The 56,955-nt window shown below is 62.5% G+C and carries 53 protein-coding genes and 1 other RNA gene (2 of these 54 only partly in view); 22 read left to right on the top strand and 32 right to left on the bottom strand.

The annotated features are described in order from the left end of the window. From ACIP02_RS17495 to ACIP02_RS17465, 7 genes are all read left to right on the top strand, one after another. Positions 1-133, top strand: the final stretch of a protein-coding gene (locus tag ACIP02_RS17495) for a lactate permease LctP family transporter (protein ID WP_400618394.1). Its footprint begins 1,538 nt before the window's first position; only the last 133 of its 1,671 coding nucleotides appear in the window; the start codon falls outside the window, past its left edge; its stop codon occupies positions 131-133. Positions 134-196: 63 nt separating this feature from the next. Next, positions 197-1,342 (top strand): FMN-dependent L-lactate dehydrogenase LldD, encoded by a 1,146-nt coding sequence (lldD, locus tag ACIP02_RS17490; RefSeq protein ID WP_400618391.1) that lies wholly within the window; start codon positions 197-199, stop codon positions 1,340-1,342. 75 nt (positions 1,343-1,417) lie between these two features. Beyond that, entirely contained in the window at positions 1,418-4,228 is a 2,811-nt protein-coding gene (locus tag ACIP02_RS17485; protein WP_400618388.1) for an FAD-binding and (Fe-S)-binding domain-containing protein, read from the top strand. Positions 4,229-4,532: 304 nt separating this feature from the next. Beyond that, a complete protein-coding gene (locus ACIP02_RS17480) occupies positions 4,533-4,823 on the top strand; it encodes a hypothetical protein (protein ID WP_201205027.1) in 291 nt (96 codons plus the stop codon). A 99-nt stretch (positions 4,824-4,922) separates the two neighbouring features. Continuing rightward, positions 4,923-5,314, top strand: a transfer-messenger RNA (tmRNA) gene (gene ssrA / locus ACIP02_RS17475). A 364-nt stretch (positions 5,315-5,678) separates the two neighbouring features. Continuing rightward, complete coding sequence (locus ACIP02_RS17470) at positions 5,679-5,963, top strand: hypothetical protein (protein ID WP_400618385.1); 285 nt, start codon at positions 5,679-5,681, stop codon at positions 5,961-5,963. After that, positions 5,960-6,223, top strand: a complete 264-nt coding sequence (locus ACIP02_RS17465) for a DUF3077 domain-containing protein (protein WP_400618382.1) — start codon at positions 5,960-5,962, stop codon at positions 6,221-6,223. Before ACIP02_RS17470 ends, ACIP02_RS17465 begins: the two co-directional genes overlap by 4 nt. Before the next feature lie 335 nt (positions 6,224-6,558). Here ACIP02_RS17465 and ACIP02_RS17460 read toward each other — a convergent pair whose 3' ends face one another. From ACIP02_RS17460 to ACIP02_RS17420, 9 genes are all read right to left on the bottom strand, one after another. Further along, complete coding sequence (locus ACIP02_RS17460; RefSeq protein WP_400618379.1) at positions 6,559-8,952, bottom strand: TonB-dependent siderophore receptor; 2,394 nt, start codon at positions 8,950-8,952, stop codon at positions 6,559-6,561. 120 nt (positions 8,953-9,072) lie between these two features. Next, positions 9,073-10,047: a hypothetical protein gene (locus ACIP02_RS17455; protein ID WP_400618377.1), complete on the bottom strand. Its 975-nt coding sequence runs from the start codon at positions 10,045-10,047 to the stop codon at positions 9,073-9,075. Positions 10,048-10,164: 117 nt separating this feature from the next. Further along, positions 10,165-12,108 carry a response regulator gene (locus tag ACIP02_RS17450; protein WP_400618374.1) on the bottom strand — a complete coding sequence of 648 codons (1,944 nt, stop codon included), beginning with the start codon at positions 12,106-12,108 and terminating at the stop codon, positions 10,165-10,167. Beyond that, positions 12,098-12,946: a sensor histidine kinase gene (locus ACIP02_RS17445; protein WP_400618371.1), complete on the bottom strand. Its 849-nt coding sequence runs from the start codon at positions 12,944-12,946 to the stop codon at positions 12,098-12,100. The genes ACIP02_RS17450 and ACIP02_RS17445 overlap by 11 nt, the downstream gene beginning before the upstream one ends. Then, a complete protein-coding gene (locus tag ACIP02_RS17440) occupies positions 12,939-13,958 on the bottom strand; it encodes an ATP-binding protein (RefSeq protein WP_400618368.1) in 1,020 nt (339 codons plus the stop codon). The genes ACIP02_RS17445 and ACIP02_RS17440 overlap by 8 nt, the downstream gene beginning before the upstream one ends. After that, entirely contained in the window at positions 13,949-14,353 is a 405-nt protein-coding gene (locus tag ACIP02_RS17435; protein WP_400618365.1) for an anti-sigma regulatory factor, read from the bottom strand. The genes ACIP02_RS17440 and ACIP02_RS17435 overlap by 10 nt, the downstream gene beginning before the upstream one ends. Continuing rightward, a complete protein-coding gene (locus ACIP02_RS17430) occupies positions 14,350-14,712 on the bottom strand; it encodes an STAS domain-containing protein (protein ID WP_400618362.1) in 363 nt (120 codons plus the stop codon). The genes ACIP02_RS17435 and ACIP02_RS17430 overlap by 4 nt, the downstream gene beginning before the upstream one ends. A 4-nt stretch (positions 14,713-14,716) precedes the next feature. Beyond that, positions 14,717-15,568, bottom strand: coding sequence for an STAS domain-containing protein (locus ACIP02_RS17425; RefSeq protein WP_400618359.1), 852 nt, complete (start codon positions 15,566-15,568; stop codon positions 14,717-14,719). 126 nt (positions 15,569-15,694) lie between these two features. Next, positions 15,695-17,236: an MFS transporter gene (locus tag ACIP02_RS17420; protein ID WP_400618356.1), complete on the bottom strand. Its 1,542-nt coding sequence runs from the start codon at positions 17,234-17,236 to the stop codon at positions 15,695-15,697. Positions 17,237-17,462: 226 nt separating this feature from the next. On the opposite strand from ACIP02_RS17420, the gene ACIP02_RS17415 reads away from it, so the two are divergent. Beyond that, positions 17,463-18,326 (top strand): LysR family transcriptional regulator, encoded by an 864-nt coding sequence (locus ACIP02_RS17415; protein ID WP_400618353.1) that lies wholly within the window; start codon positions 17,463-17,465, stop codon positions 18,324-18,326. A gap of 500 nt (positions 18,327-18,826) precedes the next feature. On the opposite strand, the gene ACIP02_RS17410 is transcribed toward ACIP02_RS17415, so the two are convergent. From ACIP02_RS17410 to ACIP02_RS17395, 4 genes are all read right to left on the bottom strand, one after another. Continuing rightward, entirely contained in the window at positions 18,827-20,218 is a 1,392-nt protein-coding gene (locus tag ACIP02_RS17410) for an amino acid permease (protein WP_400618350.1), read from the bottom strand. 459 nt (positions 20,219-20,677) lie between these two features. Continuing rightward, positions 20,678-21,445 (bottom strand): MFS transporter, encoded by a 768-nt coding sequence (locus ACIP02_RS17405; RefSeq protein WP_400618347.1) that lies wholly within the window; start codon positions 21,443-21,445, stop codon positions 20,678-20,680. Then, positions 21,402-22,022 (bottom strand): MFS transporter, encoded by a 621-nt coding sequence (locus tag ACIP02_RS17400; RefSeq protein WP_400618344.1) that lies wholly within the window; start codon positions 22,020-22,022, stop codon positions 21,402-21,404. The genes ACIP02_RS17405 and ACIP02_RS17400 overlap by 44 nt, the downstream gene beginning before the upstream one ends. A 189-nt stretch (positions 22,023-22,211) precedes the next feature. Continuing rightward, entirely contained in the window at positions 22,212-23,162 is a 951-nt protein-coding gene (locus ACIP02_RS17395) for a 2-hydroxyacid dehydrogenase (protein WP_400618342.1), read from the bottom strand. Between the two features lie 99 nt (positions 23,163-23,261). On the opposite strand from ACIP02_RS17395, the gene ACIP02_RS17390 reads away from it, so the two are divergent. Continuing rightward, positions 23,262-24,149 carry a LysR substrate-binding domain-containing protein gene (locus tag ACIP02_RS17390; RefSeq protein WP_400618340.1) on the top strand — a complete coding sequence of 296 codons (888 nt, stop codon included), beginning with the start codon at positions 23,262-23,264 and terminating at the stop codon, positions 24,147-24,149. 109 nt (positions 24,150-24,258) lie between these two features. Here ACIP02_RS17390 and gudD read toward each other — a convergent pair whose 3' ends face one another. Next, on the bottom strand, positions 24,259-25,614 hold the full coding sequence (gudD, locus tag ACIP02_RS17385; RefSeq protein ID WP_400618337.1) for a glucarate dehydratase: 1,356 nt from the start codon (positions 25,612-25,614) through the stop codon (positions 24,259-24,261). 19 nt (positions 25,615-25,633) lie between these two features. Beyond that, a complete protein-coding gene (locus tag ACIP02_RS17380) occupies positions 25,634-26,986 on the bottom strand; it encodes an MFS transporter (protein ID WP_400618334.1) in 1,353 nt (450 codons plus the stop codon). 261 nt (positions 26,987-27,247) lie between these two features. On the opposite strand from ACIP02_RS17380, the gene ACIP02_RS17375 reads away from it, so the two are divergent. Then, on the top strand, positions 27,248-27,946 hold the full coding sequence (locus tag ACIP02_RS17375; RefSeq protein ID WP_400618331.1) for a FadR/GntR family transcriptional regulator: 699 nt from the start codon (positions 27,248-27,250) through the stop codon (positions 27,944-27,946). A 10-nt stretch (positions 27,947-27,956) separates the two neighbouring features. Here the strand turns inward: ACIP02_RS17375 and ACIP02_RS17370 are convergent, their stop codons facing one another. The 4 genes from ACIP02_RS17370 to ACIP02_RS17355 all read right to left on the bottom strand — a co-directional run bounded on the left by ACIP02_RS17370 (position 27,957) and on the right by ACIP02_RS17355 (position 31,285). Beyond that, on the bottom strand, positions 27,957-28,967 hold the full coding sequence (locus ACIP02_RS17370; protein WP_400618328.1) for an NAD(P)-dependent alcohol dehydrogenase: 1,011 nt from the start codon (positions 28,965-28,967) through the stop codon (positions 27,957-27,959). Between the two features lie 145 nt (positions 28,968-29,112). Then, on the bottom strand, positions 29,113-29,703 hold the full coding sequence (locus ACIP02_RS17365; protein ID WP_400618325.1) for an HAD family hydrolase: 591 nt from the start codon (positions 29,701-29,703) through the stop codon (positions 29,113-29,115). After that, complete coding sequence (gene tesB, locus ACIP02_RS17360; protein ID WP_028614112.1) at positions 29,700-30,569, bottom strand: acyl-CoA thioesterase II; 870 nt, start codon at positions 30,567-30,569, stop codon at positions 29,700-29,702. The genes ACIP02_RS17365 and tesB overlap by 4 nt, the downstream gene beginning before the upstream one ends. A 146-nt stretch (positions 30,570-30,715) precedes the next feature. After that, positions 30,716-31,285: a GNAT family N-acetyltransferase gene (locus ACIP02_RS17355; RefSeq protein WP_400618321.1), complete on the bottom strand. Its 570-nt coding sequence runs from the start codon at positions 31,283-31,285 to the stop codon at positions 30,716-30,718. Positions 31,286-31,462: 177 nt separating this feature from the next. Between ACIP02_RS17355 and ACIP02_RS17350 the strand changes: the two genes are divergently transcribed. The 3 genes from ACIP02_RS17350 (at position 31,463) to ACIP02_RS17340 (ending at position 34,640) form a co-directional block, all read left to right on the top strand. Beyond that, the gene (locus tag ACIP02_RS17350; protein WP_400618318.1) at positions 31,463-32,149 is read left to right on the top strand and encodes a histidine phosphatase family protein; all 687 of its coding nucleotides are present in this window, start codon (positions 31,463-31,465) and stop codon (positions 32,147-32,149) included. Between the two features lie 186 nt (positions 32,150-32,335). Continuing rightward, positions 32,336-33,250 (top strand): histone deacetylase, encoded by a 915-nt coding sequence (locus tag ACIP02_RS17345; protein ID WP_400618316.1) that lies wholly within the window; start codon positions 32,336-32,338, stop codon positions 33,248-33,250. Positions 33,251-33,398: 148 nt separating this feature from the next. Beyond that, complete coding sequence (locus tag ACIP02_RS17340; protein ID WP_400618313.1) at positions 33,399-34,640, top strand: TIGR03862 family flavoprotein; 1,242 nt, start codon at positions 33,399-33,401, stop codon at positions 34,638-34,640. A 136-nt stretch (positions 34,641-34,776) separates the two neighbouring features. Here ACIP02_RS17340 and ACIP02_RS17335 read toward each other — a convergent pair whose 3' ends face one another. From ACIP02_RS17335 to ACIP02_RS17315, 5 genes are all read right to left on the bottom strand, one after another. Beyond that, positions 34,777-36,108 carry a DEAD/DEAH box helicase gene (locus tag ACIP02_RS17335; RefSeq protein WP_201203647.1) on the bottom strand — a complete coding sequence of 444 codons (1,332 nt, stop codon included), beginning with the start codon at positions 36,106-36,108 and terminating at the stop codon, positions 34,777-34,779. A gap of 55 nt (positions 36,109-36,163) precedes the next feature. Further along, entirely contained in the window at positions 36,164-37,084 is a 921-nt protein-coding gene (gene yedA / locus ACIP02_RS17330) for a drug/metabolite exporter YedA (protein ID WP_400618310.1), read from the bottom strand. Positions 37,085-37,509: 425 nt separating this feature from the next. After that, positions 37,510-38,115: a PolC-type DNA polymerase III gene (locus ACIP02_RS17325; protein ID WP_400618307.1), complete on the bottom strand. Its 606-nt coding sequence runs from the start codon at positions 38,113-38,115 to the stop codon at positions 37,510-37,512. Between the two features lie 8 nt (positions 38,116-38,123). Beyond that, a complete protein-coding gene (locus ACIP02_RS17320; protein WP_028699930.1) occupies positions 38,124-38,603 on the bottom strand; it encodes an NYN domain-containing protein in 480 nt (159 codons plus the stop codon). A gap of 162 nt (positions 38,604-38,765) precedes the next feature. After that, positions 38,766-39,524 (bottom strand): DUF2076 domain-containing protein, encoded by a 759-nt coding sequence (locus ACIP02_RS17315; protein ID WP_400618304.1) that lies wholly within the window; start codon positions 39,522-39,524, stop codon positions 38,766-38,768. 167 nt (positions 39,525-39,691) lie between these two features. Between ACIP02_RS17315 and ACIP02_RS17310 the strand changes: the two genes are divergently transcribed. From ACIP02_RS17310 to ACIP02_RS17290, 5 genes are all read left to right on the top strand, one after another. After that, complete coding sequence (locus tag ACIP02_RS17310) at positions 39,692-40,348, top strand: YciC family protein (protein ID WP_400618301.1); 657 nt, start codon at positions 39,692-39,694, stop codon at positions 40,346-40,348. Positions 40,349-40,922: 574 nt separating this feature from the next. Further along, positions 40,923-41,495 carry a hypothetical protein gene (locus tag ACIP02_RS17305; RefSeq protein ID WP_400618298.1) on the top strand — a complete coding sequence of 191 codons (573 nt, stop codon included), beginning with the start codon at positions 40,923-40,925 and terminating at the stop codon, positions 41,493-41,495. A gap of 1,072 nt (positions 41,496-42,567) precedes the next feature. Further along, positions 42,568-43,137, top strand: a complete 570-nt coding sequence (locus ACIP02_RS17300) for a hypothetical protein (protein WP_400618295.1) — start codon at positions 42,568-42,570, stop codon at positions 43,135-43,137. 8 nt (positions 43,138-43,145) lie between these two features. After that, positions 43,146-43,556, top strand: a complete 411-nt coding sequence (locus tag ACIP02_RS17295; protein WP_400618293.1) for a hypothetical protein — start codon at positions 43,146-43,148, stop codon at positions 43,554-43,556. Then, a complete protein-coding gene (locus tag ACIP02_RS17290) occupies positions 43,520-43,966 on the top strand; it encodes a cysteine peptidase family C39 domain-containing protein (protein ID WP_400618290.1) in 447 nt (148 codons plus the stop codon). The genes ACIP02_RS17295 and ACIP02_RS17290 overlap by 37 nt, the downstream gene beginning before the upstream one ends. A 15-nt stretch (positions 43,967-43,981) precedes the next feature. Here the strand turns inward: ACIP02_RS17290 and hrpB are convergent, their stop codons facing one another. After that, a complete protein-coding gene (gene hrpB, locus ACIP02_RS17285) occupies positions 43,982-46,510 on the bottom strand; it encodes an ATP-dependent helicase HrpB (protein WP_400618288.1) in 2,529 nt (842 codons plus the stop codon). Between the two features lie 116 nt (positions 46,511-46,626). On the opposite strand from hrpB, the gene ACIP02_RS17280 reads away from it, so the two are divergent. Further along, positions 46,627-47,046: a polyribonucleotide nucleotidyltransferase gene (locus tag ACIP02_RS17280; RefSeq protein WP_400618285.1), complete on the top strand. Its 420-nt coding sequence runs from the start codon at positions 46,627-46,629 to the stop codon at positions 47,044-47,046. A 22-nt stretch (positions 47,047-47,068) separates the two neighbouring features. Further along, entirely contained in the window at positions 47,069-47,941 is an 873-nt protein-coding gene (locus ACIP02_RS17275; protein ID WP_400618282.1) for a cation diffusion facilitator family transporter, read from the top strand. A gap of 157 nt (positions 47,942-48,098) precedes the next feature. Here the strand turns inward: ACIP02_RS17275 and ACIP02_RS17270 are convergent, their stop codons facing one another. Next, a complete protein-coding gene (locus ACIP02_RS17270) occupies positions 48,099-48,935 on the bottom strand; it encodes a DUF6515 family protein (RefSeq protein WP_400618279.1) in 837 nt (278 codons plus the stop codon). A 394-nt stretch (positions 48,936-49,329) separates the two neighbouring features. Between ACIP02_RS17270 and ACIP02_RS17265 the strand changes: the two genes are divergently transcribed. Together ACIP02_RS17265 and ACIP02_RS17260 are read left to right on the top strand one after the other, a co-directional pair. Further along, positions 49,330-49,806 carry an Lrp/AsnC family transcriptional regulator gene (locus ACIP02_RS17265; protein WP_125462492.1) on the top strand — a complete coding sequence of 159 codons (477 nt, stop codon included), beginning with the start codon at positions 49,330-49,332 and terminating at the stop codon, positions 49,804-49,806. A 54-nt stretch (positions 49,807-49,860) separates the two neighbouring features. Then, positions 49,861-50,064: a DUF2788 domain-containing protein gene (locus ACIP02_RS17260; RefSeq protein ID WP_003249787.1), complete on the top strand. Its 204-nt coding sequence runs from the start codon at positions 49,861-49,863 to the stop codon at positions 50,062-50,064. A gap of 102 nt (positions 50,065-50,166) precedes the next feature. Here ACIP02_RS17260 and ACIP02_RS17255 read toward each other — a convergent pair whose 3' ends face one another. The 6 genes from ACIP02_RS17255 to ACIP02_RS17230 all read right to left on the bottom strand — a co-directional run. Beyond that, the gene (locus ACIP02_RS17255) at positions 50,167-50,799 is read right to left on the bottom strand and encodes a pseudouridine synthase (RefSeq protein ID WP_400618274.1); all 633 of its coding nucleotides are present in this window, start codon (positions 50,797-50,799) and stop codon (positions 50,167-50,169) included. Between the two features lie 6 nt (positions 50,800-50,805). Further along, positions 50,806-52,269: an AMP nucleosidase gene (amn, locus tag ACIP02_RS17250; RefSeq protein WP_201203633.1), complete on the bottom strand. Its 1,464-nt coding sequence runs from the start codon at positions 52,267-52,269 to the stop codon at positions 50,806-50,808. A 215-nt stretch (positions 52,270-52,484) separates the two neighbouring features. After that, positions 52,485-54,137 carry an acyl-CoA dehydrogenase family protein gene (locus ACIP02_RS17245; protein WP_400618270.1) on the bottom strand — a complete coding sequence of 551 codons (1,653 nt, stop codon included), beginning with the start codon at positions 54,135-54,137 and terminating at the stop codon, positions 52,485-52,487. Positions 54,138-54,697: 560 nt separating this feature from the next. Continuing rightward, positions 54,698-55,327 carry an isochorismate family cysteine hydrolase YcaC gene (gene ycaC / locus ACIP02_RS17240; protein ID WP_400618268.1) on the bottom strand — a complete coding sequence of 210 codons (630 nt, stop codon included), beginning with the start codon at positions 55,325-55,327 and terminating at the stop codon, positions 54,698-54,700. 265 nt (positions 55,328-55,592) lie between these two features. Beyond that, complete coding sequence (locus tag ACIP02_RS17235; protein WP_201203624.1) at positions 55,593-55,853, bottom strand: DUF3077 domain-containing protein; 261 nt, start codon at positions 55,851-55,853, stop codon at positions 55,593-55,595. A 704-nt stretch (positions 55,854-56,557) separates the two neighbouring features. Further along, positions 56,558-56,955 carry the final stretch of a sensor histidine kinase gene (locus ACIP02_RS17230; RefSeq protein ID WP_400618266.1) on the bottom strand. The gene runs 1,591 nt beyond the window's last position, so the window shows 398 of its 1,989 coding nt (coding positions 1,592-1,989); the start codon falls outside the window, past its right edge; its stop codon occupies positions 56,558-56,560.

Here is a 56,955-nt window from a genome sequence, read left to right as displayed (position 1 = left end):
CACCGGCCTGGTCGGCAAGGAATCCGACCTGTTCCGCTTCACCGTCAAGCACAGCCTGTTCTTCGCCACCATCGTCGGCCTGATCACCCTGATCCAGGCTTACTGGCTGACCGGCATGCTGGTTCATCACTAAAGTGAAAGGGGCCGGGCGCCATCGCGCGCCCGGCATTCCCCACAAGCAACGCTGCGAGAATCCATGATCATTTCTGCCTCTACCGACTATCGCGCCGCGGCCCAACGCAAGCTGCCTCCCTTCCTGTTCCACTATGCCGACGGCGGCGCCTACGCCGAGCATACGCTGCGCCACAACGTCTCCGACCTGGCCAGCATTGCCCTGCGCCAGCGCGTGCTGAAGAACATGTCCGAGCTCAGCCTTGAGACCAAGCTGTTCGACGAGACCCTGAGCATGCCCGTGGCCCTGGCCCCGGTCGGCCTCACCGGCATGTACGCCCGCCGTGGCGAAGTGCAGGCGGCGCGTGCGGCGGCGGCGCATGGCATCCCGTTCACCCTGTCGACGGTGTCGGTGTGCCCGATCGAAGAAGTGGCCCCGGCCATCGACCGGCCGATGTGGTTCCAGCTGTACGTGCTCAAGGACCGCGGTTTCATGCGCAACGCCCTTGAGCGGGCCAGGGCAGCCGGGGTTAAGACTCTGGTGTTCACGGTCGACATGCCGGTGCCCGGCGCCCGCTACCGCGACGCACACTCCGGCATGAGCGGCAAGAACGGGCCAATGCGCCGTGTATTGCAAGCCATGACTCACCCAGAATGGGCGTGGGATGTCGGCGTGATGGGTCGCCCGCATGACCTGGGCAACATCTCCAAATACCGTGGCAACCCCACCGGCCTTGCCGACTACATCGGCTGGCTGGGTAACAACTTCGACCCGTCCATCTCGTGGAAAGACCTGGAGTGGATCCGCGACTACTGGGACGGCCCGATGATCATCAAAGGCATTCTCGATGCCGATGACGCCCGCGATGCGGTCAAGTTCGGTGCCGACGGCATCGTCGTGTCCAACCACGGAGGCCGCCAGCTCGACGGCGTGCTGTCCAGCGCCCGTGCCTTGCCGGCCATCGCCGATGCGGTCAAAGGCGACCTGAAGATTCTCGCCGACTCCGGCATCCGCAGCGGCCTCGACGTAGTGCGCATGATCGCCATGGGCGCCGACACCGTGCTGATCGGCCGCGCCTTCCTCTGGGCCTTGGCCGTGCATGGCGAAGCCGGGGTGAAGAACCTGCTGGAGCTGTTCGAAAAGGAAATGCGCGTGGCCATGGTGCTGACCGGCGCCAAGTCGATCAGCGAGATCACCCGCGACTCGCTGGTACGCGAACTGGGCGCCTGACCGCCTGCAACAACGACCGCCTGATTGACCCGGGGCATGTGGCGCACAGACGCCACAGCCCCGCGAGGAGACTGCATGAGCCTGCCCGCCGCATTCCTGCGTGATGCCGAGCGCCTGATCCCCGCCGAACGCCGTTTCGACGACCCCACCTCCACCCTGGCCTTCGGTACCGACGCCAGCTTCTATCGGCTGATCCCCAAGCTGGTGGTGCGTGTCGAGTCCGAGGACGAAGTGGTCGGCCTGATCAAGCTGGCCCAACGCGAGCGGGTGCCGGTCACCTTCCGCGCCGCCGGCACCAGCCTGTCCGGCCAGGCCATCAGCGACTCGGTGCTGATCGTACTGGGTGATAACTGGAACGGCCGCGAAATTCGTGGCCAGGGCGAGCAGATCCGCCTGCAACCCGGTGTTATCGGCGCCCAGGCCAATGCCTGGCTGGCCCCGTTCGGCCGCAAGATCGGCCCCGACCCGGCCTCGATCAACGCCTGCAAGATTGGCGGCATTGTCGCCAACAACGCCAGCGGCATGTGCTGCGGCACTGCACAGAACACCTACCACACCCTGGCCGGCCTGCGCCTGGTGCTGGCCGACGGCACCCGCCTGGACAGCGAAGACCCGGCCAGCGTGGCCGCCTTTGAAGCCAGCCATGCCGAGCTGCTGAAAGCCCTCGCCCGCCTGGGACGCGAAACCCGCGCCAACTCTGCATTGGCGGAGCGCATCCGCCACAAGTACCGGTTGAAGAACACCACCGGCCTGTCGCTGAACGCACTGGTGGACTACGACCAGCCACTGGATATCCTGCAGCACTTGCTGGTCGGTTCCGAAGGCACCCTGGGTTTCATCAGTGCCGTCACCTACGACACCGTGCCCGATCACCCGCACAAGGCCAGCGCCCTGCTGGTGTTCCCCAGCGTTGAAAGCTGTTGCCGTGCAGTCACTGTACTCAAGCGCCAGCCGGTGTCCGCCGTGGAACTGCTCGACCGCCGCAGCCTGCGCTCGGTGCAGAACATGCCCGGCATGCCGCTATGGGTAAAAGGCCTGTCGGACAACGCCTGCGCCCTGCTGATCGAATCGCGTGCCGCCAGCCAGAGCCTGCTGCACGAGCAACTGCAGCAGGTAATGGCCTCGATCGCCGACTTCCCGCTGGAACAGCAGGTCGACTTCAGCGAAGACCCGGCGGTGTACAACCAGCTGTGGAAAATCCGCAAGGACACCTTCCCCGCCGTTGGCGCCGTGCGCCAGACCGGCACCACGGTCATCATCGAAGACGTGACGTTCCCCGTCGAGCAACTGGCCGAGGGCGTCAACCGCCTGATCCAGCTGTTCGACAAGCACCGCTACGACGAAGCGATCATTTTCGGCCACGCGCTGGAAGGCAACCTGCACTTCGTCTTTACCCAAGGCTTCAACAGTGCCGAGGAAGTTGCCCGTTATCAGGCATTCATGGACGACGTGGCACAACTGGTGGCCGTGGAGTTTGGCGGTTCGCTGAAGGCCGAGCACGGCACCGGGCGCAACATGGCGCCGTTCGTCGAGCTGGAATGGGGCCAGGACGCCTACCAGCTGATGTGGAAGCTCAAGCGCCTGCTCGACCCCAACGGCATCCTAAACCCCGACGTGGTGCTGAGTGAAGACCCGGATATCCACTTGAAAAACCTCAAGCCGCTGCCGGCTGCCGACGAGATCGTCGACAAGTGCATCGAGTGCGGCTTCTGCGAACCGGTGTGCCCGTCCAAAGGCCTCACCCTCAGCCCGCGCCAGCGCATCGTCATGTGGCGGGACATCCAGGCCAAGCAGCGCGCCGGCATCGACACCCGCCAACTGATGCAAACCTACCAGTACCAGGGCATCGACACCTGCGCCGCCACCGGCCTGTGCGCGCAGCGCTGCCCGGTCGGCATCAACACCGGCGAGCTGGTGAAGAAACTGCGCAGCCAGGCCGCCGACCACGGCAAGGCCGCCCACTGGCTGGCCGACCATTTCCACACCGTTCTGGGTGGCGCCCGCCTGACCCTGACCGCCGCCAACGGCGCACGCAAGCTGCTCGGTGCCCCGCGCCTGAGTCGCCTGAGCGCCTCGCTGAGCAAAGCCAGCAAAGGCCGCCTGCCACAGTGGACACCGGCCATGCCGCAACCCCTGCGCCCACTGGACTTCAGCCCGGCCAGCAACGACGCCCGCCCCCGCGTGGTGTACCTGGCCGCCTGCGTCTCGCGCGTAATGGGCCCATCCTTTGCCGACCGCGAGCAAAGCTCGCTGCTGGACAAGACCCGCGCCTTGCTGGAAAAGGCCGGCTACCAGGTGGTGTTCCCCGAAAACGCCGACAGCCTGTGCTGCGGCCAGCCATTCGCCTCCAAGGGCTACCCCGAGCAGGCCGAACACAAGCGCCAGGAACTGATCAACGCCCTGCTGCACGCCAGCCGCGGCGGCCTCGACCCGATCTATTGCGACACCAGCCCCTGCACCCTGCGCCTGGTGCAGGACCTGGGTGAAAGCCGGCTGGACCTGTACGACCCAGTGCGCTTCATCCGCACGCACCTGGTCGAGCGCCTGGAGTTCACCCCCCAGGACGAACCTGTGGCCGTGCACGTAACCTGCAGCACCCAGCACCTGGGTGAAAGCCAGGCCCTGATCGACCTGGCGCGGCGTTGCAGCAAGCAGGTGGTGATCCCGGAAGGCATTCATTGCTGCGGCTTTGCCGGTGACAAGGGTTTCACCACGCCCGAGCTGAATGCCCACTCGCTGCGCAGCCTGAAAGACGCCGTGCAGTACTGCAGCGAAGGCATCTCCACCAGCCGCACCTGCGAAATTGGCCTGTCGAGCCACAGCGGCATCGACTACCACGGCCTGGTGTACCTGGTTGACCGCGTTACCCGGCCGCGTAGCATCTAAAGGCACTTACATTCACCTTTGTAGGAGCGGCCTTGTGTCGCGATCGGGCCGCGAAGCGGCCCCACGATTTACGCCCCCTTGCTGACTCCAGGGGCTGCTTCGCAGCCCGATCGCGACACAAGGCCGCTCCTACACAGGTACAGCGCAAGCCTGGGCCAACCGCGATCCCTGTAGGAGCGGCTTCAGCCGCGAACACCGGCAACGCCGGTGCCATCCCCCCCGCCACCATCCCGATTGAACCCCCGCCATTTCCCCAAAGTCCACCCTACAGGCCCACCTTCCCGAGGCCCCAGAGGAGACTCCCATGAAAGGTACCGCGCTTTCGGCCCTGTTCGCGGCCGCTACCCTGCTGGCTTCGCCGGTGTTCGCCGCTGAAGACCTGTGCACCATCAACCTGCAGAAGATCGACAACAGCATGGCCACCGCCGGCGCCACCTCCGAAGGCCTGGACAAAGCCATCACCGAGCACGTCGACAAAGCCAAGGCCGCCCAGGCCTCGGGCGACACCAAGGAATGCATCGCCATCACCAGCAAAGTGCTGGAGCGCCTGGAAAAAACCGAGAAAGGCAGTGGTACCGGCAGCGGCGGCGCATGAGCCAAAGTGCGGGCGACAGGACCGGCTGTCGACGTCGCCCGCACAATGGCGTATACTCCACCTCACGTGCCGTAAGGTGCGTTAGCCAAGAGCTAGTGTGGGGCCGATTAGGATTCGACGCCGGTAGCGAAACTCTAGGTGCATGCCGAGTTGGTAACAGAACTCGTAAATCCACTGTTGCAACTTTCTATAGTTGCCAATGACGAAAACTACGAGGGTTACGCTCTCGCTGCGTAAGCAGCTGAGCCCGCTCTCCTGGTAGCTTCGGCTCCAGCAATCATCAGGGGATGCCTGTAAACCCGAAATGATTGTCATACAGAACAGGATCGTCGTGTAGCACGTTGGGGGCAAAGCGACTAAAACTTACCCAACTCGTCCAAAGCACCCTGCCCGTCGGGCGGCTGCGGATTAACTCAGTAGACACGGCTAAGCATGTAGTACCGACAGCGGAGTACTGGCGGACGGGGGTTCAAATCCCCCCGGCTCCACCAAATCCAAAAAAGAAGACGCCCTTGGGCGTCTTTTTTTTTGTGTCTGAAATTTGCCGGAAGCGAGGCTTGAAATCAGATTTAGCCCCTTCCGTGTAGGACGTTTCCCAAAGATACTCTCAGCGCCTGTTTTCCGTTGCGGTCACTATTTCAGGGTTTTAGGCTCGGTGGGTCGTTGATCATCAACGGCACGACTTTGACAGGTCGCGACGGTAAACAACAAAACGGCTCGTCGTTATGGCGGCTGTACGTGCGGGCACGCTTGCGTGCGCCGGAACTTGTTGTTTCCGCCGGTCTGTCAACCCGCGTACAGCTGCCACCCTCTGTTTGACAGCAGATGCTGACGGCCCTGAAAACGGAAGCAATCATGTTGAAGATAGTCCCTGATCCACCCCTACCACTCCACTCCCTGGAAGACACCATCATGTTGGCCTCGGACTACGCACTCTGTGCAGAAGCCGTAGCCCAGCAGGCGATGCTGATGCAGCCCAGGTCGCCCGCCTCGGTGTTGATCATGGCCTCGATGCACGAGCTTGAAACCTTGCGGCGATTGCTCGAATCAGCGCTGGCACATGCTGAACCTGTGGGAGCCCGGCTTGCCGGCGACAGGGCCAGCCCAGGCGCCAACAACACCAGGGAGATTGCTCAATGACAACTGAAGACACCCAATGCACTGTCGGTAAAACCATCTTCTTTCAAGGTGAAAACCAGACCCACCCACTGTTCCGCATCGAGGCTGGTATCCCCTGCCAGAACGCCCGTGAACAGGCGTCAGAATTGATGGGCTATGCGCGGGACCTGACCATCGACGGCCTGATGGAAGAAAAACCGAAGCTGATCTGGGCAGCGCACTACCTGTGCGCCTTGGGCAAAGCGCTACTGGATGATGCCGAACTGGGCATGATGCGCTGAAGCAACAGCGCTGGATTTTGCGGAAACCTGTGGGAGCGGGCGTGCCCGCGAAGCAAGCCACTCGGTGGATGGCACCGGCTACGCCGGTGTTCGCGGCTAAAGCCGCTCCTACAGGGACCGCGTGAACTCGACCAGCACAGCCCCAGTGGGAGCGGGTATGTCGAGGCGTCGGACCGCCGTGACACAAGCGACGCAATGGCTGGCACCGGCTGCGTCGGTGTTCGCGGGCATGCCCGCTCCCACAGGTAGGGCGCATCCCTCAGGCATTGTGGGATCCGTGTAGGAGCGGCTTTAGCCGCGAACACGGGCGCAGCCCGTGCCATCCCGCACCCGCCTTACCAGCTGTAACTCAACTTGGCCGTAACCTCACGCCCCGGGTTGTAGTAGTTCGCCGTCCCCGACCCCACCACATGCTGCTCGTCAAACAGGTTGCTGACATTCAGCGCCAGGTCAGTGCCCTTGGCAATCTTGTAGTTCAGCGCTGCGTCGAACAGCGTAGTGCCGTCGCTTTTCTTGGTGTTGGCGGCATCCATGTAATAACCGCCTACGTAACGCGCACCCAGACCAACGCTCACGTCGGTATCAGGGATGTCGTAATAGCTCCACAGCGACGCCGTATGCTTCGGTGCCACGGTGAATTCCTTGCCCTTGAGTGAAGTGCCGTCATACAGCGCACCGCGCAGCACTTCAGTCTCCATGTAGGAATAGGCACCGATCAGGCTCAGGTTTTGCGTGACTTGCGCCTTGGCTTCCAGGTCCAGGCCGCGGGCTCGCGACTCGCCCACCGTCTGCTGTTCGATGATGCCACTCGGCAGCACGACGGCAATGGTGACGTTTTCCTGGGTCAGGTCATAAACGGCGGCAGAAAACAGCGCATCCATGCCCATGGGCGAGTACTTCACGCCCACTTCGTACTGCCTGCCGGTCTGCGGGGTGACGCCTACCTGCGGCGGCGAAACCGACTCCACCATGCTCACGTAAGTAGAGACTTCATCGTTGACGATGTAGGTCAGCGCGCCACGGTACGAGGTTTCAGAGAAGTTGTCGCTTTGCTTGTTTACCCCGCCAACGTACTCCGTGCTGGACAGGTCCATAGAATCATTACGCACACCCGCGGTTGCGATCAGGCGGTCATAGAAGGACAGGTTCTGCTGCAGGAACACGGCCTTGGTGGTGGCGTCGTTTTTCTTGCGGGTATACGGCGTAACACCACCGGGAACACCCGTGAATACCGGGTTGGCGATGTCGATGGAAGGTGCCGTGCTGTACACCGAACTTTGCCGGGTGGTCGAGTCGAGATACTCCACACCCACCAGGGTACTGCTGTCGATGTGCTCGAACTGGGCATCGTACTGCAGCATCAGGTTGCCGTTGAGCTGGTCGGCATCGCTGTCGGTGCCGAACACGTAGCGCGGGATGGTGGTGCCCACCCGCGAAGCGCTGTCGCTCAGGTAGACATAGCCAAAGTCATCGCTCAGCTCGCTGTAGCGCAGGTTGCCGCGCAGCGTAAAGCCGTTGTCGAAGTCGTGGGTGATGTTGCCGCTGAGGCTGGTGCGCTCGACATCGTGAAAGTTGTAGCCGGGCTCACCGTAGAAATCTTCTCGGTCGTATTCCTTGTCCAGCGGGTAGCCACCGCTGTTTGGCGAGCTGTTGGTCTTCAGGTAATCCAGGATCACCGTGGCCGAGGTGAAATCGGTGGGTGCCCAGGTCAGGCCACCCATTACGAAGCGGTTGTCGTCCTGCGAGTGATCGTACTCGCGGTCGCTGTTCTGCATCTTGGCCGTGAAGCGGCCGGCCAGGGTTTGCTCATCGTTCAGCGCGTCGCCCACATCGATACCGGTCTCGGCATGATCATAGGAGCCATAGGTCACATAGCCTTGCCCGAACTTTTCGAAGCGTGGCTGCTTGGTCACGAAGTTCACCGAGCCACCCGGGTCTGCCGGGCCGAACAGGGTGGAGTTGGCGCCACGCAAAATCTCGATGCGCTCGTAGGCATACGGGTCTTCGCGCACACCGCGCATCGAGCTCAAGGTCAGGCCGTCCCGGTAAGTGGTGGCCTGGAAGCCGCGGATCTGAAAGTAGTCGTTACGGTCATCCGAGCCGTAGAAGTCGCTGACCACACCCGGGGTATATTGCAGCGCCTCTTCCGTAGTGCTGACGCTACGCTGCTGCATTTCCTTGTTGGTAACCACAGACACAGAAGCTGGCGTGTTGAGGATGCTGGTCGCTACCTTGCCACCGACCCACAGTTCCTTGGCAACCACCGAGTTCGTGTCATCGTCGGCACTGGCTTTGACCTTGGCATTGATAATGACCGGCGCCAGCCGATAGTCCTCGGTCGCGCCCAGCTCCAGCGGGCCGGCTGGCTTTGGCTGCGGCACTACCAGGTACGCACTCGGGCCTTGCTGCTCAGCCTGAAGCTCGGTCCCCTGCAACAATGACGAGAGTGCAGCCGTGGCCCCCAACGTGCCCTGCACACCCGCCGTGTTGCGGTTGGCTACGCTCTGTGCATCGAAGGACAGGCTGATACCCGCCTGGCGGGCAAAGCGATCCAGAGCGGGCGCCAACGGACCACCCGGGATGTTCCACTGCTGCAGCTGATTATTGCGATCAGCGCCCAAGGGTTGCGCAAGCGACGGCAATGCGTAGCTGCTGACAACCAAACCCAGAATCGCCGCGTGCAAGGCACGATTCAGGGGATGGCGCTGTGGAACCGGTGTCGAACTCATTTTCTCGCTCCGTAGAGGGTCGGCGGCTGGCCTGTATTCCGGCCTTCCCTACAAGCCGAACGAGAATGAGAAAACACCTCATTTATTTTTCAATCAGTTGTGCGTACTCAGCCATCGCCATCAATGCAACGGCGCTGAGCCCGCCTCGGCACGGGTACCGTTCAGTTGAAGAATGTGGTCCCTGATTGCAAAGCCCACGCATTGGTAAAACTCGATGCAGAACGCTTCGCCCTGCCCCAGCAAGGGTGAACTGCGCAAAAAGTCGTCTGCTGCCTTCGCCGCGACCCCACCGGCATCTTGAGCCAACTCGGCGATGTTGCTCGCACGCAGGGCGGCGTCATCTAACGGCTGCAGATAATGGAAGGGGATCAAACACTCGACCGCGCTACTGTTGAAACCTTTCGCCAAATACTTCTTCAACTCGACCAGGCTGTTGCGCGTCTGATCGCTTTCGATATTGTGGCTTTGAAGCAGCGCTTCAATGGGCCCTGAGCCAACCACAACTAAATCGTCGACGGCATAACCTGCCAGCGGAGGCAACACGTTTGGGGTAAGTTCAAAGGGTGTATTCGGCACTTCATCCGAGTACCCATCGCGCACCCGTTCCGCCTTCTTGCCCATTAAGTCTGCAGGGTTCATGAGCGCTTCATCATTCAGCTTGACGATATGGTCATGTATGCCCCACGCGGCTTTGTCGGTGAACGCTGCCACGACATCGTCCCCCGCATTCAACAGTGGCGAGCCCTCTAACGATTGGTACGCCGACCGCTTGGCAAAGTTGCCCACATCCAACGCCATGTTGCTGACGTTGCGCGCGCGCGTAGCCGGGTCCGCGTACGGCGTCTGGTACCAGGTCGAAATCTGGTACTCGATGCCCATCCGCTGCAGGTCGGCCCACAAGCGGCTGACCAGCGCGATGCTGGTTTCGCGAATGAAACCGGGGTCGACTCCCAGCGACTCAAGGAAAGCTTCGACGGGTTCATTGACAACTACCAGTAGATCTTCGTGCGTATATCCAGGCATCGGCGGGAATACGCCATTCGGTAGTTCGATAGCTTGCCGGGATGCGCCATTGGTTTTGGACTGATCGTGCACCTGAAACTCCATTTTCTTGAACAACATAAACTGAAATTAAAAAAACATCATTTTAGCGATGCCGTTTTAACTGGGGGGCTGGCAATATTATCCATTCGTCAACCCCGTGCAAAAACCTCAACCCTTGTCCAACGCCTGTCGCACTTTTCCAAGCAACTCCGCCAACTGAAAGGGTTTTAACAACATATCCATACCCTCCCCCAGAAAGGCCTGACGGTCGACTGCCGCATCCGCGTACCCGGTCATGAACACCACCGGCAGTTCCGGCCGGTACCCCCTCGCCAGGTCGGCCAGCTCGCGCCCGCTCAGTGTCGGCAAGCCAACGTCCGTCAACATCATGTCCAGGCTCGGGTCGGTCTGCAACAAAGCCAGCGCTTCGTCTGTGGTAGCGGCCAGGGTGCAGCGATAACCTGCATCGGTCAGCGCCTCGGCTACAGAAAGGCGCACGGAGGTCATGTCTTCAACCACCAGCACATGCTCGCCATTGCCCTGCACAGCCTGGCCGCTTTCGCGGTGCACGGGCATGGCCGCCTCGGCACTGGCGGGCAGCATCAACGTCACTTCGGTCCCTTGACCGACCACGCTACTCAATAACACGTGCCCACGCGACTGTCGGGCGAACCCGTAGATGGTCGACAACCCCAGGCCGGTGCCTTGCCCCACAGGCTTGGTAGTGAAAAACGGGTCGAACACCTTCTCCAGCAGCTCGGGCTGGATGCCGCTGCCATTGTCCCGCACGCACACGGCGATATAAGGGCCATCCAGCAAATTGGGGTTGCCGTGGGACCAGGTAGCGGCGGTGTTGACCCATATTTGCCCGCCCTTGGGCAGCGCATCGCGGGCGTTGATAACCAGATTGAGCACGGCACTTTCCAGTTGCACAGGGTCAACCAGGGCAATGGCGGGGTCTGTGGACAAGTCCAAGGTCAGCTGAACGCGCTCGCCAATGGTGCGCGTCAGTAAATCTTCAAGCGAACGGACGTGCCGGTTGACGTCCACTGGGCGGGTGTCTAGCGGTTGTTGGCGGGCAAAGGCAAGCAGGCGGTGGGTAAGAGACGCAGCGCTGGTGGCGGAACTAAGCGCTGCTTCGGTGTACTTGGGCACCATCTCGGTACGGTTTTGCGCCACGCGCTTGCGGATCAGCTCCAGGCTGGTGATGATGCCGGTGAGCAGATTGTTGAAATCGTGAGCGATACCGCCCGTAAGGCTGCCCAAGGCGTCCATTTTCTGCAGCTGCAGCAGCTGCGCCTCGGTACGCTCGCGTTCAGCCACTTCTCGAGCCAGCTGGCTGGTGGCAACATCCAGGCGGGCCAGGTGCGAACGCTCGCGGTGGCGGTGTTCAGTGACATCTTCGATGAACACCAGGCACAGCCCTGGCGCCTGGTAGGGCGACAGCTGCCATTCGGTTTCGCGCAAGTGTCCACGCAGTTGCATGCTCAGCGTGCCTTTCCAGCGTTCGCCTGCCAACAGGTGCCGGCGCAGCGCATTCAGGGCCGCCTCCTGCCCGTCGGCAAAACACTCACGAAGCTGCGCAGGGTCGCGGTTGTCCTGGCTCAGATTGCTGAACGCCTGGTTGCATTCATGCACCTTCAATTGCGCATCGAGCACGGCGATCGGGGCCGATACGCTACTGAAGATCTCACGGAAGCGCGCCTCGCTCTGACGCAGCGCGCGCTCGGCATCACGAACGCGCAGCAAGGTACGCAGGGTAGCGAGCAACACATCCGGGTCGACGGGATGGACCAGGTAGGCATCAGCGCCAGCGTTCAGGCCGGTGATGATATCGTCGCTCAGGATCGACGCCGCTGACACGTGAATGACAGGCAGCAACGCAGTGCGCGCGTCCTCGCGCAACAGCCTGACGATATCGAAACCGCTCATGTCCGGCAGGTTCACATCCAGAATCAGTGCGTCCACCTGCTGATCGCGGATCAGTGCCAGCCCCTCGCCGCCTGTGCCCGCCTCCATCACGTCGTAACCGTGCACCGCAAGGCGCCGCCGCAGGGCATAGCGGGTTGCGACGTTGTCGTCGACGATCAGCAGGCGCACATCAGGTTTCATCGACGCTCTCCTGGGCAAGAGCCAGCGGAATGATCACGAAGAAGGAAGAACCAACCCCTGGCTCACTGTGCACGCCCACTTCGCCACCCAAAAGGCTCGCGAAGCGCTTGCACAGCGACAGGCCCAGACCGGTGCCGCGCAGGCGTTTCTGCAGGGGCGAATCAACTTGGGCAAAGTCCTCGAACAAAGTGCCCAACAGCTCCTGCGCAATGCCGATACCGGTATCGCTGACAGCAAAGCGGATCATGTCGTTGCCCTGCAACTGGGCTGAAACGCGCACTTCGCCACGGGTGGTGAACTTCAGCGCATTGGCAATAAAGTTTCGCAGAATTTGCGCAAGCTTCTTGTCATCGGTGTACAGACGCGGCAGCCCGACCGGCTCTTCGAAAATCAGATCTACCGCAGTGGCGTCCACAATAGGGCGGAACATACCGCGCAATGCCGCGAACAGGTCGAACATGTCGAACCAGGCCGGCGAAATGGTAATGCGCCCGGCTTCGATCTTGGCCAGGTCGAGCAGGTCATCGACCATGTCGGACAGCTCGCGGGAAGCAGTGCTGATGAACGTGACCTGGCGGTGCTGCTCTTGCGACAGCGGGCCGTCGAGTTCGTCGGTGAGCAGGCCGGTGATGCTCAGGATCGAACCGAGCGGCGTGCGGAACTCATGGCTCATGTAGGACAGGAAGCGGCTTTTCAAGTCCGAAGCCTGGCGCAGTTGCTCGGCCTGGATGTCCAGCTCGGCGTACAAGGCGAGCACGCCCTGATTGGTTTCCTCGAGCTCGGCGCGCAAGGCCTCGTTTTCGGCCTGGAGCCTGGCAATCAGCTGGGTATCAGGCATGTGCGGCCTCCAAATCTACAACGAGTACGGTCACATCATCGCGACCACGACAGAAGTCGCGGTGCAACACGGCGGCGATCACGGCTGGGTGACGATGCACCAGGCCTGGGTAATCCTGAAGGTTCCAACGCGATTGCAGGCCATCGCTGTACATGATCAACAACTTTCCATTTGCTTGAGCGTAGTCAAAGACCTGGGCCTTTCTGAATTGCCCGCCGACGATGCCGGGCAACGACGCCAGGCCACGCGCCTGGCTACCGGCGATAAGGCTGGCGCCGATGTTGCCAACGCCGATAAAAGCCAGGTAGTCATTGGCGCCGTCATACTGCGCCAGCGCTGCCGCCCCACCACGGCTGCCGAGCATCGCCTGGTGCATGGCATGCAACAGTTGCACGGGGTCGGCGAATGGTGCTTCAGCAAATGCCGCCGCCCCCGCGCGTGCGGCCACCTCGGCATCGGCGCCGTGGCCCAGGCCGTCGATCACAATCGCACTGATATGCTGGCCATTGATCGCCAGGTGCCAGGTATCACCACAGGCAGGGTCGCCATACAGCGCGTGCTGGCTAATGCCCACCCGCAGATCCGCTGCGCCCGCGCCCGGCTCATACAGCCGCGCCAACACTACGGCGCCACGCGAATCGGCGTAGACATCGAACACCTGCGCCATACGCGCCAAGGCGCCCATGCCGATACCTTGCGTGCCGGATGTCGAATAGCCATCAGCCAGACACGTCGGGGCATCGAAGCCCTGCGCACGGTCCACGGTCAGCAACTCGATGATGTAGCCGCCCCCGTTACGCGGCAGTACCCGCAAGTGCAGCTCACCGCGGCCCGCATGCTTGATGACATTACTGCACAGCTCAGTAGCCAGCAGCGCAACACGCCCGGCGTATTCCTCGTCAAAGCCGTGTTGTTCGGCCAGCTTGTATGCCGTGCGGCGGGCATGGCCAACATCGCTTTGCTCATCAAGGCCGATCACCTGGGTCTGGCTGGCGAAAATACTCAGGTCCATCGGGTAATCGTTACACGCGTGCCCTGCCCAGGCGCGGTGTCCAGTTCGAATTCGTCAACCAGGCGCCGCGCGCCGGTCAGGCCTAGCCCCAGGCCGCTGCCCGAAGTCCAGCCATCGGTCAATGCCAGCTTGATGTCGGGTATGCCAGGCCCTTCGTCGCGGAACAGCAGGCGCAACCCGGTTCGTGCGCCATCGTCCAGAACGGACCAATCCATATCGCCACCGCCGCCATACACCACGGTATTGCGTGCCAGTTCACTGACTGCCGTCACCAGCTTGGTCAAGTCCACCAGGCGCATGCCGCACTCGCCGGCCAACTTGCGCGCCAACTGTCGCGCCAGCACCACATCCTGCTCAATGCGTACCGGTTGGCTGCCGCTTTCGCGCACATTCATTTTCGCTTCACGCGTTGACGCAGCTCTTGCATGCCGCGCTCCACATTGAGTGCCGTGCTCACGCCCGGCAGGGTAAGGCCAAGTTCGACCAAGGTTATCGCCACTGCCGGCTGCATGCCGACCACCATGGTTTCGGCATCCATGATGCGTGACAGGCCAGAGATGCTCGCAATCATCCGGCCGATAAAGGAATCGACCATGTCCAGTGCGGAAATATCGATCAGCACGCCCCGCGCCGAGGTGCGGCTGATGCGCTCGGTCAGGTCCTCTTGCAAGGTCAACGCCAGCTGGTCGTGCATGTCCACCTGGATGGTCACCAACAGGAATTCACCCATTTGCAGGATCGGAATACGCTCCATACGCTTACACCCGCTGGCTGATATCGCTGCCCAGGCGAGAGAGGGCAAGCTTGAGGGCGTCTGCCAGGTTGGCCTTGGTGGTCAGCGAGCCGAGGTCCAGCCCCAGGTGCACGATGGTCTGGGCGATTTGAGGGCGCACACCGCTGATGATGCAGTCAGCCCCCATCAGGCGGATGGCGGTGACGGTTTTCAGCAAGTGCTGGGCGACCAGTGTGTCGACGGTGGGCACGCCGGTAATGTCGATGATGGCAATTTCCGAGCCTGTGTCGACGATGCGTTGCAGCAGCGACTCCATCACGGTCTGGCTGCGTTGCGAGTCCAGCGTGCCGATTAGCGGTAACGCCAGCACACCTTCCCACAGTTTGACCACCGGGGTGGACAACTCCAGCAACTCCTCCTGCTGGCGCTTGATCACCTCCTCGCGGGACTTTTGGAAAGTGCGGATGGTGTGCATACCCATACCGTCGAGCAGTTCGGAAACGACCCACAACTGCTCGGCCAGGCGCGCCGGTTCATTATTGAAGTGCGACTGCAACAAGCCGAACAAAGGCCCCTTCAGCGCAAAGATGAAGTACACGGTCTGATGAGAGTCATGGCCCAGCTGAGCGCGCGACGACGAGAGTTTTTCCAGAAACCGGCGTACGCCTTCCCAGCCCGGAACGGCCAGATTGCTGCCGCTTTCGCTTTGCAAACCGCCAATCAGCAGCTGCAGGAACTCGCTTGTTTCCTGCACCAGTACCTGTTCCTTGATGTTGCGCGTGGCGCCATTGGCTTCCAGGCCAGAAAGCCACTCCCCCAGCAATTTCGCCTGGTTGCCCTTGATTGCTTCCAACGTGCTGCCGTGCAGTGTTGCCATTTGCCTTCGCTCCAGAGATGAAGGCCGGCGTCCCCATTAATGGCCGGCCTGCTGTGAGTGACACTTGCCGGATGAAATAGTTGTGCGCGAGAGAAAGATAATTGCAATGGGCCACCTCACGTTAGCTTATCCGGCCTCTCCTGGCGCGTACTCTGCGCCACGCAGCACCACCGGCGGGCGAGAAAGCAGGACGCCGACAAGCACGGCGAAGACCAGCGCAGCTACCCCGGCGCTGTACAACACCGCCTCGAATCCCCCGACAAATGCCTGCCGAGCCAATGGCGCAAGCCCATCGCGCAGGCTGGGATCGACCAGGGCCAATGCCGACGTTAAGTCTCCGGCGGCGACCCGAGTGGCCATCGCCGCGATCTGGCCCAGCTCCCCAAGCGCTGCTGCGGCCATGGCTTCGTAGAGCAATTGCTCAGTGCGGGTGGCCAGCACGCCCCCAAGCACACCAATGGCCAGTACGATCGCGCCGAACCGCGTGGTGGTACTCAGGCCCGAAGCCATGCCGGTGCGCTCACGCGGCACACAGGCCATGATGTTTTTCTGCGTGTCGCCATTGAGCAACCCCGCACCAGCGCCCAGCACCAGGCTGGCCAGCGCGAAGGCGCCATAGCCACCATGGCGCGTAGCCCAGGCACACAGCAGGTTGCCCGCGCCCACCAGCACCAGGCCAAACGCAAACACCTGCGCGGGGCTCAAGCGGGTGGCCAGGTGCATGCCCACCCGCGGTGTCAGCAGCATGGCCACGGCAAACGGCAGCATACCAGCCCCAGCGGCCAGGGCTGACAGTTGCAAGCCGTTCTGCAAGTACAGCGGCAACAACGTCATCATCACCTGGGCGCAGGCGGCATAGGCGAACATGCCCAGCAAGGCCCCCACGAAACGCCCGCTGCGCATCAGTTGCAGGTCGATCATGGGGCGCTCCTGGCTGCGCTCGACCATGACGAACAGGCCGAACAGGAAGGCGCTGATTACCAGCCGACCGAGGGTTTGCGCGCTGCCCCAGCCCACCTGGTTGGCGTCGATCATCGCCCAGATCAGGTAGCCCAGGCTGCCGGCGAACGTCAGGCTGCCCCAAGGGTCGAGCCGCGCCGCTGCACTGTCGCGTGACGCCTCGACACTGCGCATGACCATGATTGCCAGCAGCGCCACCAGCGGCAGATTGATGTAGAAAATCCAGCGCCAGCCCAAGGTGCTGGCTATCACCCCGCCGAGCAGCGGCGCGAAGGTGATGGTGGCACCCATGCAGGCGCCCCAGAAAGCCCAGGCATGCATGCGCTCCTGCGGCTGATGGAAACGGTTGCCGATCACGGCCAGGGCCGAGGTCAGCAGCAAGGCAGCGCCCACGCCCTTGGCTGCCCTGGCCAGGTCGAGGTACAGCAGGCTGGGGGCCGCACCGCAGGCCAGCGAGGCGAGGCCGAACAGCACCAGGCCAAGCAACAGCATGCGCCGCCGGCCGAAACGGTCGGCCAGGCTGCCGGCAGGTAGCAGGCAAGCGGCAAAGGCCAGCAGGTAGGCGCTGACCACCCATTCGATATCGGCGAACGAGCCGGACAGGTCACGGGCAATGCTGGGCAGGCTGACCGCGACAATGTTGGTGTCGAGGATGATCAGGGCGCAGACCAGCGAGGCGGTGAGCAGGGTGAAACGTGCAGAGGGCATGGTGGTGCTCCAGAAGCTCGGCTGGTTGGCTCGACGGGTACTTTTCTCCTGCAAGATCGCCGGGGCTGCCTTGCCGGCGATGGACCGCAAAGCGGTCCCCTGCAATTCCACAGGCAAACTTTGCCCCCAAGCCACCAGCCTTGTAGTGTTGGCTTCACCATAACCCCGCCAACTGCAAGCCTTGTTAGCCCTGGCGGCCTGCGTCATTACCCTGCAGGTAACACCCATGGAAATCCGCCATTTCCGCTACTTCCTCTGCGTCGCCCGCCACGGCCATTTCACCCGGGCTGCCGAGCAACTGGGCATCGCCCCGCCCACCCTCAGCCGGCAGATTCAGGACATGGAGCGCGAGCTGGGTGTGCGCCTGTTCGAACGCAACCAGCGCGAGGTCAACCTCACCGCCGCCGGCCAGGCGCTGCTGATCGAGGCAGAACAGGCCGTGCGCCAGTTCGACGCCGCGCAACTGGGCGCGCAACGCGCGTCCCGGGGTGAAAGCGGGCGAATCGAACTGGGCTACGTTGCCTCCGCCGCCTACTCGGGCATGCTCCAGCAGCAAGTCAGCCAGTACAGCGCAACCTGCCCCGGCGTGCGCCTGAACATCCGCGAACTGCCCATGGCCGAACTGCCCGGCATGGTTCGCGATGGCCTGCTCGACCTGGCCTACGTGCGCTCACCAATGGAGCTGCCTGACGAACTGGAAGCCATTGCACTGCACCAGGAAGGCTTCGTCCTCGCCCTGCCCGCCAGCTCGCGAATCAACGAAGTGCCGCAGATCCCGGCCTCGCGCCTGGCCAATCAAACCTTCATCCTGCCCGAGCAGATCTCCGGCACGCTGGAGGTGGCGGCGCAAGGCGGCTTCGTCCCGCGCCTGGGCCCGCAGCCCGGCAGCCTGGTGGCGGTGATTACCCTGGTATCACTCGGCCAGGGCATCGCCGTGGTGCCGGAATCGGTGGTGCAGCGCATCAACCTGCCGCAGGTGAACTACCGGCGAATCGTCGACTGCCAGGCCAGTTCGTGGCTTAGCCTGATCTACCGGCGCTTCGAGAAAGCGCCGGCGGTGGTGAGGTACATCGAGATGATCAAGTACTGAGCAGTCACATTTGTCTCACCGGTGGTGAGATTTTTCTCCATTGAACATTGTGCCAGCGGCGCTGACACTTTTTAGATAACGCTGATTATGGCTGCGATGTGCTTGTCGTGGGACAGGGTGAAGGCGACAAGGTGCCTGACCTAAGCTTTTAGCTGGTGCGCAAATCGAGCGCCGCCCGCGCGGCGCTTCGCGGCTAAAGCCGCTCCTACATTTGTTTCCGGCCAATTATTCCTGTGGGATTTGCGCGCGAACGCCTTGGCGCATGGCTAGATATCGCGTCGTACAAACAGGGCGGTCGCGCGCGCCTGGCACAGGATGGACTCGCCCGAAACAAACGTAGGAGCGGCTTTAGCCGCGAAGCGCCGCGCGGGCGGCGCTCGATCTCATAGACGATAAAAATCTTGCGGCTAGCACCTTTCAGCCCAGACGCATTTTCAAAGCAGAAAAACAAAGGGCACCCATCCAAAGGTGCCCTCTGCCCTACCGCCAGGTGACCTCGATCACCCCATCGTACGCGCCCCCACCGGTTGCGCATGGCCCCGCGAAGTCACGATGCCCAGGAAGGAAATTACAATCGCCAGGCCCAGTGTCGAACTCACTTCCGCCCGGTGCTCAGGCGTGTACATCATCACCGCCAACGCCCCGGCAATGAAGATGATCACCGCCCAGGTCAGGTACGGGAACAGCCACATGCGGAACTTCAGCTCGGTGTTCTCCCGCTCCAGGCGGCGGCGCATGCGCAGCTGTGAAATAGCGATGACCATGTACACCAGCAAGGCGATGGCGCCGGAGCTGGCCAGCAGGAACTCGAACACGCCCTTCGGCGCGAAGTAGTTGAGCACAGCAATGGCTGCGCCGATCAGGGTGCTGCCGAACACCGCCGCACGCGGCACGCCGACCTTGGAGGTCTTGTTGAGGAAGGCCGGGGCGTCACCGCGCTTGGCCAGCGAGTACATCATCCGCGAAGCGATATAGATCGACGAGTTCATGCAACTGGTCACCGCCACCAGCACCACCAGGTCGACCATGAACGCCGCATTGGGAATGTTCATGATTTCCAGCGCGCGCTGGTACGAGCCCACCACGGCAAGCTGTGGGTCATTCCACGGCACCACCGAGATGATCACGAAGATCGACAGGATGTAGAAGGTGCTGATGCGCCAGATCACCGAGCGGGTGGCTTTGGCAATGTTGCGCGACGGGTCGCTGGACTCGGACGCGGCGATGGTCACCGCCTCGGTACCGATGAAGCTGAACATGACGGTGATGAACGCGCCAACCACTGCCGACCAGCCCTTCGGTGCAAAGCCGCCGTATTCGGCGATCAGCCCGCTCAGGCCGCTGACCTCACGGTTGGGCAGCCAGCCCATCAGCGCGGCAAAGCCCAGGCCGATGAAACCGAGAATGGCGGTGACTTTGAGAATGGCGAACCAGAATTCGAACTCGCCGTACTTGGCCACGCTGAACAGGTTGGTGCAGGCCAGCAGTAGCACCGAGGCCAGGGCGAAGATCCAGCTGTCCACCTGTGGGAACCAGGCGTTCAGTACATGCCCGGCGGCCAATGCTTCGATAGGGATCACCAGCACCCAGAACCACCAGTACAACCAGCCGATGGTGTACCCGGCCCAGCGGCCGATGGCCTGGTCGGCGTAGGTGGAAAACGATCCGGTGTCAGGGTGCGCCACGGCCATTTCGCCGAGCATGCGCATGACCAGTACCACCAGGGTCCCGGCCACGAAATAGGAAATTATGGTTGCTGGCCCGGCCGCCGCGATGGCGTGACCCGAACCTACGAAAAGTCCGGCGCCGATGATGCCGGCGATGGACAGCATCGTTACATGACGTGGCTTGAAACCTTGTGCAAGGTTGCCATCAGATCCCACGGTGTTCATTGATGTTGTTCTCTTTTTGCTGACACAAGGATGGGGGCAGGCGTAGGCGAAAATATCTCCTTTGAAATCAATAAGTCGACAGGTTGCTGGTGCTCTGTTGTTGATCTTTGCTGCGCATCACAGAGCAACGTGCCGGTGCGGTTCGGGGTTCATTTAAGCCCCGCATGGCTGTGGGTAATTACACGAGAACGCCCCGGAACTGTTTGATCACGACAGGGCAATTCCATTCGCGGCAGATGTCGCGAATGGCATGTCCGATCACGCCATCGGGCCATCTGGCGCTTTTGTTTTTCATTTGGATGTGTTTCGCCTGTGCCGGCCTCTTCGCGGGTAAACCCGCTCCTACAAGGTTCGTAGGAGCGGGTTTACCCGCGAAGAGGCCAGCACTGGCAAAAACCATTTTCAGCCACCCACAAAAAAGCCCCGGTTTCCCGGGGCCTCTGTTGCCAAGGCGTCTGCCTACGCCTGCCCGGTACGCACGAAGCGTCGGGCCAGCAACAGGTAAGCGAGGATCCCCAGCACGCCATGGGCGGCCACGAACCAGAGTGCGTTGTGGAACGAGCCGGTGCTGGCCACCACATAACCAATCACCAGCGGAGTAACGATGCCGGCGATGTTGCCGATGCCGTTGAACACGCCACCGCACAGGCCAACCATGGTCTTCGGTGCCACATCCGACAACACCGCCCAGCCCACCGCCGCCAGGCCCTTGCCGAAGAAAGCCAGGGTCATCAGGGCGATCACCGCCGCGTTGCCGTCCACATAGTTGGCCAGCACCAGGCTGGTAGACAGCGCCATGCCGATGATGAACGGCGTCTTGCGCGCCCTGGACGGATGCACGCCACGGCGGATCAGCCAGTCGGACACGAAGCCGCCAAGGATGCCACCGGTGAAGCCACAAATTGCAGGCAACGCGGCCACCCAGCCAGCTTCCATGATGGTCATGCCACGGCCCTTGATCAGGTAGATCGGGAACCAGGTGATGAAGAAGTAGGTCAGCGCGGTAATGCAGTACTGGCCCAGGTACACAGCCCACAGGTTGCGGCTGGTGAACAGCTGCGCCAACTGCGCCCGGGTCAGTTTGCTTCTGGCGCTCTTGCGTTCCTTTTCCAGGTCAACCAGGGCGCCGCCTTCACGCATGTAGGCCAGCTCTTCGCGGCTCAGCCCCGGAGCACTGTGCGGCTCATGGTACAGGCGGAACCACACCACGCTCAGCAACAGCCCCAACCCCCCCCATCCAGACGAACACCTGCTCCCAGCTCAACGCATGGGTCATCCATGCCATCAGCGGGGCAAACACCACCACGGCCATATACTGCGCCGAGTTGAACAGTGCCGAGGCGGTACCGCGCTCGCGGGTGGGGAACCAGCAACTGACGATGCGCGAGTTGGCCGGGAAAGCCGGCGACTCCACCAGGCCGAGCATGAAGCGCATGGAAAACAGCGCCACCGCTGCCGACGCACCGGCCAGTCCCATCCAGCCCACGGTGCCTTGCAGCAGGGTGAACAGCGACCAGAGGATCAGGCTGATGCCGTAGACACGCCGGGCACCGAAGCGGTCGAGCAGCCAGCCACCGGGCACTTGGCCCAGGGCGTAGGCCCAGGCGAACGCGGAGAAGATCATGCCCAGCATGACCGGGTCCAGGCCAAGGTCCGCGAGCACCTCGGTGCCGGTGATCGACAAGGTGGCGCGGTCGGCATAGTTGATGACGGTAATGACGAAGATCAGCGCCAGGACCAGGAAGCGATGGCGACCGATCCCGGCCACAGCCTGCGGTGCGGCGACGGCGGATTTGCTGTTCATGTGGACCCTCTTGCTTCTCGGTGGAAGCGATTGTTCTTGTGCGGAGAAGGTGTAGCTCTTGGGGCTTGTGTTGCCTGTACCGGCCTCTTCGCGGCGGTTCGACGCCTCGATGAACCCGCTCCCACAGGGACACCACAGCCCTGAGGGTTGTGGAGATCCTGTGGGAGCGGGTTCACCCGCGAAGAGGCCCTAGAGATGAATCACCCGATTCGGCGGCACCTCGCCCCGAAAGCACGCCTGCAGGTTGAGCAAGACCATGCGCCCCATCTCCAGCCGGGTCTGCAGCGTGGCGCTGCCCCGGTGCGGTTGCAGGCTGACCTGGTTGAGGTCACGCAAGGCCGGCGGCACATGCGGCTCATCGACAAACACATCCAGCCCGGCCCCAGCGATACGCTGTTCGCGCAAGGCCTCGACCAGCGCGTCTTCATCCACCAACTTGCCGCGCGCAACGTTGACCAGGTAACCCTGCGGCCCCAGTGCCTCAAGCACCTCGGCCGTCACCAGCACCTGCCCGCCATCGGCGGCAGCGGCGACCACCAGCACATCCACGGAGCGCGCCAGCGCAACCAGGTCCGCTTCATAGCGGTACCCCGTTTCTGGCTGTTCATGCCGCCCGTGGTAGGCAATGCGCATGTCGAATGCCGCCGCACGCCGGGCAATCGCCTTACCCACCTGGCCAAGCCCGAGGATACCCAGCGCGATACCACTGACCCGGCGCGCCAGCGGCAAATCGACCTTGCCCCACAAACCGTCGCGCACCAGCCGCTCGCCCTCGCCCAGGCGGCGCAGGGTATTGATGATCAGGCCCATGGCCAGGTCGGCCACATCGGCGGTGAGCACGCCCGGCGTGGTGGTGACGTAAATACCGCGGCTGGCCGCATGGCGCAGGTCTACGGCATCAGTACCAATGCCGCTGATGGCGATGACCTCAAGGGCAGGCAACTGATCCATCAGTGCGTTGGACAGGCCCTTCGCGCCACCTGTGACAACGCCACGAATGCGCGGCCCGGCTTCGGTAAGCAGCTGCTGCGGGTTGGCATGCTGATACAGGCGGTGCACCTGATAGGCACTGACCAGTTGGGCATCGATAGCCTCAGGTACGGGCTGGGTCAACAACACTTCGATGGGGTGGTTGTTCATCGTGGGCATCCGGCAGTTCGAAGACATGACTTGATGCTAGGCTGCCGTTTGATACAGGTCTAATATAGATACTGGATCGAATAATTCAGGAATTGAATCATGGAGCTGCACCAGTTGCGCTGCTTCGTGGCCGTGGCCGAAGAGCTGCATTTCGGCCGCGCCGCTACCCGCCTGCACATGACCCAACCGCCCTTGAGCCGGCAGATCCAGCTGCTGGAACATGCCCTGGGGGTATTGCTGCTCGAGCGCAACAACCGCCAGGCGCGGCTGACCTTGGCGGGGCAGAGCTTTCTTGAAGACGCCCGGCGCATCCTGCAAATCGCCGAATCGGCCAGCCACTCGGCGCGGCGCATCGCCCACGGCGAAGCGGGCCGGCTGACCTTGGGGTTCACCGCAGTGGGCGCCTACAGCATGATCCCGCGCTTGCTGGTGCATGCCGGGCAGACACTGCCGGATATCGAATTGGTGCTTAGCGAGCGCGTCTCCAGCACACAGGTGCACGACCTGGAAGCGGGGCTGATCGATGTCGGCCTGGTGCGCCAGGTGCTGCCCAGCGCACGCGTGGAATATTTGCCGATCCACCGCGAACCCTTCGTCGCCGCCCTGCCCGCCAAGCATGCGTTGGCGGCGCGCGAACGGCTCAGGCCGAGCGACTTCGACGAGCAGCCGTTCGTGATGTACAGCGCCAACGAAGGGCGCTATTTCCATGACCGTATCGCCAACCTGTTTGCCCGGCACGAAGTGCAGCCGCAGTACTTGCATCAGTTGGGGCAGACGCATTCGATCCTGGGCCTGGTCAATGTGGGGCTGGGGTGTGCGGTGGTGCCGGCCTCGGCGCAGGCCCTGCGCCTGGAGCAAGTGGTGTTCAAGCCACTGGCGGGCATGGAGCAGCAGGCAGAGATATTCCTGGCGTTCTGCCGGGATAACCCCAACCCGGTGCTGGGGGCATTCGTCGAGATGGCGCGGGCGTTTTTCGAAGCAGGTTGATTTGTGTCTGCTTCTTCGCGGGCTTGCCCGCTCCCACAGGTTCGGTGCAGCACTTGAGGCGTGCGCTGCACCTGTAGGAGCGGGTTCACCCGCGAAGAGGCCAGCAGCCTTAACGCACCAGGCAAGGCCGCTTGTTATCGAAACTCCACCCCGGCATCAGGAACTGCATCGCCACGCTGTCATCGCGCGCCCCCAGCCCCATGTTGCGGTAGCACTCATGGGCCTTGGCCAGCTGGTCTTCATCCAGTTCCACACCCAACCCCGGCCGTGCCGGCACCCGCACATGGCCACCGACAATGCGCAGCGGCTCGCGGGTCAGGCGCTGGCCGTCCTGCCAGATCCAGTGGGTGTCGATCGCCGTGATCTCACCTGGCGCCGCAGCCGCCACCTGGGTGAACATCGCCAGCGAAATATCGAAGTGGTTGTTCGAGTGCGAACCCCAGGTCAACCCCCAGTCATTGCACATCTGCGCCACCCGCACCGAGCCCTGCAAGGTCCAGAAGTGCGGGTCGGCCAGCGGAATGTCCACCGACTGCAGCTGGATCGCATGGCCCATCTGCCGCCAGTCGGTGGCGATCATGTTGGTAGCCGTGGGCAAACCCGTAGCGCGACGGAACTCGGCCATCACCTCGCGGCCCGAGTAGCCGTTCTCGGCGCCGCACGGGTCTTCGGCATAGGCCAGCACATCGTGTTTGTCGCGGCACAAGGCGATGGCTTCCTTGAGTGACCAGGCGCCGTTGGGGTCCAGGGTGATGCGCGCTTCGGGGAAGCGTTCGGCCAGTGCCGTCACCGCTTCCATTTCTTCTTCACCTCGCAGCACGCCACCCTTGAGCTTGAAGTCGCTGAAGCCATAACGCTGCTTGGCCGCTTCGGCCAGGCGCACAACCGCCTCGGGGGTCAGAGCCTTTTCGTGGCGCACACGGAACCAGTCGTCATCGCTATCCGCTTCGCTGCGGTAGGCCAGGTCGGTCTGCTGGCGGTCGCCGATATAGAACAGGTAGCCCAGCATTTTCACTGCATCACGTTGCTGGCCTTCGCCCAGCAGTGCCGCCATCGGCACGTTCAGGTGCTGGCCGAGCAGGTCGAGCAGCGCCGACTCGATAGCGGTTACCGCATGCACGGTAATGCGCAGGTCGAAGGTCTGCAGGCCGCGGCCGGCAGAGTCGCGGTTGGCGAAAGTCTGGCGCATGGCATTGAGCACGCGCTGGTAATGACCGATCGGCTGGCCGACCACCAGGCTGCGGGCGTCTTCCAGCGTCTGGCGAATTTTCTCGCCGCCGGGCACCTCGCCCAGGCCGGTGTTGCCGGCACTGTCGCGCAGGACCACCACGTTGCGGGTGAAGTAGGGCCCATGGGCGCCACTGAGGTTGAGCAGCATGCTGTCGTGGCCGGCGACGGGGATCACGCGCAAGTCGGTAACCACCGGGGTGCTGGTATGAACGGCGGGGTTGGTCTGCATGTTCATGATTGTTTTCTCGCAGTCGTCAGTGGGTGTGGCCCAGGGCCGAAGGGGCCTTGAGGTCATCGGAAGAGGCGCCCTTGGGGCGTGTACGCACGAAGAAGATGGCAATTGCCGCCAACACCGAAGTCACCGCCAGGCCATACAACCCGCCCTGGATCGAGCCGGTCTGCTGCTCCAGCAGGCCGAACGTGGTAGGGGCGACGAAGCCGCCGAGGTTGCCGATCGAGTTGATCAGCGCAATCACCGCTGCGGCGATACGGGCGTCCAGGTAACCCTGAGGGATCGGCCAGAACAGTGCCGAGGCCGACTTGAAACCAATGGCCGCGAAGCACACGGCAACAAAGGCGAACACCGGCCCGCCGGTGGTGGACATGAACATGCCGATGGCAGCAATCACCAGGGCACCCGCCACCCAGGCCTGCTGAAACTTCCAGCGTGCAGATCCCGCAGCGAAGGCATACATGGCCAGAATCGAGATCAGCCACGGGATCGAGTTGAAGAAGCCCACCTGCACGTCGCTGAGGTCGCCCATGCGCTTGATGATGCTTGGCAGCCAGAAGGTGGCGGCATAGATGGTCAGTTGGATGCAGAAGTAGATCAGGCAGAACAGCACGATCTGGCGATCCTTGAGCAGGCTCCATGCCGACGGCTTGACCGCACCGAGCGCCTCGCGCGCTTGCTGCTCACGGTCGACGGTAGCGACCAGCGCGTCCTGCTCGGCCTGACTCAGCCACTTGGCGTCCTGTGGTTTGGAGTCCAGCCAGAAGAACACGAAGAAGCACAACGCCACCGAGGCCATGCCTTCGATGAACAACATCCACTGCCAACCGTGCAGGCCAAGGCCCTGGATCTGCATCAACGCCCCGGCCAGCGGGCCGGAGATCAGTGAAGCCAGGGCCGAGCCACTGAGGAAAATGGCAATCGCCTTGCCGCGTTCCGCCGCCGGCAGCCAGCGGGTGAAGTAGTAGATCACCCCGGGGAAGAAACCCGCTTCGGCCACCCCGAGCAGAAAGCGCAGCACGTAGAACTGGGTCTCGTTCTGCACGAAGGCCATGGCCGTGGCCACCAGCCCCCAGGTGAACATGATGCGGGTCAGCCACAGGCGGGCCCCCACCTTTTGCAGCAGCATGTTCGAAGGCACCTCGAACAGTGCGTAGCCGATGAAGAAAAGCCCGGCACCAAAGCCAAAGGCCGCAGCGCTGATGCCCAGGTCGCTTTCCAGGTGCGGCCGGACGAAGCCGATGTTGACGCGGTCGAGGTAGTTGACGATGAACATGATGACGAACAGCGGCAGGACGTGACGCTTGACCTTGGCCACGGCGCTGGCCAATGCGTCGCCATCATTCCGGGCAGGCGGAGCGAGGGTGTCGTTCACTTGCGGATCTCCCACTAATTGTTTTTGTGCGGGTCGGGGTTGTCTGACAGGGCAGTGGGGAAGAGCTTATGCGCAGGGAAGTTGTACGACAAGATCATTAATGTCGGCAAAACAGCAAAATACAAGCTGTCATAACACCAATATGCTACGAACATGCAAAAACCGAACAGCTACGTGTTGACTTGAACGCTCGAAAAATCGGCAAAAAATATTTTTATCGATTAACTTGTCGTACAAGCACAACAAGAACCGGATCACACCATGCAACCCGACCACGCCCGCAAACGCGGCCACAGCCGCGCCCATGACCTGGTTTCCAGCCTGACCCAGCAGATTCTGCTGGGCACCTTCAAGCCGGGCGACAAACTGCCCTCGGAGAACACCTTGGTGCGCGAGCACGGGGTCAGCCGCACGGTGGTTCGCGAAGCCTTGTCGAAGTTGCAGGCCTCGGGGCTGGTGGAGCCGCGCCACGGTATCGGTACATTCGTGATGGAGCGCCAGGCCCAGGCCGGGTTGCGTGTTGCGGCGGAAAGCGCGGCGAATGTGCGCGACCTGCTGGAGCTGCGAATCGGTCTGGAGGGCCAAGCCGCCGCGCTGGCGGCACTGCGCCGGGATGAGGGGCATTTGGCGCGCATGCGCCAGGCGCTGGATGACTACCAGGACCTGGCAGCGGCAGGTGACAGCTGCATCGAGGCCGACCGGCGTTTTCACCTGCTGATTGCCGAGGCTACCGGCAACCTGTATTTCACCGAGATGCTGCTGCAGCTGGGCAACGGCCTGATACCGCGCAACCGCATGGATGCGGCCGAACGCAGCGGGGCCAAGCTGGCGCGGCAGGCGTACCTGGCCAACCTGGAGCACGAGGCGATCCTAAATGCCATCCGCCGGCAAGACCCGGATGCGGCGCGCGCGGCGGTGTGCCTGCACCTGTCCAACAGCCGGGACCGGTTGTTGCCCTAGGGCCCATCGATTACCAAGTCAGGCAGATCTTGCCGAAATGCCGGTTGCTCTCCTGGTAACGGAACGCTTCGACGATCTGCTCCAGTTCGAAATGCTTGTCTACCACCGGCCGCAAAGCGTTGGCATCAATGGCCCGCACCATTGCCTGCTGCTGCGCGCGGCTGCCCACCAGCACCCCTTGCAGGCGAATCTGCCGTACCAGCGCCTGCACCAGCGGCAGTTGCCCGGCCACCCCGGTAAGAATGCCGATCAGCGACACATGCCCACCAATGCGCGCAGCAATCATCGATTGCTCCAGGGTCGCCGGGCCGCCCACTTCGATCACATGATCAACGCCACGGTTGCCGGTCAGCGCGCGCACTTTCTCGCCCCAGGCTGGGGTGCTTTTGTAGTTGATCAGGTGGTCGGCCCCCAGGGCCTTCAGGCGCTCCAGCTTGGCGTCGCTGGACGAGGTGGCGATCACCGTGGCACCGGCCAGCTTGGCGAACTGCAGGGCGAAGATCGACACACCACCGGTGCCCTGCACCAGCACCGTGTCGCCGGGCTTGAGTTGATCATCGCTCATCAGCGCACGCCACGCAGTCAGGCCGGCGGTGGTCAGGGTAGCCGCCTCGGCGTGGCTGAAGCCCTTGGGCGCCAGCGTGAACGCCGTAGCGCGGGCGGTCACCTGCTCGCGGGCGTAGCCATCGATGCCGTCACCCGGTACCCGGGCAAAGCCCTCGACATTGGCCTGGCCATCGAGCCAGTCGGGGAAGAAGGTACTGACCACGCTGTCGCCGACCTGAAACTCTGAAACGCCAGCCCCCACTGCGACCACTTCGCCAGCGCCATCGGCCATGGGAATGCGCCGCTCGCTCGGGCCCCACATGCCGCTGACCACGGCGAAATCGTGATAATTGAGGGAGCTGGCGTGCAGGCGCACGGTGATCTCACCGGCCCGGGGTGCAGCCGCCTCGCAGGTGCCGACTTCGACCTTGTCGTAGCCGCCGCCGGGTTGAACGTAGATGGCCTTGCTGGTCATGGGTGGGTCTCCGTATCAGCGTGAAGAATGGGGTTCAGCATAGACAGGTCTGGCCTCTTCGCGGGTGAACCCGCTCCTACAAGGGTCGCGCAATAATGTAAGAGCGGGTTCACCCGCGAAGAGGCCAGACCAGGCAATACAATGATCAGCCCAGCATCACCTTCAATGCCCGGCAATCCGCCGCATGCCAATCCACCAGCTCCGGCCAGGGATTGTCCGGCAAATTCACCAACACTGTCCGCGCCCCCGCCGCTCGACCACAGTCCAAGTCAAAGCGGTAGTCCCCCACCATCACCAGCTCGCTCGGCGCCACGCCCCAGGCACTGGCAATCTTCAGCAACCCATCCGGGCTCGGCTTCGGCGCCGCCTCGTCACGCCCAAGAATGTGCTCCACCGCAAAGCAGTCCGCCAGGCCGATGGCCTTCAGCGCCACATGCGCCAACTCACGCGCATTGCGGGTCAGGATGCCCAGCCGGCAACCGCGTTCGGCCAGTTCGCGTACCAGCTCCACGGCCCCGGCGGCCGCGGTGGAGGCAATCGCCAGGTCACGCTCGTGCTCCAGCAACCAGGCATGCTTGGCCGCCGCTTCGTTCGCCGGCAAGGCGGCCAGGTGAGTCAGGATGTCATCTTCGGGCGGGATATCCAGCGCCACGCGAATGGCGGCAAAGTCGTGCACCGCCACGGTCAGGGTGCCGTCCATGTCGAACACCCAATTGCGAACCTCGCCCAGGCTCATGCCCAGTCCTTGCGATGGCGAATCAGGCCTTCCTGGCTCGACGATGCCACCAGTTGCCCGGCCTGGTTGAAGATGCTGCCACGGCAGAAGCCACGGGAATTACCGGCCCAAGGGCTGTCGGTGGCGTACAGCAGCCACTCGTCGGCACGCAGGTTGCCGTGGAACCACAGCGAGTGGTCGAGGCTGGCGATCTGCATGTCGCGTTGCCACACCGACTTGCCGTGCGGCAGCAACGCGGTGGTCAGCAGGCCGAAGTCCGAGGCGTAGGCCAGCAGGTACTTGTGCAGGGCTGGTACATCGGGCAGGTTGCCGTCGGCGCGGAACCAGGCGTATTTGACCGGGTCGCCGGGTTTGGGGTTGAACGGGTCACGCTCGGTAACCGGGCGGATCTCGATCGGCTTGGCGCACAGCACTTTGTCGCGAATGCGCTCCGGCAGCTGGTCGGCCATGGCCCGCGCCAGTTCCACTTCGGTAGGCAGGTTTTCCGGGCCGACCACGTCAGGCATCTGCGCCTGGTGCTCGAAACCTTCCTCGTCGTACTGGAACGAGGCGCTGCAGGTAAAGATGGTCTGGCCTTTCTGGATCGCCGTCACCCGCCGGGTGCTGAAACTGCCGCCATCACGCACGCGGTCTACCGAGTACACCACCGGCAGGCTGGCATCGCCCGGGCGCAGGAAGTAACCATGCAGCGAGTGCACATGGCGCGCGTCCTCGACCGTCTGGCTGGCGGCCGACAACGACTGCCCCAGCACTTGCCCGCCGTACAGCTGGCGAAAGCCCAGGTCCTGGCTGCGCCCACGGAACAGGTTCTCCTCGATGGACTCGAGGCTCAACAGATCGACCAGGTCGTCCAACACATGACTCATCGGGGGTTCTCCGTAGGAGCGAGCTTGCTCGCGATGCGCCGCCATGGCGGCGCTCGATCTCACAGGTGCCGGGCATGTTGCAGCCCGCACCTTCTAATGGGCAAATAATACAGGGTTTGTCATTCGCGCCGGGCATGGCCGTGCATTCAGGCGCGCAGGGTGCGTTCCCAGTGTGCGCGGTCGATGCGGTACAGCACATGCGGGCGCAGCGGGTGGCCCTCGGGCAAGCGGGGGTGCTCGAAGCTGCCGGCCAGGTCCTGCTGCATGCCGATGGCTTGCATGACCTTCTGCGAGGGCAGGTTGCTCTCACTAGTGAACGACACCACCTCCTCCAGGCGCAATTGGGCGAAAGCACAACGCAGGCAGGTCCACGCCGCCTCACTGGCAAAACCCAGGCCCCAGTGGCGGCGGGCCAGGCGCCAGCCAATTTCCACGGCTGGGGCGAAATCGGCGTCAAAGCCTACGTGCAGCAAGCCGGTCATGCCAATGAACGCACCACTGTCCTTGCGCTCCAGCGCCCACAAGCCAAAACCGTATTCGTTGAAGTGCCCGCGCACCCGGCCAATCAGCGCAGCGGCCTCCAGGCGCGTCAGCGGGGCGGGAAAGTAACGCATCACCTGTGGGTCGGCGCACATCTCAGCGAACCCATGCAGGTCGTCGTCGTGCCATTGGCGCAGCACCAGCCGTGCGCTTTCCAGTTCAAGGATGGGGGTCATCAGGCCTGCTCCGGTTTTGCCGTATTGCAGTTTACAGCGTAGGCGCGGGCACGGGTTTCACCCAGGCGGCACAGCGAATGCAATTTTCACACGCCCTTCACCGGCCCCCGACAGGTCGCTTTGCACAATGCCGCCATCTCTGCCGTGCCAGCCACGGCCATGCCATTGGAGCAACGCATGCAATCGAGCAATACCCTGGGGCACGCGGCCATTCACGCACGGCGCAAGCGGCGCCTATCACGCAAAGCCCTGGGTGCCGCCCTTGGCCTGTGCATGGTCGTGGCGGCGTTGACCACTTGGCTGGCGACGAGGACGCACATCGTGGACCTTGGCAACGAGCAACAATTGAGTGACAGCGGCCTGCTGCAGGACTGGGCCGACGGTGCAGTGATCGTGATGATCCGCCACGCCGAACGCTGCGACAGCGCCCCCGGCCCCTGCCTAAACGACCCGACCGGCATCACCGTAGCCGGCAGCGAGGCTGCCAGCCGCGTCGGCCAAGGGCTGCACCAGTTGGGCCTGGACAACGCCGACCTGCTCAGCAGCCCGAAACTGCGCACCCGCCAGACTGCGCATTTCATTCTTGGTCAGGTGGCGACCAGCGAAGACTGGCTGGAGAGCTGCGACAGCCAGTTCGCCAGCGAAGCACTGGCGCACAAACGCGACGGGCATAACCTGGTGCTGGTGACCCATAACGGCTGCATCGATCATTTCGCCCGCCAACAGAACGTCGTGGGGGGCGAGCGTGCAAGCGGCTACGCCAGCGCGCTGTTCGTCTCGGTGGATGGCAATGGCAAGACGCGCATCCTCGGCCGCCTGAACGAGCCCGACTGGCAGCGGGTGCTGGCCAGCGCTGCACTGTAGGAGCGGCCTTGTGTCGCGATGGGCCGCAACGCGGCCCTGGCAATTTCTGCTGTGGCGCCAAAGCCCGGGGGCCGCTTTGCGGCCCATCGCGACACAAGGCCGCTCCTACAGGGATCGCATTCGCCATGGCATCTGCAACCCTGGAACTGGCAAGATCAGCACTGGCCCTGACTGCGACCCCCACCCATGCCGTTGCCGCTGATCTACCACGAAGACTACAGCCCGGAGTTCCCCGCCGAACACCGCTTCCCGATGGACAAGTTCCGCCTGCTGCACGACCACCTGATCGACAGCGGCCTGACCACCGACCAGGCCCTGCTGCGCCCGGAAATCTGCCCCAATGACATCCTCGCCCTGGCCCACGACCGCGGCTATATCGAGCGCTACATGAACGGCGCGCTGTCACGCGAGGACCAGCGCCGCCTAGGCCTGCCCTGGAGCGAGGCCCTGGCCCGGCGCACCGTGCGCGCAGTCGGTGGCTCGCTGCTGACCGCCGAACTGGCGCTGCAGCACGGCATTGCCTGCCACTTGGCCGGTGGCACCCACCACGCCCATTACGACCACCCCGCCGGCTTCTGTATCTTTAACGACCTGGCCGTGATCAGCCACTACCTGCTGGAGGCCGGCCGGGTACATCGGGTGCTGATCTTCGACTGTGACGTGCACCAGGGCGACGGCACCGCACGCATCCTTCACGACACCCCAGAGGCAATCACCGTTTCACTGCACTGCGAGCAGAACTTCCCGGCGCGCAAGGCCCACAGTGATTGGGACATCCCCCTGCCCCGGGGTATGGGCGACCACGCCTACCTGAAGGTGGTGGATGACACCCTCAACTACCTGCTACCGCTGTATCAGCCCGACCTGGTGCTGTATGACGCCGGTGTCGATGTGCACAAGGATGACGCCCTGGGCTACCTGCAATTGAGCGACGCCGGCGTGGCCGCCCGTGACGAGGCCGTGCTGCGTCACTGCCTGGGCCGCGATATCCCGGTGATGGGCGTGATCGGCGGCGGCTACAGCAAGGACCGCGTAGCCTTGGCCAAACGCCACGGCATCCTTCACCACTGCGCGGCACGTGTCATGGGTTGTTCACAATGACTGTGGAACCGCTTGTGGATAACCTGCGGGAAAGACGCTGTAGCCCTCGGCCGACAAGGCCTGCGGAGAGCTGATCAAATTTTGACCAGTGCTTCCATAGGCAGCGCTGCGCTAGAATGCGCATCTTTTCCACAGCCCGCTGCCGACCATGTCCGATCTGAACCCTACCGCCCCTCCCCTCGCCGTCGTCATCGGTGGCGGGCCCGCCGGCCTGATGGCCGCCGAAGCCCTGGCCCAGGCGGGCCTGGCGGTGGAGGTGTTCGATGCCATGCCATCGGTAGGGCGCAAGTTCCTGCTGGCAGGTGTCGGCGGCATGAACATCACCCATTCCGAGCCCTACCCGGCGTTCACCGCCCGCTATGCCGAGCGCCAGAACGAAATCGACGCCCTGCTGCGCGACTTCGATGCCGAAGCCTTGCGACAATGGATTCACGGGTTGGGTATCGAAACCTTCGTCGGCACCTCGGGCCGGGTGTTCCCCACCGACATGAAAGCCGCGCCGCTGCTGCGGGCCTGGCTCAAGCGCCTGCGTGACAGTGGCGTAGTTATCCACACCCGTCATCGCTGGTTGGGCTGGACCGCCGATGGCGCCTTGCGGATCGCTTATCCACAGGGCGAACGCGCCGTTAACGCAGCCGTAGTGGTGCTGGCACTGGGTGGCGGCAGCTGGGCGCGCTTGGGCTCCGACGGCAGCTGGCAAGCGTTGCTGGCCGAGCGGGCTGTGGATATCTCACCGCTGCAGCCAAGCAACTGTGGTTTCGAAGTGGCGGGCTGGAGCGCGCTGCTCAAGGACAAATTCGCCGGTGCACCGCTGAAAAACATCGCCCTCGGCGTGCCCGGCAGCGCGCCGCGCAAGGGCGAGTTCATCCTCACAGCGCAAGGTGTGGAGGGCAGCCTGGTGTATGCCTGGTCGGCGCCCGTGCGCGAAGCCATCAACCGCGAAGGCCGTGGTGTGCTGTTGCTCGACCTGCTGCCGGACAAGCCTGTGGACAAGATTGCCCAGGCCCTGGCCAAGCCGCGTGGTTCGCGCTCCATGGCCAAGCACCTGCACAGCCAGTTGGGCATTGATGGGGTGAAGGCCGCGCTGCTACGCGAACTCACCGATCAGGCGACCTTTGCCGACCCTGATGCGTTGGCGCGGGCGATCAAGGCGCTGCCCATCACACTGGTGCGTGCACGGCCGCTGGATGAGGCGATCAGCAGTGCGGGTGGGGTGCGCTTCGAAGGGCTGGATGCGGGGTTGATGGTCAAGGGCATGCCGGGGGTGTTCTGCGCCGGCGAGATGCTGGACTGGGAGGCGCCGACCGGGGGGTATCTGCTGACGGCTTGCTTTGCCAGCGGCCTGCGCGCCGGGCGGGCGGCGGCGGATTGGGTTTTGCGGGTTTCCTGACAGATGGCCGGGGCTGCTTTGCAGCCCATCGCGACACAAGGCCGCTCCTACAGGTACAGCGCAAGCCCTAGGCATTGTGCAATCCCTGTAGGAGCGGCCTTGTGTCGCGATGGGCCGCAAAGCGGCCCCAAAAATCTCAAGGCTTACGCTTGCGCGGCCCACCATTGAAACTCGGCACCTTGCGCACCGCTTTCACTGCCGGCTCGGCATTGCCTGCCTCAGTGCTGTCCATCCAGCGCCCCAAGCCACGCTTGGCGCTGTTCTCTTTCGGCTTCTTGGGTTTCTTCGGCTTCTTGACCACCTGGCCACTGGCATCGGTCATCGGCACCCGATGGTCAGGGATGAAGTCGGGCTCTTCATGGCGCGGCAAGGTCTGCCGGGTCAGCACTTCAATCGCCGACAGCAACTGCACTTCATCCGCACACACCAACGAAATCGCCTCGCCCTTGTTACCCGCCCGTCCGGTACGACCGATGCGGTGCACGTAATCCTCGGCAACGATTGGCAGGTCGAGGTTGACCACCAATGGCAGGTCATCGATGTCCAGGCCACGGGCCGCTACATCGGTAGCTACCAGCACCTGGATCTCACGGGCCTTGAAGCTGTCCAGCGCGCGCTGACGGGTGGCCTGCGGGCGGTCACCGTGGATGCCGTCGGCATTCACGCCTTCGGCCAGCAAACGCTCTACCAGCTGGTCGACACCATTACGGGTCTTGGCGAACACCAGCACCTGCTTCCAGCGCTGCTTGCGCATCAGGTGGCAGAACAGGTCTTCCTTGCGTTTTTTATCCACAGGCACCAGCCACTGCTTGACGCTGCTGGCCGTGGCGTTGCGCGGGCTGACTTCGATGCTCAGCGGGTCATTCAGTGCCAACCCCGCTAACAGGCGGATCTGCTCGGAGAAGGTGGCGGAAAACAGCAGCGTCTGGCGCTTGCGTGGCAGCGCGGCGTACACCGACTGCAGCTCTTCGGCAAAGCCGAGGTCGAGCATGCGGTCGGCTTCGTCCAGCACCAAGGTCTGCACCTGGTTGAACTTCACCGCGTTCTGCCGGAACAGGTCGAGCAGGCGGCCAGGGGTGGCCACCAGCAGGTCGACGCCACGGCGCAGGCGCATCATCTGCGGGTTGATGCTGACCCCGCCGTACACCGCATAGGTGCTCAGCGGCAGGTTCTCGGCGTACTCGCGCACGTTGTTGTGCACCTGCTCGGCCAGCTCACGGGTAGGCACCAGCACCAGCGCACGGATCGAGTTGCTGGCCACCTTCTCGCCTTCCAGCGCCAGGCGCTGCAGCACGGGCAGGGCGAAGCCTGCGGTCTTGCCAGTGCCGGTCTGGGCAGCGGCCATCAGGTCGCGGCCGGCCAGCACGGCGGGGATGGCCTTGGCCTGCACCGGGGTCGGGGTGGTGTAGTCCAGCTGCTGCAGGGTGCGCAGCAGCGGTTCGATCAGGCCGAGTTTGGCGAAATTCATGGCAATACCGTCAGGGGGTTCAGCGAAGCCGGCAAGTTTACCGCATCGCCCCTGCCTACTTGCAGATTTCGCCTTTCAACGGCTGCGTGGGCTGGGGCGCCTTGCGCCACTGCGGCAGGCCGATCAGCACCACCGCGCCAATGATCACCGCCATCGCCACGCATTCTTCGGCACCAATCTGTTCACCCGCAAACACGATACCCAACAGCACCGCCACCGCCGGGTTGACGTAGGCATAGCTGGTGGCAGCCGCCGGGCGCACGTGCTTGAGCAGGTACATGTAGGCACTGAACGCCAGGATCGAACCGAAGAACACCAGGTAGGCCAGCGCGCCCCAACCGGCAGCGGTCGGCATTTGCGCCATGCGTTCACCCGACAGCACACTGCCCAGCAACAGCACTGCGCCACCGACCAGCATTTCCGCGGCGCTGGCCATCGGCCCCTGCGGCAGCGGCAAGCTCTTGCTCCACACCGAGCCAAACGCCCACGACGCCGCCGCAAAGATGATCAGCGCCGCGCCAACCGGGCTCGCCTGCAGGTTGGAGCCCAGGTTCAGCAGGCCGATACCCACCAGCCCGAGGGCAATGCCCGCCCACTCCAGCTTCGAGTTGCGGTGCCCGAACAACAGGCCGAACAGCAAGGTGAACAGCGGCACCGTGGCCACCGCCAGTGCCGCCACGCCCGACGCCACGCCCGCATGCTCGGCCACGGTCACCCCACCGTTGCCACAGCTCAGCAGCAAGAAGCCGATCGCCCCTGCCGCCCGCCACTGCGGCCAGGTCGGTGCCGGCGCACCACGCCAACGCAGAAAGCCGTAAAGCAGGCCACCGGCAATCAGGAAGCGCACCCCAGCCATGAGCATCGGCGGCCAGCTTTCGACACCAATACGAATGAACAGATAGGTAGAGCCCCAGACCAGGTAAAGGGCCAGAAAGGCACCGATCAGCAACAAAGGAAAGCGACGGGAGGCAGGCATGGGGAAAACTCGAAATCCGTTTACGGGTGGTTCAGTTTAAGGGCCTGCCAGGGGGAACATAAGTTACAAAATCGTACGAAATGAGCGGCACACTTTTGGTGCGTTCGGCTTTGAGAGTTGTGGCGCCTGGGAGATCGAGCGCCGCCCGCGCGGCGCTTCGCGGCACAAGGCCGCTCCCACATCTGTTTCGGGCCAGTCAATCCTGTGAGGCCACCGCTGTCCGCCTTGTTTGTTCCCTTCAATATTGAAGGAGACGCCGCTGTTTTTCATCAATCTCCAGCCATGCGCCCAGGGTGCGCGCGGCAAAGGCACAGGAATAATTAGCCCGAAACAGATGTGGGAGCGGCCTTATGCCGCGAAGCGCCGCGCGGGCGGCGCTCGATCTCACAGGCGACTCATCATTCACGCCAAGCGCCTGTCAGCCCTCAACAAAACTTCGCCAACGCCTCGCGAACCTTCGCCGCCGGTGTTTTCTGCAACCGGCACAGCAGCGCATGGGAAAGCTGTTGCACCCCATGGTCCTGGCGCAACACACCCGCCAGGTGTTGCAACAGGTTGGCCGCCATTTCGGCATCGGCCATGGCCCGGTGCGCCGTACCGGTATCCGGTAGCCCCGCCCAGCGGGTCAGGGTGCCCAACTTATGGTTCGGCGCTGCCGGCAGCAGGCGCCGCGACAACAACAGCGAACAGGCGAATGACTGGCTGCGGCTACGGCCGATGCGGCTCAGTTCGTAGTCCCAGAACTTCTGGTCGAAAGCAGCATTGTGTGCCAGCAGCGGGGTGCTGCCGACAAACTCGGCCACTTCGTTCATCACCTTGTCCACTGGCGGCGCACTGCGCAGCATGGCCGTGGTGATGCCAGTCAGCCCGGCAACGAACGCAGGCACCGCGACACCGGCATTCATCAGGCTCTGGTAGCGCTCGACGATGCGCCCGCCTTCCAGCACCACCACCGCTACTTCGGTGGCACGGCAGCCGGTACCGGGGGAAATGCCGGTGGTTTCAAAGTCGATGACAGCGATACGTTCCACGAAAAACCTCAGTGCTTGAGCAACAGCTTACCCTCGATGGGCACATAGCGGGTGGCGGCGCGGATCAGTGACAGTGCCGTCAGCCCGGGCACACCATACACCACTGCCTCTGTACCATGGCGCTGGATTACCCGCTCAAGCAGCAGGTCGAAATCGCCATCGCCAGAGGCCAGCACCACCTGGTCGACCCGGCTGGCCGCGTCGATCACATCCAGGGTAATGCCCACATCCCAGTCGCCTTTGGCCGAGCCGTCGCTGCGCTGGATGAACGGTTTGAGGCGCACGTCGAAACCGAGGTTGCGCAAGATCTGCTGGAACTGCTGCTGCTTGCTGTCGCCGCGGTCGATGGCGTAGGCCACGGCCTCGACGATCTGGCCTTCACGGCTAACGTCGGACCACAGGGCGGTGTAGTTGAAATGGCAGCCATGGGCCTGGCGCACGGTGTAATAGAGGTTCTGCACATCGGCGAACAGCGCGATCTTTTTCACCTGGGAACCTCGTGTCTGGGCTGGGAATGCTGGGGCTGCTATGCAGCCCTTTCGCGACACAAGGCCGCTCCTTCAGGAATTTGCGTACCCTTGTAGGAGCGGCCTTGCGTCGCGAAAGGGGCGCACAGCGCCCCCAGAAATGCCAGCAGTATGCCAGACCTGTCAGACGTACGAGTCGTCGTCCGAGAAGAACCCGCCACCCTCGCTGCCATAATCGGTGTCGGCGTAGCCACCCTGGTCACTGCCCCAACCACCGTTGTCAGCCACCTGCTGCTGCCCACCTTGGTCGTTCCAGCCGCCACTGTCGCTGGCCGGCGTCGGCTCTTCCTTGATGACCTCAACCACCTCTTCCGGCTGCGAGTTGTGGTTGAACAGGCTGCTGATGCCCTGTGCCAGCAACACGCCACCCGCCACACCCGCTGCAGTCTGCATCGCCCCACCGAGGAAACTGCTGGCACCACCGCGTGCTGGCGCGGCGCCAAACCCTGGCTGCGGCTGCGCTTGCGGTTGGGAGAAGCCCGGTGCCGAGGGCTCACGCCAGCCACCACCAGACGCGACAGGGGCCGCCGAAGGCCGCTGCGGCTGCACCGCCGGGGCATTGCGCCCACCCGAACCAAAGATGCTGGACAGGAAACCACCCCCGCCATTGCTCGGCGCGTTGTTGGCGGCTTGTGCTGCCTGGGCCTGGGCACGGGCCTGCTGCAGCTCGGCTTCCAGCTGCTTGTTCTGTTCGTCGAGGCGCTTGATCGCGGCCTCCTGCACCAGGATCGCCTGGGCCATGTAGTAAGGCGCCGCCGGCTGCTGGCGCAGGTGTTGCTCGATGCACGCCTGGGCCTGCGGATCACGCGGCTGGCTTGGGTCTTCGGCTTGCTTGATGCGGCCGAACAGGCCGTCGATCAGGGTTTGTTCTTCAGTGTTCATGGGGCGACCTCGTGGGGTAGCAGGACAACGGACAGCGTCAAAGATGGGGCGTTACGGCGCGGGATTCAATCATGGACGCGGTGAAACTTTTTTCAGCAAGTGACAGCCGCGGGTCCACTTTGGGCTAAAGTGATGCCCTTGTTTTTACTGCCATGCGATGTTGACCGATGAATCCGCTGAGCGTCCTGCGCGACTCCCTGTACTTCTTCCGCCGCCACCTGCCAAACATCCTCCAGTTGTGCCTGCCGCTGGTGGTGGCAGAGGCCTTGCTCACCCAGTTGCTGTACCGCCAGCTGGGCGATCAGGCCTCACCGGCCTACGGCATGTTGGTCAGTCTGCTGTTCTACCCGCTGTACAGCGCCGCGCTGATTCTCTACCTCGACACCCGCAGCAAGGGCCAGGACATTGCCAAGCGCGATCTGTTTGCCCGCGCCTTGCAGCTCTGGCCGCAACTGGCCCTGCTCATCCTGATCAGCTCGCTGCTGATCATGGCCGGCCTGGCGCTGTTCGTCTTCCCGGGCGTGTGGATCATGATCAACCTGGTGTTCGCCGAGTACCTGCTGGTGCTGCGCGGCCGGCCGGTGATGCTGGCGATGCGCGAAAGCGCCAGCATGACCACCGGGCACTTCATGCGCATCATGGTCTGCGTGGTCGCGGTGCTGGCGCCCATCTGGCTGATCGACGGGCTGCTGCTGATGGCCTTCCCCGAACCCTCCCCCGGCATGGAGCTGGCCATGGACAGCCTCAGTGGCTTCCTGCAACTGTTCAGCACCGTTGTACTCTACCGGTTGTTCATGCTGCTGGAAGAGCAAGCGAGCGCCTGAGGCAGCACAGAGCTTTCATGCTGTAGTCGCGACAAGTGCCCCTGAAGCTGATAATCCAGGAGCTGATATGCAATTTGCGCGACTACCAGGGCGACCGCGTTGACATCAAACCCGACCAACGGCTGGGGGGCGGGGGCAGTACCGCGCCCTCCCCGTTCATAAGCCTGGCTAGCTGAACGTCGAGCAAGGCGAGGTTTTAACTTTCCGGCTCAAACTAGTCGACCGACATCCCTCTCTCGGATACAGGCCGCGGCAGTCTCTTGCCGCACCAGGCAAATGATTGCCGCCCTAACCTTTCCTCGGAAAAAGAATGCAGACGCACGTGACAATTAGTCGACGTTATAGCGCGACTTTTCCTACAGCCAAAACTTACAAACTTCGTAAGTTACATTTAAATTAATAGTTTCTTGACGAATACCCGTACTTCTCCTTCCCCACAGCCGTGACAGCTCCCATGTCAACTGCGCTGGCACGCTTTCTGCTCGTCTCTTTACGCAGGCTTATCAAATCGGCCAATTAACGTGCCATCGGTAAGTTTCAGCGTTCTCCACCACACAGTAATGGACGACATGAAATGATCAATCTAACTCCCACGCAGGCGTCTTGGAACGCCACACCTACAGGCAGCAGTCAGCGTCCACTTGAGGACACGAGCAGGCCAACGACATTTCAAGAAACACTTGCCAGCACCGCAGCGAACTTGCAAGGCGAAAAGCTCACGATCAGCGAAGAGGCCAAAGCCGCACTGCAAACCAGTCGAAGCGCCTATCAGGATATTGTAAATAATCCAGACCCTGAAGTAAGTGTACAACAATACGCCGTACCTGACTGGATGAGTGGCTATGGCATCGTCTTGGATGCGGAAAAAATAATTGGAAGAACCTGGGCAGAAATCATGATGTCGGCCAACAACCAGAAATTTGCCTCGGCCGATTCCGGTATCAAAGCAGAGTTCGATGCTGGCATTCGCCAACACTACTTAAGTGTTCTTGAAAAGAATGGCATTGACACGCCTGAAAAACATTACAACGAATTGATTGCTGACAAAAGCCGCAGTGAGGAAATTCATCAGCAATTCAAGGAAAGCATAGCATCAGACGAGAAGCTTCTCGCGCTCATGCAAACCATAGGTATTTCCATTTCTTAACGAGGTATAACATGCTAGCAAACCGACTTATTACCGCCACCGCCCTGACATTTGCTCTACTACCGGCGGCAAGCCAAGCAGCGAACGAGATCCTAGCCTCCCTAGATAAGGAGGGTCACAACGCAGTGCGGCTCTCGGACGAAAAATTACGAGACATATAAGGGTGCGGCACTTGTCATCGGCCAACCGCTGCCGACCGTAACGCAGGGTTCCAAGACCTTCCATGTTTCATGGAAGGGATTTGGTAACAAGGCCGATTATCGGCAATACCGCCACTGGGGAGACAGCTATTCTCCGCAGGACAACCAAAAGATCAGTTATGGCGGCAAAGTCTACACAGTGGCCGGAGATACTTGGCTGGCAGATATGTCCGGCAATCCAAACCAATGGTCTAAGGTTAATTCAGTCGCAATTGAGTACCACTTGCAAATACTCAATGAAGACAATCCCAAGCCCACTAACCAGGCTTTACGCAGTTCCGATTGGAACCGCCCCATGACAACCTTCCGCTGGTAATACAGCGACGGGGTATGCCAGGCATACCCCCCGCTTATAACTGCAGCCACCCTATGCAACCTGCGCGATTACCAGGGCGACCGCGTGGGCATCAAACCCGACCAACGGCTGGGGGCGGGGGGGTAATACCGCGCCCTCCCGTTCATAACCCTGGCTACCTGAACGTCGAGCAAGGAGGTTTTAACTTTCCGGCTCAAACTAGTCGACCGACATCCCTCTCGGATACAGGCCGCGGCAATCTCTTGCCGCACCAGGCAAACGATTGCCGCCCTAACCTTTCCTCGGAAAATGAATGCAGACGCGCGTGACAATTATTCGACGCTATAGCGCGACTTTTCCTACAGGCAAAACTTACAAACTTCGTAAGTTATATTAAAATTAATAGTTTCTTGACGTATATCCGTACTTCTCCTTCCCCACAGCCGTGACAGCGCCCAGGTCAACTGCGCTGGCACGCTTTCTGCTCGTCTCTTTACGCAGGCTTATCAAATCGGCCAATTAACGTGCCATCGGTAAGTTTCAGCGTTCTCCACCACACAGTAATGGACGACATGAAATGATCAATCTAACTCCCACACAGGCGTCTTGGAACGCCACGCCTACAGGCAGCAGCCAGCGTCCACTTGAGGACACGGGCAGGTCAACGACATTTCAAGAAACCTTTGTCAATACTACAGCTAACTTACAAGGCGAAAAGCTCACGATCAGTGAAGAGGCGAAAGCCGCACTGCAAACCAGCCGAAGTGCCTATCAGGATATTGTAAATAATCCAGACCCTGAAGTGAGTGTACAACAATACGCCATACCCGACTGGATGATCGGCTACGGCATGGTCTTGGACGATAGCATGATTGGAAAAACCTGGGCAGAAATCATGATGACGGCCAACAATCAAAAATTTGCTTCGGCCGACTCCAGTATCAAAGCAGAATTCAATGCTGGCATTCGCCAACACTACTTGAGCATTCTTGAAAAAAATGGCATTGACACGCCTGAAAAACATTACAACGAATTGATCGCTGACAAAAGCCGCAGTGAGGAAATTCATCAGCAATTCAAGGAAAGCATAGCATCAGACGAGAAGCTTCTCGCGCTCATGAAAACCATCGGTATTTCCATTTCTTGAGGTATAACATGCTAGCGAACCGACTTTTTACCGCCACCGTCCTGACAATTACGCTACAACCGGCCGCAAGCCAAGCTGCGAACGAGATCCTGACCTCTATAGATAAGCAGGGTCACCATGTCATGCGGCTCTCGGACGAGAAATTACGAGACATAAAAGGTGCGGCACTTGTCATCGGCCAACCGCTCCCGAGCGTAACGCAGGGTTCTAAAACCTTCAACGTTTCATGGTTGGGATTTGGTAGCCAGGCTGATTATCGGAAATACCGATACGTCGGATTCGCCTATTCTCCACAGGAAAATCAACAGTTCAATCATGGCGGCATCGTCTATACGGTGGCCGGATATACTTGGATGGCAGATATTTCCGGCAATCCAAACCAATGGTGCAGATTCTGGCAGATATCGTCTATCGCTTGAGCAAGGACGAGGAAATCGAGCGCATGCACGAGGGTTTTTCCATGCTAGACCTCAAGCAATCGGCGCAGCGCCTTGGCTACTCTGCTGCTGGTGTCATGTTGCCCATCGAAGCCGCCTCACAGCTGAAAGGGCCAGTCATCATACTGCTGAGGCCAAACAACACGAAGCTCCACCACTTCGTGGTGCTCAAAGGCGTTAGCGGGGGCCATGCATTTCTGGCAGACCCCGCTCGCGGCCACTTGCGCATGCCACTTTTCGAGCTGGCGGCGCAATGGCGAGGCGAGACCTTGATACTTGGCCGCGACGGTTTCGGTCTGCCTCTGCAGCATGCGCTCACCCCGCCGCGCGGTAATGCGGTAGCCCCTGAACAGCAGGTAACCCGCGCCCTCCAGCGAGTACCGCCGCCCTGAATGCCATAGCTCCCGTCAAGTCCCCCGAGGCTTGGCCCGCGCGGTGGCTTCAGCAACCAACGGGTCATCCGGCCAGTAATGCTTCGGGTAGCGCCCTTTCAGGTCCTTCTTCACCTCGGCATAGGTGGTGCGCCAGAAGTTCGCCAGGTCCTGGGTCACCTGCACCGGCCGCCGCGCCGGCGACAGCAAGTGCAGCTTGACCTGCTGCCGACCATTGGCAATGCGCGGCGTGTCGGCCAGGCCGAACAGCTCTTGCAGGCGCACGGCAAGAATCGGCGGGTTTTCGCTGTAGTCCAGACGGATATTGGAACCGGAAGGCACGGCCAGGTGGGCCGGGGCCTGCTCCTCCAGGCGCTGCGGCAGTGGCCAAGGCAACAGGTTGCGCAGCAGCGATGACAGGTCCAGGGCGGCGAAATGACTCAGCCGCGACACCTTGCCCAGGTAAGGCTGCAACCAGTCTTCCAGGCTGGCAAGCAACGCCTCGTCGCACAAGTCGGGCCATTCGCTGTGCCCCGTCTTGTCCAGGTCCAGCTGCCGCAACAGTGCCACGCGCGCCTGCCACTGGCGCAGTTCCGGTGTCCAGGTCAGCAGGTTAAGGCCCTTGCGCCGGACCAGGCCAAGCAGCGCCCGAGCCCTGGCGTCGTCATCCAGGCCCGGCAGCGGCTCGCGGCTGAGCACCAGTTCGCCAACCTTGACCTGGCGCTCGGCGCGCAACACTTGCTCGCGTTCATCCCAATCAAGGATATCGACCCGCTCGACCTGCTCGGCCAGCACGCCTTCGAGCAGGGCCGGGTCGAACTCAGCGGCCAGGTAGATGCGTTCCTCACGCTGCCCTTGGCGGCTGCCCAGGTCAGCAATCACCAACCATGGGCACTTCATCAGCGCATCAACCTCGGCAAACAGCGCCGCACGGCCGTTGGCCAGCCGGTATTCCGCCCCACCCTCGCGGCGCTGCTGGGCGACACGGTCGGGGTAGGCCAGCGCCAGCAGTGCGCCCAGCCAGCGCGGGTGGCCCGGGTCGGCGACCGGCGCGCCGGCTTTGCCACGCAGCAGGCCACGGTACTGACGGGACAGTTGCCGGGCACGCTGCACACCACCTTGGCCAGCGCGCGTGGTCCTGCTCTCGCCGCTGACCAGCGCCAGCCGGCTGTGCAGGTCGGCGCCGCCGCCGCGCAGGATATCCCGTTCACCCAGTAGGGCGGCGACATCACACGCCATCTGCGCCAGGCCCAGGTCCTGCCCGCGCAGCAACAAATGCGCGATACGTGGATGCGCCGGCAGTTCAGCCATGGCCTGGCCATGCTCGCTGAGGTTGTCGCGGCTGCCGGGCTTGAAGGCATTAAGCCGCGCCAGCAGTTCCTGGGCCTGGGCAAAGGCCGCCGTCGGTGGCTGGTCAAGCCAGCGCAACTGCTCGGGGGTAACGCCCCAACGTGCCAGCTGAAGGGCCAGCCCGGCCAGGTCGGCCTGAAGGATTTCGGCGCTGCCGTGGGCAGCCAACTGGTCATGCTGGGCCTCGGACCACAGCCGGTAGCACACGCCAGGTTCCAGGCGGCCGGCGCGGCCTGCACGCTGGGTGGCACTGGCGCGGGAAATGCGCTGAGTGTCCAGGCGAGTCATGCCGCTGCCCGGATCGAAGCGCGGCACCCGGGCCAGGCCGGCATCGATCACCACGCGCACGCCGTCGATGGTCAGGCTGGTTTCGGCAATGTTGGTCGCCAGCACCACTTTGCGCAGGCCTTTGCCCGGTGGGTCGATGACGGCGCGCTGGGCGTTGAGGTCAAGCTCGCCATGCAGCGGGCACAGCAGAATCTCGGGGCGTTCGCCCAAGGCTTCCTGCAGGCTCTGGTGCACCCGGCGGATCTCGGCCTGGCCGGGCAAGAACACCAGCACACTGCCCGTTTGCTCGGCCAACGCCTGCAGCACACTGTCCACCACCCGCGGTTCGATGAACTCGCCAGGCTGGAAGGGCCGCCCCCAGCGGATATCCACCGGGTGCATGCGGCCTTCGCTGCTCACCACCGGGGCATCGCCCAGCAACCGCGACAGGCGCTCGCCTTCCAGGGTGGCCGACATCAGCAGAATCTTCAGTGGCGGGTCGTCACGCAGCAATTCGCGGCCATTGAGGCTCAGCGCCAGGGCCAGGTCAGCATCCAGGCTACGTTCGTGATATTCGTCAAAAATAAGCAAACCCACGCCTTCCAGCGCCGGGTCGGCCTGCAGACGAAGGGTAAGGATACCTTCGGTGACCACCTCGATACGGGTTTTCGGCCCGACCTTGCTGTCCAGGCGAATGCGGTAACCCACCGTTTCCCCGACCTTCTCCCCCAGTTCACTGGCCAGCCGTTCGGCCGCTGCACGCGCCGCCAGGCGCCTGGGTTCTAGCATCAGGATGGTCTGCCCGGCCAGCCACGGCTCGTGCAGCAGCGCCAGCGGCACACGGGTGGTCTTGCCGGCGCCGGGCGGCGCCTCGAGCACCGCTTCGTCACGGTTTTCCAAGGCTTGGCGCAACGCCGGCAAAACTGCATCAATGGGTAATGAAATCATGGTGGTCCTCGAACAGTCTGGCGAGTATAACGGCGAACCCAGCCTGCTCTATCATGGTCTTAGCATCAGGCGCAGGCGCTTCGCTTGCCCTGCTGAATACCTTCTCGGAGATTTACATGCGCATCCCAACCCGCGTCATCGGTGGCGCTATCATCGTCACCCTGCTGACCCAACTGACCGCCTGCGGCACCATTTTCTACCCGGACCGGCGCGGCCAGATTGGCGGCAAGATCGACCCTGTGGTTGCCGCAATGGACGCTATCGGCATCCTGTTCTACGTAATCCCGGGGCTGATCGCCTTCGGCATCGACTTCGCCACGGGTGCCATCTACTACCCGGGTGGCCGCACCGCCCAGGTCGACCCGGCCAAGCTGCAAGAAGCGGTCAGCCCTGATGGCAAGGTCGACAACCTGAAACTGCAGGCCATTCTCGAAAGCGAACTGGGCCAGCGCCTGCCGCTGGACGACCCGCGGCTGATCCAGCACCGCGGCAGCATCGAGCAACTGGCCAGTGTGGGCCTGGTTCCGGCAGCCTGAGCCACAAGGACACTGACCACGGATGATCACCACCCCGGCTGAACACCAGCGCCTGCTGCGCCTGGCCACGCGCGCGTCTCTGGCAGTGGCCAGCATCCTGGTGCTGAGCAAGGCGCTGGCCTGGTGGCTGAGCGGTTCGGTGAGCCTGCTGGCCGGGCTGACCGACTCGGCACTGGATGCCGTGGCCTCGTTCCTCAACCTGCTGGCGGTGCACTACGCCCTGCGCCCAGCCGACGATGACCACCGCTTCGGCCATGGCAAGGCCGAAGCGCTGGCCGGCATGGCGCAGGCGCTGTTCATCGGCGTCAGTGCGGTGCTGATCGGGGTACAGGCGGTGGAGCGCCTGCATACGCCACAACCGCTGGGTGGCACCGGCATCGGCATCGCGGTGATGGTACTTTCGCTGGTATTGACCGTTGCCTTGCTGGCGCTGCAGTACAAGGTCATCCGCCTGACCGGCTCCACGGCGGTGCGGGCCGATTCCCTGCACTACCGCTCGGACTTGCTGCTGAACAGCAGCATCCTGCTGGCCCTGCTGCTCGCACGCTTCGGCTGGCCGCAGCTGGACGCGCTGTTCGGCCTGGGTATCGCTTTCTACATTCTCTGGAGCGCGTTGCAGATCGCCCGCGAAAGTACGGCCATCCTGATGGACAAGGAACTGCCCGGCGATGTGGGCGAGGACATGGCCACGCTGGTGCTGGCCATTCCCGGGGTGAAGGGCGTGCATGACCTGCGTACGCGGGTGTCGGGCAGCCAGTGGTTCGTGCAGTTGCATCTGGAGTTGCCGGGGCAGTTGCCGCTGGATCAGGCGCATGGGCTGTGCGTCGAGGCTTCGCGGGTGATCCGCCAGCGTTATCCACAGGCCGATGTGATGGTGCACGCCGACCCGGTATGAGTCTCTCAAGCCACACGCGATCGCTGTAGGAGCGGCCTTGTGTCGCGAAAGGGCCGCAAAGCGGCCCCGGCAATATTTGCACTAACGCTGGAATCCGGGGGCCGCTATGCGGCCCTTTCGCGACACAAGGCCGCTCCTACAGGGGGCCGCGCTGGCTTCAGTTGATGCTGTACCCCCGTCCACTGAAGCAGGCCCCCAGCGCCCGCTGGTAAATGCTGAGCACATTGGCCGGCGGCGCGTAGGTCGCCGTCGCCGGGTCAAACCCTGACTGGCTCACCGCCCAGCGGTGGCACTGGTAACGGTCCTGCTCCTGCTGCTCCTGCCCCTGGCCATGCATCGGGTACGCCACCACGTCATAGCCACCGTTCGATGGCGCCACCGGTGCCGGCGCCGGCACGCCGACCGGCGGGTTGACCACCACATACTCTTGGCTGTCGGCCAGGTACTGGTAATAGGTATCAGCCACCAGGAAGAACAGCGCGCCACCCAACCATACTTCCTGTGCATAAGGCGGCAGATAGTTGACCCGCACGCCATAAGGCGGGGTCACCACGATGTAACTGCCGCCATGCGGGCGGTACCAGTAGCCGCCAGAGTAGAAGTAATCATTGCCGCGATAAGGCACTTTCCAGTAGCGATCGGGAAAATGATCGATGGTGTGCCCGGGGCGATATTGCGGCCCGGGGCCCCAGCCATTGCCATGACCATCCGGGCGCCCCTGCCAGTCACCCCCGGGCCGTTGCCCCGGCCCGCCGGCCTGCCAGTAGCGGTTGTCGCCGTGGCGCTGGGGGATGTCCTGGTAATAGCCCTGGCGTGGCGGCTGGGTCTGGCGCACCTCGTCGCGCGAGTTGAGCGGCCGACCCGGCCCACCCTCACCTTGCACCTGCTGACCGTGTTCCCCGTGCCCCTCACCCGGCCCTTCGGCCATGGCCCCAAGGCTGATGCTCACACCCAGTAAACCAACACCTGCCAACTGCCAGATGCGCGACTTCATGGTATTCCTCTCGGTAGAAAAACTGCACCTGCAACCAGTCTACCTTGCCCATCATGCAGGCCAATTAAATTTCCAGACATGAAAAAAGGGAGGCCACAGGGCCTCCCTTCAGGAATTGTCGTCCGTGCTCGGCACTTGTGGCGCCGGCTCACCTCACAGCGTCTTCTGGAAGCTGTGTAGCCCGGGGGCCTGCAGATCCTGTTGGATGGCTGGCCGCGACCGCCCGCCTAGGGCGCGTCGCCGTGGACTGATGTCCGGGCAGTGATTCTGTTGATAAAGATACCGGACAGGTTGCGACAGAGGATTGCGAAGATTGCTCGGATAAATAGCACTTGCGCAATTTTTCACCCTGGATCGATAATTCGCAGCAATATGAACAGAAAAGGCAAATGCCATGAGCAAACTTGACCGCTATGACCTGAGCATTCTCGCCGAACTGCAGCGCGATGCGCGCATTTCCAACCAGGAACTGGCCGAACGCATCGGCCTGTCGCCTTCGCCATGCTCGCGTCGGGTCAAGCAGCTGGAAGACGATGGCTACATCTCGCGCCAGGTGGCCCTGCTCGACCGCAAGAAGCTGGGCCTGAGCCTGACCGCGTACGTACTGATCGGCATGGACCGCCATACCCCGGAACGCTTTGAAACCTTCGAAGCGGCCATCCGCAACCTGCCTCAGGTGCTCGAGTGCAGCCTGGTCACGGGTATGGATGCCGACTACCAGTTGAAAGTGGTGGTGCCGGACATGGACCACTACCAGAAACTGCTGCTAGGCAGCCTGACCCGCATCGACGGCGTCACCAGCGTGCGTTCGAGTTTCGTGCTCAACCAAGTCCTGGCCAGCACCGAGCTGCCATTGACCCACCTGCGCTGAATGCCTGCGCCGGCAGGCGTATAATCGAACGCTCAACCCGCCTGGAGAACACCGATGGATCCCGCCGTATTCGAAGAGTGGATGATGATCATCCTGGTCACCGTGCTGATCGGTTTCATGGGTTTCATCGTCTGGGACCTGGCGAAAAAGTCCAAGGCAGGCAAGTTCGGTACGCTGATCCTGTTCTTCGTGCTGGGGCTGGGGGTGCTGGCCTTTATCATCAAGAGTGTGGTGGTGGGGTTTCTCGAAGGGGTGTAGAAACTATAGGGCCTCTTCGCGGGTGAACCCGCTCCCACAGGTAACCCGCCATCCTCAAGAACAGTGCAGTACCTGTGGGAGCGGGTTCACCCGCGAATGGGCCTATAGTCGTGGGGTAACCTCGCGCCAGCACCCCTGCTCCAACCCCTCCAGCGCCCAGTCACCAATCCGCACCCGCACCAGGCGCAAGGTCGGCAACCCCACCGCCGCCGTCATCCGCCGCACCTGGCGGTTACGCCCCTCGCGAATCACCAGCTCCAGCCAACTGGTCGGCACGCTCTTGCGAAACCGCACCGGCGGGTTGCGCGGCCACAGTTCAGGCTCGTCCAGGCGCCGCGCCTCGGCTGGCAAGGTCGGCCCGTCGTTCAGTTCCACGCCATCGCGCAAACGCTGCAACTGCTCGTCGCTCGGCTCGCCCTCCACCTGCACCCAATAGGTCTTGGCCAGCTTGTGCCTGGGGTCGGCAATCCGCGCTTGCAGCCCGCCATCATTGGTCAGCAACAGCAAGCCTTCACTGTCGCGGTCCAGCCGCCCGGCCGGGTACACGCCCGGGATGTCGATGAAGTCCTTGAGCGTCGCCCGCCCTTCACCATCACTGAACTGGGTCAGCACGTCGAACGGCTTGTTGAACAGGATCAGGCGCGGTTCGGCCGGCGGCGCCTTGGCCTGGCGACGCGGGCCGGTGGTAGGCCGCGCCTGCGGGCGGCGCGGCTTGTTACGGGGTGGCAGTGGCATGGATCCTCAGCGGAACGGCGGCTCATCGAAGCTGCGCAGTTTACGCGAGTGCAGCGAGTTGAGCTCGGTACGCAGCAGGTCGAGGGCGGCAATGCCGATCTTCAGGTGCTGGCTGACCGCCCGGTTGTAGAACGCGTTGGCCGAGCCCGGCAGCTTGATCTCGCTGTGCAGCGGTTTGTCGGAGACACACAGCAAGGTGCCGTACGGCACGCGCAAACGGTAGCCCTGGGCGGCAATGGTGCCGCTTTCCATGTCTACCGCCACGGCGCGTGACAGGTTGATCAACGGCCGTTCCTGGGCCCAGCGCAGCTCCCAGTTGCGGTCGTCGTAGGTCAGCACGGTGCCGGTGCGCAGGCGCTTCTTCAACTGCTCGCCACGCTCGCCGGTGACTTGCGCGGCAGCCTCCTGCAGGGCCAGCTGCACTTCGGCCAGGGCCGGGATAGGAATGTTCGGCGGCACGACGCGATCAAGAATGCCGTCGCGGCGCATGTAGGCGTGGGCCAGCACGTAGTCGCCGATGGTCTGCGATTGGCGCAGGCCACCGCAGTGGCCGATCATCAGCCAGCAATGCGGGCGAAGTACTGCCAGGTGGTCGGTAATGTTCTTGGCGTTGGACGGGCCGACGCCGATATTGACCAAGGTAACGCCGTCGCCGTCCCCGGCGATAAGGTGGTAGGCCGGCATCTGGTAACGGTGCCAGACCACGCTGGCCACCAGCGCCTGGGTTTCACCGTGGTCCATGCCTTTCTCGATCACCACGTTGCCCGGCAGTACCATGCGCACGAAGCGGGGGTCGTCACGCAGTTGCTCCAGGCCATGGCTGATGAACTGGTCGACATAGCGGTGGTAGTTGGTCAGCAGGATCCACGGCTGCACATGGCGCCAGTCACTGCCGGTGTAGTGCACCAGGCGGCGTAGCGAAAAGTCGACGCGCGCGGCATCGAACAGTGCCAGCGGCAGGACTTCGGCACGCTCCCAGTCGCACAGGCCGTCGGCAATGTTGTCGGTGGCAGCCGACAGGTCGGTGCTGGGGAACACCCGCGCCAGCTGTGCGGCAGTAATGCCGCTGCCGGCCAGCTCGTCGCCCTGGTCGACCACGTAGGGGTAAGGGATGTTCTGCTCGCTGACACCGACCTCTACCGTGACGGTGTAGTCGTGCATCAGCGGGCGCAGTTGCTCCAGCAGGTAGCCACGGAACGCGGCGGGCTGGGTGACGGTGACGCTGTAGGTGCCGGCTACCTGGACCTTGGCATAGGCGCGGGTGGTGGCAGCCACTTCACCGTGGCTGTAGTAGGTCAGGCGCAATGCCGGGTAGCGGAACAGGTCGCGCTCATCGGCATCAGGCTCGGTACGGTCCTTCAGGTAACGCTTGAGGGCCTGGCTAAGGGCACCGGTGGCCTGTTCATGCAGGGCCGCCAGACGGTCGACGGCCTGTTCGGGGGTATCAACGACTACAAAAGCGTGGCTCACACTGTGCTTCCTGTCTGGACATGCATGTGAACCATCTTGCCTGCCTTCTGGGCTAATTACATCCCCATTGATCGGTGTTAATCAGCAGGCTGGCGCTGGTCCCTGTAGGAGCGGCCTTGTGTCGCGATCGGGCTGCGAAGCAGCCCCAGCAATTTGTGCATCTGTGCTGATACCCTGGGGCTGCTTAGCAGCCCGATCGCGACACAAGGCCGCTCCTACAGGTCCTGTGCTGGCGTCGCCCTCGCCACCAGGGCGTCCACATCCACTCCCCGCGGCAACGCCCCATACACCCGGCCGCCCCCCGCCAACCGGCTGCCAATGAACGCATCACTCACCCGTGCATTGCCCGCCTCCAGCAGCAGCTTGGCCTGCAATGCCAAGGCAATATCTTCGGTCAACTGCCGCGCGCGGTACTGCAGGTCGCCAGTATCGGCAAACGCCCCCTTGAGGTTGCCAATATGTGCCGCCAAGCGCGGGTCACCATGCCCATCGCCCAACTCGGCGAACAAGGCATCAAGCACCCCCGGTTCTTTGGACAAGGCCCGCAGCACATCCAGGCACTGCACATTGCCCGAGCCTTCCCAAGTCGAGTTGACCGGGGCCTCGCGGTACAGCCGTGGCAGGATGCTGTCCTCCACGTAGCCCGCACCGCCCAGGCACTCGGCGGCTTCGTTGATCATGGCTGGCGCACGTTTGCAGATCCAGTACTTGCCCACTGCAGTAACCAGTCGGGCGAAATGCGCCTGCTGTGGGTCGTCCGGTTGCTCCAGCGCCTGCCCCATGCGCAGGCTCAAGGCCAGCGCGGCCTCGCTTTCCAGGGCCAGGTCGGCCAGCACGTTCTGCATCAGTGGTTGCTCGTTCAACACCCGCCCACCGACCTTGCGGTACGCGCAGTGGTGGGTAGCCTGGGTCAGCGCCTGACGCATCAGCGCACTGGAGCCGACCATGCAATCGAAGCGGGTCATGGCCACCATCTCGATGATGGTCGGCACACCGCGCCCCTCTTCGCCGATCATCCACGCCAGCGCACCACGGAACTCGACTTCGCTGGACGCATTTGAGCTGTTGCCCAGTTTGTTCTTCAGGCGCTGGATGTAGAACTGGTTACAGTTGTCGTCCGGACGATGACGCGGCAACAGGAAGCAGCTCAGGCCTTTTTCGGTTTGCGCCAGGGTGAGGAAGGCATCGCACATGGGCGCCGAGCAGAACCACTTGTGGCCGACCAGCTCGTAGGCCTGGCCCGGCCCTGGCGCCCCTACCGGGTAGGCGCGCGTGGTATTGGCCCGCACATCGGTGCCGCCCTGCTTCTCGGTCATGGCCATGCCCAAGGTGACCCCGGCCTTGTACCGGTCGCCAACATTGCGCGGGTCGTACTCGCAGGCAAGGATCTTCGGCAGCCAGTATTCGGCCAGCTCGGGTTGCAGGCGCAGCGCCGGCACGGCGGCGAAGGTCATGGTCAGCGGGCAGCCAGTACCGGCCTCGGCCTGGCTGTGCAGGTAGGTCATCGAGGCGCGGGCCACATGGGCGCCCGGGCGGGGTTCTGCCCATGGCAAAGAAGGCAGGCCGTGTTCGACGGCGGTGCGCATCAGTTCGTGGTAGGCCGGGTGGAATTCGACCAGGTCGATGCGATGGCCGTAGCGGTCGTGGCTGTTGAATTCGGGTTTGTGCGCGTTGGCCAGGAAACCCGCCTGCATCAGTGGGCCGCCGGCCAAGGCCCCGTAGGCATCGATCCGCGACTCGGCCCAGCCGGCGCCGAAACGCCGCGACCATTCCTGCAGTGGCAGGTCGAGGCGGTACAGGTTGGCACCGTCGAGGGACGGCGGCTGGTTGGTGACTTCGTGGGTTTCAGCGTACTGGTGCAGGTTCATCGGGGGCTCCTGGATCCGGGTAGGCTTGATAGACCCAGTGAAGCATTCCCTGTGGGGGAGGCAAAGTGGCATTCGCGACTAAAGGTGTGGTGGTGGGGGCATGGGGTGAGGGGGTTGGCAGGTGTATGGCTTGAGCATGTGTCAGGGCTGGCAGGTGCAAGCCTTGAGTATGAGTCAGGGCTGGCAGATGTATGCCTTAGGCATGCATGAGGGCTGACAGGTGTTCGCCACAACACATTCAGCGCCTGTGAGATCGAGCGCCGCCCGCGCGGCGCTTCGCGGGACAAGCCCGCTCCCACATCTGTTTCGGGCCAGTTATTCCTGTGCCAAGTGGGTTGCAGCCTTGGTGCATGACTGGAGATTGATTAAGAAAAATTGCGTCCTCTTCAATATCGAAGGGAACAGACAAGGCGGACAGCGGTGACCTCACAGGAGGGACTGGCCCGAAACAGATGTGGGAGCGGGCTTGCCCCGCGAAGCGCCGCGCGGGCGGCGCTCGATCTCACAGGCGCTGAATGTGTTGTGGCGAACACCTTTCAGCCCTGCGCCCATCCCCCGCCTTACTTCCCGGCAGTCAACGCGTTATAGCTGGTCATCAAATTCCGATAATCCGGAATATGGTTCGAGCACAGCGCCGCCAGCCCTTCCACATCATTACGCCAGTCACGGTGCAGCTCACAGGCCACGCCAAACCAGGTCATCATCTGTGCCCCTGCCTGGCTCATGCGGTCATGCGCCGCATCGCGGGTCATTTCGTTGAAGGTGCCGGAAGCATCAGTCACCACAAACACCTCAAACTCTTCTTCCAAAGCCGACAGCGCCGGGAACGCCACGCAAACCTCGGTTACCACGCCAGCAATGATCAGCTGCTTCTTGCCCGTCGCCTTCACCGCCTTGACGAAGTCTTCGTTGTCCCAGGCGTTGATCTGGCCTGGACGGGCGATGTAAGGGGCGTCCGGGAACAGCTCTTTCAGCTCTGGCACCAACGGGCCGTTGGGGCCTTGTTCGAAGCTGGTGGTGAGGATGGTCGGCAGGTTGAAGAACTTGGCCAGGTCAGCCAGGGCCAGCACGTTGTTCTTGAACTTGTCCGGCTCGATGTCACGCACCAACGACAGCAGGCCAGCCTGGTGGTCGACCAGCAGTACGGCGGCATCGTCTTTGTTCAGGCGGTTGTATTTGAAGTTGGTCATGGTCTGCGCTCCTAAGGGTTTTGATCTTTTCAGTAATTTGGTGTTTCGCGTTGATGGGAGAAGATTAAAACCATCACCTTTGGAGCGGTAGATAGTGGTTTTTGGCTTTAGCGTTCTGTTTTGTGAACGATTGATTTGTATTGGCTGTACTGGCCCTTTCGCGGGTAAACCCGCTCCTACAAGGGATTGCGCATCACTCAGGTTGCGCACAACTTATGTAGGAGCGGCTTTAGCCGCGAAAGGGCCGGCCCAGCCAATACAAGGGTCAGCGCATCAAACCCAACTCGGCATCATCTAGCAGCGCTTTCGCCATGGCTGCAAAGTAATGCGATGCCCACATCATCTGCTGGTCGCCATCCATCAAACCGGTCAGCGACAGGTCGCGTGCATAGCCCATCAGTTCAGAGGCCTGCTCGCGGGCGCTGCGGCAGGGGATGCCCTCGGCGATGCGGAACAGTGGGTGGGTTTGGCCTTCGCCTTGGAAGAAGTAGGTGACGCCGGGGGTGGTTTTGGTTTCGTCGGTCATGGGTTTTCCTGAATGCTCGTTGACCGCCTCTTCCGTTTCCACAGGAAGGGTGGCGGCTGTACACGGGGTGGAAACCCGAGTGCACTCAGAGAAAACTCGGTAGGCACAAGGCCTCCCGGGTACAGCCGCCATGAACGACATAACCTGAAATGCTTGCTGCAGGTTTCCACACCCGATCGCTGAACCATCAGCGACAGGCAAAGCCTAGAGGGCGGGATTTGCAGGAACAATCAGACGCGTGTCGACAGAGGTTGTAGGGTATTTCGCAGGGGGTGGAGTTGCTAGTGCTGGGGTGTAGGAAGAGTCTGGAGTTTTTGTAGGTTGCAGGGGGCATGGCTGGGGAAGGCATCAGGGCTGACAGGTGTTCGACATGACAGGTTCAGCGCCTGTGAGATCGAGCGCCGCCCGCGCGGCGCTTCGCGGGACAAGCCCGCTCCCACATCTGTTTCGGGCCAGTTACTCCTGCTTCCTCCGCACTCGCTCCCTGGGTGCATGGCTGGGAATTGCAGAAAAGCAGAGGCGCAACCTTCAATATCGAAGGGAACAAACAAGGCGGACAGAGGTGACCTCACAGGATTGACTGGCCCGAAACAGACAGTGGGAGCGGGCTTGCCCCGCGAAGCGCCGCGCGGGCGGCGCTCGATCTCATAGGCGCTAAAAACCTATCGGCGAACACCTTCCAGCCCCACCTAAACCCCACACCCTCAAACCGAACGCCGCGTCTGCAGAATACCAACCGGCACCTGCACCTGCGAAACCGCCATATTCAAACTCAACTCAAACCGGCTCCCCAAACCGCGCGTCGACTCATGCGCCAACCGCGCCCCAAGCAATTCCCCCATCTGTCGGCAAATCGACAACCCGATCCCCAACCCGCCATAGCGCCGGGTCATCGAGCCATCCACCTGGAAGAACCGCTGGTACAAGGTCGACTGTTCCAGGTCATCAAAGCCGATCCCGCTGTCACTCACGGTAAAGGTCAACGCCAGGTCATCCGGCCCCACCCGGCGCCCGCGCACCTGGATCATCACCCCGCCCTGATGGGTGAACTTCAGCCCGTTGTCCACCAGGCAGCCCAGGCAACGCGCCAGCTTCTGCCCGT

Origin of the sequence: Pseudomonas sp. NPDC089408 (genome assembly GCF_044749445.1) — a bacterium.
GTDB lineage: Bacteria > Pseudomonadota > Gammaproteobacteria > Pseudomonadales > Pseudomonadaceae > Aquipseudomonas.
Note: the sequence above shows the minus strand (reverse complement) of the source record. Positions and strands in the feature narration are given on the sequence as shown.

Coding starts and splice junctions, on each gene's coding strand:
- lldD (WP_400618391.1), top strand. CDS start 197: ATGATCATTTCTGCCTCTACCGACTATCGCGCCGCGGCCCAACGCAAG.
- ACIP02_RS17485 (WP_400618388.1), top strand. CDS start 1,418: ATGAGCCTGCCCGCCGCATTCCTGCGTGATGCCGAGCGCCTGATCCCC.
- ACIP02_RS17480 (WP_201205027.1), top strand. CDS start 4,533: ATGAAAGGTACCGCGCTTTCGGCCCTGTTCGCGGCCGCTACCCTGCTG.
- ACIP02_RS17470 (WP_400618385.1), top strand. CDS start 5,679: ATGTTGAAGATAGTCCCTGATCCACCCCTACCACTCCACTCCCTGGAA.
- ACIP02_RS17465 (WP_400618382.1), top strand. CDS start 5,960: ATGACAACTGAAGACACCCAATGCACTGTCGGTAAAACCATCTTCTTT.
- ACIP02_RS17460 (WP_400618379.1), bottom strand. CDS start 8,952: ATGAGTTCGACACCGGTTCCACAGCGCCATCCCCTGAATCGTGCCTTG.
- ACIP02_RS17450 (WP_400618374.1), bottom strand. CDS start 12,108: ATGAAACCTGATGTGCGCCTGCTGATCGTCGACGACAACGTCGCAACC.
- ACIP02_RS17445 (WP_400618371.1), bottom strand. CDS start 12,946: ATGCCTGATACCCAGCTGATTGCCAGGCTCCAGGCCGAAAACGAGGCC.
- ACIP02_RS17440 (WP_400618368.1), bottom strand. CDS start 13,958: ATGGACCTGAGTATTTTCGCCAGCCAGACCCAGGTGATCGGCCTTGAT.
- ACIP02_RS17435 (WP_400618365.1), bottom strand. CDS start 14,353: ATGAATGTGCGCGAAAGCGGCAGCCAACCGGTACGCATTGAGCAGGAT.
- ACIP02_RS17430 (WP_400618362.1), bottom strand. CDS start 14,712: ATGGAGCGTATTCCGATCCTGCAAATGGGTGAATTCCTGTTGGTGACC.
- ACIP02_RS17425 (WP_400618359.1), bottom strand. CDS start 15,568: ATGGCAACACTGCACGGCAGCACGTTGGAAGCAATCAAGGGCAACCAG.
- ACIP02_RS17420 (WP_400618356.1), bottom strand. CDS start 17,236: ATGCCCTCTGCACGTTTCACCCTGCTCACCGCCTCGCTGGTCTGCGCC.
- ACIP02_RS17415 (WP_400618353.1), top strand. CDS start 17,463: ATGGAAATCCGCCATTTCCGCTACTTCCTCTGCGTCGCCCGCCACGGC.
- ACIP02_RS17410 (WP_400618350.1), bottom strand. CDS start 20,218: ATGAACACCGTGGGATCTGATGGCAACCTTGCACAAGGTTTCAAGCCA.
- ACIP02_RS17400 (WP_400618344.1), bottom strand. CDS start 22,022: ATGAACAGCAAATCCGCCGTCGCCGCACCGCAGGCTGTGGCCGGGATC.
- ACIP02_RS17395 (WP_400618342.1), bottom strand. CDS start 23,162: ATGAACAACCACCCCATCGAAGTGTTGTTGACCCAGCCCGTACCTGAG.
- ACIP02_RS17390 (WP_400618340.1), top strand. CDS start 23,262: ATGGAGCTGCACCAGTTGCGCTGCTTCGTGGCCGTGGCCGAAGAGCTG.
- gudD (WP_400618337.1), bottom strand. CDS start 25,614: ATGAACATGCAGACCAACCCCGCCGTTCATACCAGCACCCCGGTGGTT.
- ACIP02_RS17375 (WP_400618331.1), top strand. CDS start 27,248: ATGCAACCCGACCACGCCCGCAAACGCGGCCACAGCCGCGCCCATGAC.
- ACIP02_RS17370 (WP_400618328.1), bottom strand. CDS start 28,967: ATGACCAGCAAGGCCATCTACGTTCAACCCGGCGGCGGCTACGACAAG.
- ACIP02_RS17365 (WP_400618325.1), bottom strand. CDS start 29,703: ATGAGCCTGGGCGAGGTTCGCAATTGGGTGTTCGACATGGACGGCACC.
- tesB (WP_028614112.1), bottom strand. CDS start 30,569: ATGAGTCATGTGTTGGACGACCTGGTCGATCTGTTGAGCCTCGAGTCC.
- ACIP02_RS17355 (WP_400618321.1), bottom strand. CDS start 31,285: ATGACCCCCATCCTTGAACTGGAAAGCGCACGGCTGGTGCTGCGCCAA.
- ACIP02_RS17350 (WP_400618318.1), top strand. CDS start 31,463: ATGCAATCGAGCAATACCCTGGGGCACGCGGCCATTCACGCACGGCGC.
- ACIP02_RS17345 (WP_400618316.1), top strand. CDS start 32,336: ATGCCGTTGCCGCTGATCTACCACGAAGACTACAGCCCGGAGTTCCCC.
- ACIP02_RS17340 (WP_400618313.1), top strand. CDS start 33,399: ATGTCCGATCTGAACCCTACCGCCCCTCCCCTCGCCGTCGTCATCGGT.
- ACIP02_RS17335 (WP_201203647.1), bottom strand. CDS start 36,108: ATGAATTTCGCCAAACTCGGCCTGATCGAACCGCTGCTGCGCACCCTG.
- yedA (WP_400618310.1), bottom strand. CDS start 37,084: ATGCCTGCCTCCCGTCGCTTTCCTTTGTTGCTGATCGGTGCCTTTCTG.
- ACIP02_RS17315 (WP_400618304.1), bottom strand. CDS start 39,524: ATGAACACTGAAGAACAAACCCTGATCGACGGCCTGTTCGGCCGCATC.
- ACIP02_RS17310 (WP_400618301.1), top strand. CDS start 39,692: ATGAATCCGCTGAGCGTCCTGCGCGACTCCCTGTACTTCTTCCGCCGC.
- ACIP02_RS17305 (WP_400618298.1), top strand. CDS start 40,923: ATGATCAATCTAACTCCCACGCAGGCGTCTTGGAACGCCACACCTACA.
- ACIP02_RS17300 (WP_400618295.1), top strand. CDS start 42,568: ATGATCAATCTAACTCCCACACAGGCGTCTTGGAACGCCACGCCTACA.
- ACIP02_RS17295 (WP_400618293.1), top strand. CDS start 43,146: ATGCTAGCGAACCGACTTTTTACCGCCACCGTCCTGACAATTACGCTA.
- ACIP02_RS17290 (WP_400618290.1), top strand. CDS start 43,520: ATGGTGCAGATTCTGGCAGATATCGTCTATCGCTTGAGCAAGGACGAG.
- hrpB (WP_400618288.1), bottom strand. CDS start 46,510: ATGATTTCATTACCCATTGATGCAGTTTTGCCGGCGTTGCGCCAAGCC.
- ACIP02_RS17280 (WP_400618285.1), top strand. CDS start 46,627: ATGCGCATCCCAACCCGCGTCATCGGTGGCGCTATCATCGTCACCCTG.
- ACIP02_RS17275 (WP_400618282.1), top strand. CDS start 47,069: ATGATCACCACCCCGGCTGAACACCAGCGCCTGCTGCGCCTGGCCACG.
- ACIP02_RS17270 (WP_400618279.1), bottom strand. CDS start 48,935: ATGAAGTCGCGCATCTGGCAGTTGGCAGGTGTTGGTTTACTGGGTGTG.
- ACIP02_RS17265 (WP_125462492.1), top strand. CDS start 49,330: ATGAGCAAACTTGACCGCTATGACCTGAGCATTCTCGCCGAACTGCAG.
- ACIP02_RS17260 (WP_003249787.1), top strand. CDS start 49,861: ATGGATCCCGCCGTATTCGAAGAGTGGATGATGATCATCCTGGTCACC.
- ACIP02_RS17255 (WP_400618274.1), bottom strand. CDS start 50,799: ATGCCACTGCCACCCCGTAACAAGCCGCGCCGCCCGCAGGCGCGGCCT.
- ACIP02_RS17245 (WP_400618270.1), bottom strand. CDS start 54,137: ATGAACCTGCACCAGTACGCTGAAACCCACGAAGTCACCAACCAGCCG.
- ycaC (WP_400618268.1), bottom strand. CDS start 55,327: ATGACCAACTTCAAATACAACCGCCTGAACAAAGACGATGCCGCCGTA.
- ACIP02_RS17235 (WP_201203624.1), bottom strand. CDS start 55,853: ATGACCGACGAAACCAAAACCACCCCCGGCGTCACCTACTTCTTCCAA.